Origin of the sequence: Microbacterium sp. NPDC007973, assembly GCF_042958465.1 — a bacterium.
GTDB lineage: Bacteria > Actinomycetota > Actinomycetes > Actinomycetales > Microbacteriaceae > Microbacterium > Microbacterium galbum.
The window spans coordinates 1-56,745 of record NZ_JBIBJJ010000004.1; the positions used below are offsets into that span (position 1 = coordinate 1).

At 70.8% G+C, this 56,745-nt stretch carries 50 protein-coding genes and 1 tRNA gene (1 of these 51 only partly in view); 20 read left to right on the plus strand and 31 right to left on the minus strand.

The window, feature by feature from the left end:
• Positions 1–435 precede the first annotated feature (435 nt).
• The gene (mfd, locus tag ACFZA2_RS12750; protein ID WP_391405358.1) at positions 436–4,023 is read right to left on the minus strand and encodes a transcription-repair coupling factor; all 3,588 of its coding nucleotides are present in this window, start codon (positions 4,021–4,023) and stop codon (positions 436–438) included.
• Positions 4,024–4,208: 185 nt separating this feature from the next.
• Between mfd and ACFZA2_RS12755 the strand changes: the two genes are divergently transcribed.
• Both ACFZA2_RS12755 and ACFZA2_RS12760 read left to right on the plus strand, forming a co-directional pair.
• Positions 4,209–4,697, plus strand: coding sequence for a hypothetical protein (locus ACFZA2_RS12755; protein ID WP_391405361.1), 489 nt, complete (start codon positions 4,209–4,211; stop codon positions 4,695–4,697).
• Between the two features lie 107 nt (positions 4,698–4,804).
• Entirely contained in the window at positions 4,805–5,275 is a 471-nt protein-coding gene (locus ACFZA2_RS12760) for a hypothetical protein (RefSeq protein ID WP_391405364.1), read from the plus strand.
• Between the two features lie 76 nt (positions 5,276–5,351).
• Here ACFZA2_RS12760 and pth read toward each other — a convergent pair whose 3' ends face one another.
• Positions 5,352–5,936, minus strand: coding sequence for an aminoacyl-tRNA hydrolase (pth, locus tag ACFZA2_RS12765; RefSeq protein ID WP_391405367.1), 585 nt, complete (start codon positions 5,934–5,936; stop codon positions 5,352–5,354).
• A gap of 105 nt (positions 5,937–6,041) precedes the next feature.
• Positions 6,042–6,683, minus strand: a complete 642-nt coding sequence (locus ACFZA2_RS12770) for a 50S ribosomal protein L25/general stress protein Ctc (protein WP_391405370.1) — start codon at positions 6,681–6,683, stop codon at positions 6,042–6,044.
• Positions 6,684–6,979: 296 nt separating this feature from the next.
• Between ACFZA2_RS12770 and ACFZA2_RS12775 the strand changes: the two genes are divergently transcribed.
• A complete protein-coding gene (locus ACFZA2_RS12775) occupies positions 6,980–7,105 on the plus strand; it encodes a hypothetical protein (protein WP_315994615.1) in 126 nt (41 codons plus the stop codon).
• Positions 7,106–7,156: 51 nt separating this feature from the next.
• Here the strand turns inward: ACFZA2_RS12775 and ACFZA2_RS12780 are convergent, their stop codons facing one another.
• From ACFZA2_RS12780 to ACFZA2_RS12805, 6 genes are all read right to left on the minus strand, one after another.
• Positions 7,157–8,191 (minus strand): L-idonate 5-dehydrogenase, encoded by a 1,035-nt coding sequence (locus ACFZA2_RS12780; RefSeq protein WP_391405373.1) that lies wholly within the window; start codon positions 8,189–8,191, stop codon positions 7,157–7,159.
• Between the two features lie 8 nt (positions 8,192–8,199).
• The gene (locus tag ACFZA2_RS12785) at positions 8,200–8,937 is read right to left on the minus strand and encodes a fumarylacetoacetate hydrolase family protein (protein WP_391405376.1); all 738 of its coding nucleotides are present in this window, start codon (positions 8,935–8,937) and stop codon (positions 8,200–8,202) included.
• Positions 8,937–9,704, minus strand: coding sequence for an SDR family oxidoreductase (locus tag ACFZA2_RS12790; protein WP_391405379.1), 768 nt, complete (start codon positions 9,702–9,704; stop codon positions 8,937–8,939). Before ACFZA2_RS12790 ends, ACFZA2_RS12785 begins: the two co-directional genes overlap by 1 nt.
• Positions 9,701–11,116 (minus strand): MFS transporter, encoded by a 1,416-nt coding sequence (locus ACFZA2_RS12795; RefSeq protein ID WP_391405382.1) that lies wholly within the window; start codon positions 11,114–11,116, stop codon positions 9,701–9,703. Before ACFZA2_RS12795 ends, ACFZA2_RS12790 begins: the two co-directional genes overlap by 4 nt.
• 143 nt (positions 11,117–11,259) lie before the next feature.
• Positions 11,260–12,051: an IclR family transcriptional regulator gene (locus ACFZA2_RS12800; RefSeq protein ID WP_391405385.1), complete on the minus strand. Its 792-nt coding sequence runs from the start codon at positions 12,049–12,051 to the stop codon at positions 11,260–11,262.
• A gap of 41 nt (positions 12,052–12,092) precedes the next feature.
• Positions 12,093–13,148, minus strand: a complete 1,056-nt coding sequence (locus ACFZA2_RS12805; RefSeq protein ID WP_391405388.1) for a D-2-hydroxyacid dehydrogenase — start codon at positions 13,146–13,148, stop codon at positions 12,093–12,095.
• A 109-nt stretch (positions 13,149–13,257) separates the two neighbouring features.
• On the opposite strand from ACFZA2_RS12805, the gene ACFZA2_RS12810 reads away from it, so the two are divergent.
• Positions 13,258–14,169, plus strand: coding sequence for an NAD(P)-dependent oxidoreductase (locus tag ACFZA2_RS12810; protein ID WP_391405391.1), 912 nt, complete (start codon positions 13,258–13,260; stop codon positions 14,167–14,169).
• Between the two features lie 76 nt (positions 14,170–14,245).
• On the opposite strand, the gene ACFZA2_RS12815 is transcribed toward ACFZA2_RS12810, so the two are convergent.
• Positions 14,246–14,953: a FadR/GntR family transcriptional regulator gene (locus tag ACFZA2_RS12815; RefSeq protein ID WP_391405394.1), complete on the minus strand. Its 708-nt coding sequence runs from the start codon at positions 14,951–14,953 to the stop codon at positions 14,246–14,248.
• 125 nt (positions 14,954–15,078) lie between these two features.
• Between ACFZA2_RS12815 and ACFZA2_RS12820 the strand changes: the two genes are divergently transcribed.
• The 6 genes from ACFZA2_RS12820 (at position 15,079) to ACFZA2_RS12845 (ending at position 21,469) form a co-directional block, all read left to right on the plus strand.
• Positions 15,079–16,488 carry a GntP family permease gene (locus ACFZA2_RS12820; RefSeq protein ID WP_391405397.1) on the plus strand — a complete coding sequence of 470 codons (1,410 nt, stop codon included), beginning with the start codon at positions 15,079–15,081 and terminating at the stop codon, positions 16,486–16,488.
• Between the two features lie 18 nt (positions 16,489–16,506).
• Positions 16,507–17,019, plus strand: a complete 513-nt coding sequence (locus ACFZA2_RS12825) for a gluconokinase (protein WP_391405400.1) — start codon at positions 16,507–16,509, stop codon at positions 17,017–17,019.
• Positions 17,020–17,107: 88 nt separating this feature from the next.
• Entirely contained in the window at positions 17,108–18,703 is a 1,596-nt protein-coding gene (gene gndA, locus ACFZA2_RS12830) for an NADP-dependent phosphogluconate dehydrogenase (protein WP_391405403.1), read from the plus strand.
• Positions 18,704–18,732: 29 nt separating this feature from the next.
• The gene (locus ACFZA2_RS12835) at positions 18,733–19,179 is read left to right on the plus strand and encodes a VanZ family protein (RefSeq protein WP_391406909.1); all 447 of its coding nucleotides are present in this window, start codon (positions 18,733–18,735) and stop codon (positions 19,177–19,179) included.
• Between the two features lie 5 nt (positions 19,180–19,184).
• Positions 19,185–19,919, plus strand: coding sequence for a response regulator transcription factor (locus ACFZA2_RS12840; RefSeq protein WP_264631701.1), 735 nt, complete (start codon positions 19,185–19,187; stop codon positions 19,917–19,919).
• Between the two features lie 104 nt (positions 19,920–20,023).
• Entirely contained in the window at positions 20,024–21,469 is a 1,446-nt protein-coding gene (locus ACFZA2_RS12845) for a sensor histidine kinase (protein ID WP_391405407.1), read from the plus strand.
• Positions 21,470–21,568: 99 nt separating this feature from the next.
• Here the strand turns inward: ACFZA2_RS12845 and ACFZA2_RS12850 are convergent, their stop codons facing one another.
• From ACFZA2_RS12850 to ACFZA2_RS12885, 8 genes are all read right to left on the minus strand, one after another.
• Positions 21,569–22,537, minus strand: a complete 969-nt coding sequence (locus tag ACFZA2_RS12850; protein WP_391405410.1) for a S41 family peptidase — start codon at positions 22,535–22,537, stop codon at positions 21,569–21,571.
• Entirely contained in the window at positions 22,534–23,010 is a 477-nt protein-coding gene (locus ACFZA2_RS12855; RefSeq protein WP_391405413.1) for an NUDIX domain-containing protein, read from the minus strand. Before ACFZA2_RS12855 ends, ACFZA2_RS12850 begins: the two co-directional genes overlap by 4 nt.
• 20 nt (positions 23,011–23,030) lie before the next feature.
• The gene (locus ACFZA2_RS12860) at positions 23,031–24,584 is read right to left on the minus strand and encodes an FAD-dependent oxidoreductase (protein WP_391405416.1); all 1,554 of its coding nucleotides are present in this window, start codon (positions 24,582–24,584) and stop codon (positions 23,031–23,033) included.
• Positions 24,585–24,615: 31 nt separating this feature from the next.
• On the minus strand, positions 24,616–25,494 hold the full coding sequence (locus tag ACFZA2_RS12865; protein ID WP_391405419.1) for an FAD:protein FMN transferase: 879 nt from the start codon (positions 25,492–25,494) through the stop codon (positions 24,616–24,618).
• 5 nt (positions 25,495–25,499) lie between these two features.
• Positions 25,500–25,994: a hypothetical protein gene (locus ACFZA2_RS12870; RefSeq protein ID WP_391405422.1), complete on the minus strand. Its 495-nt coding sequence runs from the start codon at positions 25,992–25,994 to the stop codon at positions 25,500–25,502.
• Between the two features lie 376 nt (positions 25,995–26,370).
• Entirely contained in the window at positions 26,371–27,405 is a 1,035-nt protein-coding gene (locus tag ACFZA2_RS12875; RefSeq protein ID WP_316004943.1) for a ribose-phosphate diphosphokinase, read from the minus strand.
• A complete protein-coding gene (gene glmU, locus ACFZA2_RS12880; protein ID WP_391405426.1) occupies positions 27,395–28,843 on the minus strand; it encodes a bifunctional UDP-N-acetylglucosamine diphosphorylase/glucosamine-1-phosphate N-acetyltransferase GlmU in 1,449 nt (482 codons plus the stop codon). Before glmU ends, ACFZA2_RS12875 begins: the two co-directional genes overlap by 11 nt.
• A gap of 1 nt (position 28,844) precedes the next feature.
• Positions 28,845–28,916, minus strand: a tRNA-Gln gene (locus ACFZA2_RS12885).
• 139 nt (positions 28,917–29,055) lie between these two features.
• On the opposite strand from ACFZA2_RS12885, the gene ACFZA2_RS12890 reads away from it, so the two are divergent.
• Both ACFZA2_RS12890 and ACFZA2_RS12895 read left to right on the plus strand, forming a co-directional pair.
• Positions 29,056–29,508 carry a MarR family transcriptional regulator gene (locus ACFZA2_RS12890; RefSeq protein WP_176776666.1) on the plus strand — a complete coding sequence of 151 codons (453 nt, stop codon included), beginning with the start codon at positions 29,056–29,058 and terminating at the stop codon, positions 29,506–29,508.
• Positions 29,505–30,017 (plus strand): hypothetical protein, encoded by a 513-nt coding sequence (locus tag ACFZA2_RS12895; protein WP_391405429.1) that lies wholly within the window; start codon positions 29,505–29,507, stop codon positions 30,015–30,017. The genes ACFZA2_RS12890 and ACFZA2_RS12895 overlap by 4 nt, the downstream gene beginning before the upstream one ends.
• An 88-nt stretch (positions 30,018–30,105) precedes the next feature.
• Here ACFZA2_RS12895 and ACFZA2_RS12900 read toward each other — a convergent pair whose 3' ends face one another.
• The 7 genes from ACFZA2_RS12900 to ACFZA2_RS12930 all read right to left on the minus strand — a co-directional run bounded on the left by ACFZA2_RS12900 (position 30,106) and on the right by ACFZA2_RS12930 (position 36,844).
• Complete coding sequence (locus ACFZA2_RS12900) at positions 30,106–31,899, minus strand: ABC-F family ATP-binding cassette domain-containing protein (protein WP_391405432.1); 1,794 nt, start codon at positions 31,897–31,899, stop codon at positions 30,106–30,108.
• Between the two features lie 239 nt (positions 31,900–32,138).
• A complete protein-coding gene (locus tag ACFZA2_RS12905) occupies positions 32,139–33,056 on the minus strand; it encodes an ABC transporter substrate-binding protein (protein ID WP_363389505.1) in 918 nt (305 codons plus the stop codon).
• A gap of 38 nt (positions 33,057–33,094) precedes the next feature.
• A complete protein-coding gene (locus ACFZA2_RS12910) occupies positions 33,095–33,856 on the minus strand; it encodes an ABC transporter permease (RefSeq protein WP_363389508.1) in 762 nt (253 codons plus the stop codon).
• Entirely contained in the window at positions 33,853–34,533 is a 681-nt protein-coding gene (locus tag ACFZA2_RS12915) for an ABC transporter permease (protein WP_391405437.1), read from the minus strand. Before ACFZA2_RS12915 ends, ACFZA2_RS12910 begins: the two co-directional genes overlap by 4 nt.
• Positions 34,530–35,354: an ABC transporter ATP-binding protein gene (locus tag ACFZA2_RS12920; protein ID WP_391405440.1), complete on the minus strand. Its 825-nt coding sequence runs from the start codon at positions 35,352–35,354 to the stop codon at positions 34,530–34,532. Before ACFZA2_RS12920 ends, ACFZA2_RS12915 begins: the two co-directional genes overlap by 4 nt.
• 13 nt (positions 35,355–35,367) lie before the next feature.
• Positions 35,368–35,670, minus strand: coding sequence for a DUF427 domain-containing protein (locus ACFZA2_RS12925; protein ID WP_391405443.1), 303 nt, complete (start codon positions 35,668–35,670; stop codon positions 35,368–35,370).
• Positions 35,671–35,911: 241 nt separating this feature from the next.
• Complete coding sequence (locus ACFZA2_RS12930) at positions 35,912–36,844, minus strand: 4-(cytidine 5'-diphospho)-2-C-methyl-D-erythritol kinase (RefSeq protein ID WP_391405446.1); 933 nt, start codon at positions 36,842–36,844, stop codon at positions 35,912–35,914.
• Between the two features lie 240 nt (positions 36,845–37,084).
• Here ACFZA2_RS12930 and ACFZA2_RS12935 point away from each other — a divergent pair, with 240 nt between their 5' ends.
• Positions 37,085–38,665 carry a stealth conserved region 3 domain-containing protein gene (locus ACFZA2_RS12935; RefSeq protein ID WP_391405450.1) on the plus strand — a complete coding sequence of 527 codons (1,581 nt, stop codon included), beginning with the start codon at positions 37,085–37,087 and terminating at the stop codon, positions 38,663–38,665.
• Here ACFZA2_RS12935 and ACFZA2_RS12940 read toward each other — a convergent pair.
• Both ACFZA2_RS12940 and rsmA read right to left on the minus strand, forming a co-directional pair.
• The gene (locus ACFZA2_RS12940; RefSeq protein WP_391405453.1) at positions 38,616–39,551 is read right to left on the minus strand and encodes a phosphodiesterase; all 936 of its coding nucleotides are present in this window, start codon (positions 39,549–39,551) and stop codon (positions 38,616–38,618) included. The two genes, ACFZA2_RS12935 and ACFZA2_RS12940, sit on opposite strands and share 50 nt — an antisense overlap.
• 228 nt (positions 39,552–39,779) lie before the next feature.
• Entirely contained in the window at positions 39,780–40,622 is an 843-nt protein-coding gene (gene rsmA / locus ACFZA2_RS12945; protein WP_391405456.1) for a 16S rRNA (adenine(1518)-N(6)/adenine(1519)-N(6))-dimethyltransferase RsmA, read from the minus strand.
• Positions 40,623–40,688: 66 nt separating this feature from the next.
• Here rsmA and ACFZA2_RS12950 point away from each other — a divergent pair, with 66 nt between their 5' ends.
• Positions 40,689–42,149 (plus strand): sugar porter family MFS transporter, encoded by a 1,461-nt coding sequence (locus tag ACFZA2_RS12950; RefSeq protein ID WP_391405459.1) that lies wholly within the window; start codon positions 40,689–40,691, stop codon positions 42,147–42,149.
• Positions 42,150–42,476: 327 nt separating this feature from the next.
• Here the strand turns inward: ACFZA2_RS12950 and ACFZA2_RS12955 are convergent, their stop codons facing one another.
• Genes ACFZA2_RS12955 through ACFZA2_RS12965 form a run of 3 tightly spaced genes read right to left on the minus strand, consistent with a single transcriptional unit; the run spans position 42,477 to position 46,161 of the window.
• On the minus strand, positions 42,477–43,514 hold the full coding sequence (locus ACFZA2_RS12955; protein ID WP_391405462.1) for a TatD family hydrolase: 1,038 nt from the start codon (positions 43,512–43,514) through the stop codon (positions 42,477–42,479).
• Between the two features lie 5 nt (positions 43,515–43,519).
• Positions 43,520–45,094 (minus strand): methionine--tRNA ligase, encoded by a 1,575-nt coding sequence (gene metG / locus ACFZA2_RS12960; RefSeq protein ID WP_391405465.1) that lies wholly within the window; start codon positions 45,092–45,094, stop codon positions 43,520–43,522.
• Positions 45,095–45,144: 50 nt separating this feature from the next.
• The gene (locus ACFZA2_RS12965) at positions 45,145–46,161 is read right to left on the minus strand and encodes a LacI family DNA-binding transcriptional regulator (RefSeq protein ID WP_315994644.1); all 1,017 of its coding nucleotides are present in this window, start codon (positions 46,159–46,161) and stop codon (positions 45,145–45,147) included.
• Positions 46,162–46,330: 169 nt separating this feature from the next.
• On the opposite strand from ACFZA2_RS12965, the gene ACFZA2_RS12970 reads away from it, so the two are divergent.
• The 5 genes from ACFZA2_RS12970 to ACFZA2_RS12990 all read left to right on the plus strand — a co-directional run bounded on the left by ACFZA2_RS12970 (position 46,331) and on the right by ACFZA2_RS12990 (position 54,608).
• Positions 46,331–48,355 carry a beta-galactosidase gene (locus ACFZA2_RS12970; RefSeq protein WP_391405469.1) on the plus strand — a complete coding sequence of 675 codons (2,025 nt, stop codon included), beginning with the start codon at positions 46,331–46,333 and terminating at the stop codon, positions 48,353–48,355.
• A 153-nt stretch (positions 48,356–48,508) separates the two neighbouring features.
• A complete protein-coding gene (locus ACFZA2_RS12975; protein WP_391405472.1) occupies positions 48,509–49,744 on the plus strand; it encodes an extracellular solute-binding protein in 1,236 nt (411 codons plus the stop codon).
• Positions 49,745–49,817: 73 nt separating this feature from the next.
• Positions 49,818–51,446: an ABC transporter permease subunit gene (locus ACFZA2_RS12980; RefSeq protein WP_391405475.1), complete on the plus strand. Its 1,629-nt coding sequence runs from the start codon at positions 49,818–49,820 to the stop codon at positions 51,444–51,446.
• On the plus strand, positions 51,443–52,342 hold the full coding sequence (locus tag ACFZA2_RS12985) for a sugar ABC transporter permease (RefSeq protein WP_391405478.1): 900 nt from the start codon (positions 51,443–51,445) through the stop codon (positions 52,340–52,342). The genes ACFZA2_RS12980 and ACFZA2_RS12985 overlap by 4 nt, the downstream gene beginning before the upstream one ends.
• Positions 52,343–52,379: 37 nt before the next feature.
• Positions 52,380–54,608 carry a glycosyl hydrolase 53 family protein gene (locus tag ACFZA2_RS12990; protein WP_391405481.1) on the plus strand — a complete coding sequence of 743 codons (2,229 nt, stop codon included), beginning with the start codon at positions 52,380–52,382 and terminating at the stop codon, positions 54,606–54,608.
• A 59-nt stretch (positions 54,609–54,667) separates the two neighbouring features.
• Here ACFZA2_RS12990 and rsmI read toward each other — a convergent pair whose 3' ends face one another.
• Complete coding sequence (rsmI, locus tag ACFZA2_RS12995; protein WP_391405484.1) at positions 54,668–55,483, minus strand: 16S rRNA (cytidine(1402)-2'-O)-methyltransferase; 816 nt, start codon at positions 55,481–55,483, stop codon at positions 54,668–54,670.
• A gap of 23 nt (positions 55,484–55,506) precedes the next feature.
• Here rsmI and ACFZA2_RS13000 point away from each other — a divergent pair, with 23 nt between their 5' ends.
• Positions 55,507–56,745: the 5' portion of a dolichyl-phosphate-mannose--protein mannosyltransferase gene (locus ACFZA2_RS13000; RefSeq protein ID WP_391405487.1), read on the plus strand. It continues 330 nt past the right edge of the window; 1,239 of the gene's 1,569 nt are visible here — the first part of the coding sequence; the start codon lies at positions 55,507–55,509; the stop codon falls past the right edge of the window.

Below are 56,745 nucleotides of genomic sequence, written 5' to 3' on the forward strand. Positions count from 1 at the left end.
CATTTGACAAGTGCACGCTGTTGAGTTCTCAAGGAACGGACGCACCCACAGAAACGATCTCCCGACCTACCCGTGAGGCAGTTCACTACCTTCACACCATCCGCACACAACAAGACCACCTCAAACGAAGCAGATCTCAGGAAGTGTGCCGAACGGCAGAACCCCAACTGTAAACCAGAGAACCGAAACTCTCAAGAACAGATGTTGGGGGTGGTTCGCTACTTGAGGGGCTGCGGGGCCTTCCGGCCGCTCCGCTCTCCCCTGTGGGGCGAACAAGTAATAAGTTACGCCCGAACCACCACCCCGTCGAATCGAGCACACACCCCGGGCGTGTCGCGACCGTGATGCCGCGGAAACACGCCTGAAACGCGGGAGGGCCCGGCCGACGCGTCGTCGACCGGGCCCTCCGGGAATCCCTCGGCGAACCGTGAGCGTTCAGGCGTTCGCGGCCTCGGCGCTCTTCTGCGCCGGAGCGGGCCAGAGCGCATCGAGCAGCTGCCGCACCCAGGCGATGAGGTTCGCGTCGTCGGCATCCTGAGGAAGGGGGACGACCATGGCATCCCCTCCTGCCACCAGCTTCGCCTTCGGGTAGAGGCGCTGGAGACGCACGCGGATGGAGTCGGGGAGGTCGGCGGGGGCGATACGCAGGTTGGACCCCATGGCCACGACGTCGGCGAGTCCGGCCTGGGCGGCACGGCGCCGAAGACGGGCCACGGCGACGAGACCCTCGACCTCCGCCGGGGGCTCACCGTACCGGTCGCGGAGCTCTTCGACGACGAGGTCGATGGCATCGTCCTTCGCCGTGGCGGATGCCGCGGCCGAAAGCTTCTGGTACGCCTCGAGGCGCAGCCGCTCACTGTCGATGTAGAACTCCGGCAGACGCGCATCGACCGGCAGCTCGAGGCGCAGCTCGGTCGGGCCGTCGACGTCTTCACCGCGGAATGTCGACACCGCCTCGCCGATCATGCGCAGGTACAGGTCGAAGCCGACGCCGGCGATGTGACCCGCCTGCTCCGCTCCCAGCAGGTTGCCGGCGCCGCGCAGCTCGAGGTCTTTCAACGCCACCTGCATTCCGGAACCGAGGTCGTTGTTGACCGCGATGGTCTCGAGGCGGTCGGCCGCGGTCTCGGACAGCGGCTTCATGTCGTCGTAGAGGAAGTACGCGTAGGCCCGGTCGCGGCCGCGCCCCACGCGCCCGCGCAGCTGGTGCAGCTGCGACAGGCCGTACTTGTCGGCGCGATCGATGATGATCGTGTTCGCGTTCGAGATGTCGAGACCGGTCTCGATGATCGTGGTCGACACGAGCACATCGGCCCGGCGCTCCCAGAAGTCGTCGACGACCTGCTCGAGGGCGTGCTCACCCATCTGCCCGTGGGCGACGACGATGCGCGCCTCAGGTACGAGCTCGGCGAGATGCGCGGCGACCCGCTGGATCGACGACACGCGGTTGTGCACGTAGAACACCTGGCCTTCGCGCAGCAGTTCACGGCGGATGGCCGCGGCGATCTGCTTGTCGTTGCGCGGGCCCACGTACGACAGGATCGGATGCCGGTCCTCCGGCGGGGTGGCCAGGGTCGACATCTCGCGAATCCCGGTGACCGCCATCTCGAGTGTGCGCGGAATGGGCGTCGCGCTCATCGCCAGGATGTCGACGTTGGTCTTCAGCTTCTTCAGTTGGTCCTTGTGCTCGACGCCGAAGCGCTGCTCCTCATCGATGATCATGAGCCCGAGGTCCTTGAAGACGACCTTCTCGGTGAGGATGCGGTGCGTTCCGATGACCATGTCGACCGTGCCGTCGGTGAGGCCCGCGAGCGTCGCTTTCGCCTCTTTGTCGGTCTGGAAGCGAGAGAGCGGGCGAACGGTGACGGGGAACCCGGCGAAGCGCTCGGCGAACGTCTCGAGATGCTGCTTCACCAGCAGAGTCGTCGGCACGAGCATCGCGACCTGTTTGCCGTCCTGGATCGCCTTGAACGCGGCGCGAACCGCGACCTCGGTCTTGCCGAAGCCCACGTCGCCCGAGAGCAGGCGATCCATCGGGATCGGCTTCTCCATGTCGGCCTTGATCTCGTCGATCGTCTGCAGCTGATCCTGCGTCTCGGCGAAGGGGAACGCTTCCTCCAGCTCGCGCTGCCACGGGGTGTCGGGCCCGAAGGCGTAGCCCTTGGACGCCATGCGCGCCGAGTACAGCTTTACCAGCTCGACCGCGATGTCGCGCACGGCCTTGCGGGCACGGCCCTTGGCGGCAGCCCAGTCGCTGCCGCCCATCTTCGACAGCGTCGGCGCCTCACCGCCGACGTACTTCGACAGCAGATCGAGCTGGTCGGTGGGGACGAACAGCTTGTCGCCGGGGTAGCCGCGCTTGGCCGGCGCGTACTCCAGGACGAGGTACTCCTTCGTCGTCTTCACCGCGTTGCGGCCACCGCTGGAGACCTCGCGCTGCGTCAGCTCGAGGAACTTGCCGATGCCGTGCGTGGCGTGCACGACGACGTCGCCGGGCTTGAGCTGCAGAGGATCGACGACGTTGCGCCGACGGGATGCGAGCTTCTTCGCGCCGCGGTTGTCGGAACCCACCGACCGGCCGTAGAACTCGGTCTCGGTGATCACGGCGAACCGCGCCTCGACGAGCTGGAAGCCCCGTTCCATCGGCGCGCACACGACGTGGGCCACCCCGGGCTCGGGCGGGAGGCGCAGATCGTCGACCCGTCGGGCCGCGATGCCGCGCTCCGCGAGGACGTCTCGGGCGCGATCCACCATCCCCGGTCCGGATGCCGTGACCACGACGGACCAGCCGTCGGCGAGCAGCTGACCGACGTGCGCGGTGGCGCCCTCGACGTTGCCCTGGAACGACGGCACCGCGTCGGCCTTGACGCGCTGAGCGGAGGCGTCGCCGATCACGAGGCCCTCGTCCTCGGCATCAGCCGCTCCGGAATCGAAGGCGCTGAGCTGCCACCACACGCCTCCGCGACCGCTCGCGCGCTCGTGCAGGTCGTCGAGCGTCACGAAGTCGCCGGAGTCGAGATCGACGGGGGTGTCGGCCCCCGCGGTCGCCGCCGACCAGGCGGCCTCGAGGAACTCGCGGTTGGTGTCGCCGAGTGTCGTCGCGCGGGCGAGAGAACGCTCGGGATCGACGAGGGCGACGGCGCTACCTCCCGGCAGGTAGTCGACGAGGGTGACGAGATCGTCGACGAGCACGGGGATGAGGGACTCCATGCCCTCGGCGGGGATTCCCTCGGCCATCTTCTCCAGGAGCTGACGCAGGCCCGGGTACCCGTCGCGCAGCGCGGCCGCTCGGGCGCGCACCTCCGAGGTGAGGAGGAGTTCACGGCTGGGGACGAGGGTGACCCCGGTGACCTCGCCGGGCAGCGATCGCTGGTCGGCGACCGAGAAGGCGCGGATCTGATCGACCTCGTCGCCGAAGAACTCCACGCGATAGGGGTGGTCGGCCACCGGCGGGAAGACGTCGAGGATGCCGCCGCGCACGGCGAACTCGCCGCGCCGGGACACCATGTCGACCCGGTGGTACGCCAATTCGACGAGGCGGGTGGTCACGCTCTCGAGCTCGTGCCCGCGTCCGCCGACGACGAGTTCGACGGGCTCGACGTCGCCGAGCCCGGGCGCGAGGGGCTGGAGGGCGCTGCGGACGGACGCGGTGACGACCAAGGGCGACTCGCCGTTCCACGCGGCGATGCGCCGGAGGACGTCGAGGCGGCGTCCGACCGTCTCGGGGCTGGGGCTCAACCGCTCGTGCGGCAGCGTCTCCCAGGCGGGGAAGTGCAGCACTTGGGCGCCGGGGAGCACGGCATCCAGTGCCGGACCGAGCGACTCGGCCCGACGACCCGTCGGCGCGATCACCAGAACGGCGCCCGGATCGCCCGAGGCGCGACGACGCTCGATCAGGCCCGCGATGACGGGCGCGTCGAGGCCGTCGACGAGGGAGAGAGACAGGTCGGCGGAGGCCGCGGACGCGGCGTCGCGGTACGACTCAGCCTGCTCGAGGGCGCGGACGATCCCGGGAACTGTCACTCGGGAAAGTCTACGCGGGGCCACCGACACCGGGCGGGGCTGGACGAACACGGGCACGGTCATCCGTGCGGTGTCGACCCGTGACGTCGACGGGTTCAGCCACCTCCGCGTGAAGCGAAGCCACCCGGGACGGGGCTCGACGGGCGGAGCCACCCCGGAGGGAGGGTGCTGCGTAGAGTGGCGGCATGTCCTCCCCCAGCGCTCCGGACGGACCGGTCTTCACGGCGCCCCACGTCGCGCCGCCGGTCGGGACCCTGCTCGCTCCTGTGCCGACGAAGCGCCGCGGGCGGCCGCTGGGAACGTGGGCTCTGCTGCTGGCGCTGATCGCGGGGGTGCTGGCATCCGCCGTCGCCGGATTCGTGGCGTTCCGCATCGCGCGGGGTGCCGGGCCCGGTCTCCTCGCCGCCGGCCCCTCGACCATCGATCTCCGGGTGCTCTCACCCGTCCGCGATCTGGTGCTGGTCGGCGAGGTCACCTTCTGGACGGCGACGGTCATCGGCGTCACCGCGGTCGCGATGGGCATCGTGGCGACGGTGCGCGGCTCCGCACGCGGGGCGGGCATCGCGGCGATCGTGATCGGCGTGCTCGGACCTGTGCTCTACGGGATCTTCGTCGCCCTCGCGCTCGTCGGCGGAATCGCGACCCTGCCGGGTGGAACCGGCGTCGCGGTCTGACCCCGCTACCGGTCGGCGCGCCCGCCGTCCACCCGGTGAGCGGCGACGGCGAATTTTCTAGGCTGGGGTCCGGGCAACGGCCCGTCGACCCATCCGAGGAGGATCCCGTGAGCAGCACCACTCCCCCGCCCTACGATCGCGCGAACGCCTACCCCGACGCCGGCCGGGCGCCCTCGGCGCCGGTGTACGACGGCGGTCGGCGATCGACGACCCTCGGGCTGATCGCGTTCCTCGCCGCGGCCGCGGGCGTCGTCGTGGGCATCATCCTCGCCGTCATCGCCGGCGTGCAGGCCGGCGGGTTGCAGCAGTACGCCGGGCTGGACGGGCAGAACGACCCGACGACCTTCCCGCCGGACGCGTCGCAGAAGGCCATCGCCGCCAGTGTGCTCGGCATCGCCGCGTTCGCCGTCTACGGGATCTTCGCGCTCTGGGGTTTCATCCAGGGCATCGTCGCCGCGGTCAAGAACCGCGGGCGCGGATGGGGCTTCGCCGCCGTCGCCATCTCGGTCCTCGGCGGCATCGCCGTCATCGTCGCGTTCGTGACGGGCATCGGGATCGGCGTCGGCTCCGGCATGTGACCCCCTCGACGCCACGACGGCCCCGGTCCTCACGGATCGGGGCCGTCGTGCGTACGAGGCGTCGACTCAGCGCCGCTCAGGCGCGCGGGGCGTGGAATCGCTGCTGCGCGGCGAGCAGTCCCTCGTCGACTAGGAGCTCCACGGCATCCGCGGCATCCGAGACGAGGATCGGCAGCGTCGTGCGCTCGGTGGCGCCGAAGGGGTCGAGCACCCAGTCGGCGGGATCCTGGCGACCCGCCGGTCGGCCGATGCCCACCCGCACACGCGGGAAGTCCGCCGTGCCGAGCGCCTTCGCGACGTCGCGGACGCCGTTGTGCCCGCCGTGACCGCCGCCGGTCTTGAGCTTGAGCGTGTCGAAGGGGATGTCGAGCTCGTCGTGGACGACGACGACGCGATCGGGGTCGATGCCGTAGAAACGCGCGAGACCCGCAGCGGGGCCGCCCGAGACGTTCATGAAGCTGTTCGGCTTGGCGAGGATGAGCTTCGCCGCGCCGGGGCGCACCCAGGTCTCGGCCACGCGCGCGTTCGCCTTGTGCGCACGGAACGCCTCACGCCGGCGGGCGGCGAGCTCGTCGACGACCATCTGGCCGATGTTGTGGCGCGTGGCCTCGTATCGCGGTCCGGGATTGCCGAGACCGATGATGAGCCAGGTGTCCGCCATGGCATCCATCCTTCCGGATCCGCGCGCGGACCCCGTGGGAACGACCGAGGGGACGCGAAACCGCGTCCCCTCGTCGTGTGCGGGTCTCGGAGGACCCGCGCAGGATCAGTTCTCGTCGCCCTCTTCGGCGGCCGTCTCGGCCTCCTCCGACTGCTCCTCGGCGACCTCGGCGTCGGCCTCGGCGATCTCCTCGTCGGCGGCGATGGTGTCGAGCGGGACCGAGACGCCCACGACGAGGGTCTCGGGCTCGGTGACCAGCGAGGCGCCGGCGGGGAGCGTCAGGTCGGCGGCGGTGATCTGCGTGCCGTCCTCGGCGCCCTCGACGTCGACCTCGATGTTCTGCGGGATGTGAGTCGCCTCGACCTCGAGCGACACCGAGGCGGCGTCGAGCATCGCGATGGTGCCGGGGAAGGGCTCACCGGTGACGACGACGGGCACGTCGACCTGGACCTTCTCGCCCTTCTTCACGACGATGAGGTCGATGTGCTCGATGATCTGACGCACGGGGTCCTTCTGCACGTCCTTGACCAGGACGAGCTGGCTCTGGCCCGCGATGTCGAGGTCGAGCAGTGCATTGGCGCGACGGATGAGCAGCGCGGTCTGGTGACCGGGCAGCGCGACGTGCTGGGGCTCGGTGCCGTGACCGTAGATGACGGCCGGGATCTTGCCCGCGGCGCGGAGGCGACGGGCGAAGCCCTTGCCGAAGTTCTCGCGGAGCTCCGCGACGACCTTGTTGTCTTCCGACATGTTGTTCTCCTCGCGGGCTCGTGTCCCGCAGCTTGTGAGCGGACGGTGTCCGCACCTGTGTGGTCTGGATTCGACTCGAACGCGAGCGCGTGAGGAAAGCCGGGAGCCTGCATCACCGCGTCGATCACGGATGCCGGGTGCTCCCTGCGGGCGCACGGCGATGGCATCCCTCGCCGAAGTACCCCGGAAGTCTACCAGCGACGGCCCGCGCTCTCGACCCCCGAGGTGCGGGGGCGGACGGGAGCACGCGACGGCGACGGTAGGATCGAGGGGCCACACCGACCCGGAGGATCATCATGGACAGCGGCTTCTTCTCTCACGTCGTGATCTGGGTCGTCGGCGGCCTGGCCGCGATCGGCGGCGTCGCCGCCATCGGCGCGCTCTTCTCGCTCGGCCGCAACGCCTCGTACAAGAAGCACTGACGCCGGCGAGGCGCGCGCACTTCCCTGCGACCCGCTCACGCGAGGGCGTCCTCAGCCTCCCGCGAACTCCAGCACGACCTTCGACGACACCGAGGGATCCCCCGCCGTCTGAAAGGCCGACAGCGATTCCGCCGCCGGCACGACGTGCGTGACGATGCCGTCGACGTCGAGCGATCCGTCCGCGAGCGCGCGGAGGACGTCGGCGAACTCGTCGCCGAAGCGGAACGACCCTTTGAGCGTCAGCTCCCTCGTGATGGCGGTGGCCACCGGAGCCGGCACCGACCCGCTCGCCTGCAGACCGAGCAGGATCACGGTGCCGCCACGACGGGCGGCGGCGATTGCGGATGCCAGGCCGGGCACTGTTCCGCTGGACTCGACCACCACGTCGGCGTGCAACGCGGCGAGACCCTTTTCGTCGCGGGCGTCGAGCACCCGCGCACCCCGGGACCGCGCGAGCGAAAGGGGGAGAGCGTGGAGGTCGGTGGCGATCACCTCGGCGGCCCCGTGATGGAGCGCGACCGCGACGGCGAGCAGACCGATGGGTCCCGACCCGATGACCGCGACGCGACGGCCGGCGACGCTTCCCGCCTGCGCCACCGCGTGCCAAGCGACCGCGGCGGGCTCCGCGAGGACGGCCGTGCGCAGGTCGAGTCCTGACGGGAGGGTGTGGAGCATGCGCGTGGGCAGAGCGACCCGTTCGGCGAAACCGCCCTGCGTGTGCGGGAGGTGCATCGCGGAGCCCAGGTAGGTCGACGCGGGCGCGAGATTCGGCCTGTCTTCGGGCCACGGGGTCCCCCCGTCGCCGCGCGGGATCAGGGGGTGGACAGCCACGGCGGTACCGATCGCGGGGCCGCTCCCGTCCACCGCCGCGCGCACGACGGTCCCGGAGAGCTCATGCCCGAGCACAAGGGGCTCGCGCAGGATCGAGGCACCGGCTGCGCCGTGGCGCCAGTAGTGCAGGTCGGAGCCGCAGACCCCGCCGTAGGCGACGGCGATCACGGCCTCATCGGCATCCGGGATCGGCTCGTCGAGGTCGTCGATGCGGAGGTCTCCGGCGGCGTGCGCCACCACGGCACGGTTGGTCATCTCACTCCTCAGAGGGTGGGGGTCGACAGACGCAGATCGCCGACGACGACCTCGACCGTCTCGCCCGCGCGGATCGGGGCCTGCGAGAGCGGGGCTCCCATCATGACGACGTCGCCGGGTCCGAGCCGCGTCCAGCTCGCCACGTACGCCAGGCACGCGCGCGGGGTGATGGGCAGGGCGCCGGCCGACGTCTCGGCCCGCGCGACACCGTCGACGTGCAGGGCGAGGGCCGCATCGTCGTCGAGGGACAGCTCCGTGTCGATCCACGGCCCGAGCGGGGTGTACCCCTCCCCCGACTTCGACTCGAAGTTGCGCGGATCGACCGCCGATCGGTCGGGGCTGGACAGGTCGTTGACAGCGGTGATGCCGAGGACGTACTCGTGCGCGTTCTCGGCGGTCAGACCTGTCGTGTCACGACCGATCACGACCGCCACCTCCGCCTCGGCGACCGTCTGTCCGGCATCTCGGCGCAGTCGCACGGCGACGCCGGACGCGATCACCGTCCGCGGGCTCTTGAGCCACGCCTGCACCGGCGACCCGTGAGCGGGGCCGTTCTGCGCGATGCCGACGACGAGCATTGGCTCGCACGGCGCCGCAAGGTCTCCGGCGACCCGGTCGGCGGCATCCCGAGGCTCGTTCCCCTCCGCGAAGGCGGCGTACGGGTCTTCGATCGGGATGAGTCGTCCGTCGTCGTCGATCCGGACGGTGACGATGCCGTCGGGCGTGGTGGCACGGGCGATGCGCATCAGACCACCGCCGTCATTCCGCCGTCGACGAAGATCGTCTGACCGTGGACGAAGTCGCTCGCGGAGCTGGAGAGGAACACCAGCGTCCCCACCAGATCACTGGTGTCCCCCCATCGTCCCGCCGGGGTGCGCGTGCGCACCCACGTCGAGAACGCCTCGTCGTCGACGAGAGCCTGCGTCAGCTCGGTCGCGAAGTACCCCGGCGCGATCGCGTTCGCCTGGATGCCGTGCGGCGCGAGGTCGGCGCATAGGCCCTTCGTCAGCATCGCGATGGCTCCCTTCGTCGCGCCGTAGGCGGCGATCGAGGGACGGGCGAGCTGCGACTGCACGCTGCCGATCTGCACGAGCTTGCCCGAGCCGCGCGCGATCATGCCGCGCGCCACCCGACGCGAGACATAGAACGCGCTCGAGAGGTTGGTGCGCACGAGGTCGTCCCAGTCGGTGTCGGCGAACTCCGCGATGGGTGCGCGGCGCTGGACACCCGCGTTGTTCACGACGATGTCCGGGGTGCCGTGGGCGTCCTCGATGCCCGCGATCCCCGCGTCGACGGCGGCGGAGTCGCCGACGTCGAAGGTCGCGACGTGGGCGGCGGCCCCGGTCGCCGCGGCGATCTCTTTGGCGGTACGGCCGGCCGTGGCGGCATCCCGCCCGTGCACGATCACTGTGGCACCCGCCTCGGCGAGACCGCGCGCGAGGGTACGGCCGATCCCGCGGCTGGAGCCGGTGACGAGGGCGAGTCTGCCGGTGAGGTCGAACGCGCCGGTCATCGGATGGTCCGCACGGTCACGGTCGTGGCATCCACGCCCTCGCCGGCCTCTTCGCGCGACACCTTGATCGCGTCGTCGGTGCGCGTGAGGTCGCGGCGGAGCGTCTCGGGGACGAGGAATGTCGACGCGGTCGTGATGAGCGCGAGGGTTCCCATGTAGATCGCCAGCAGCAGCCAGTTCGCCCCGCTCACCGCGATGATGTACGCCCCCAGGACGCCCGCGAGGCCACCGGCGAGGACCGCCGAGATCTCGCGCGCCATCGCCACTCCCAGGTAGCGGTGACGGTTGCCGAAGAGCTCGGGGAGCATGGCGCACTGGGGTCCGAGCATCGAGTTGACGGCGACGCCGATGCCGATCGCGATCACCGCGATGGTGATCGGGTAGCTGCCGAGCGAGATGAGCCACCAGGCCGGGAACGTGAAGACGAGCATGAAGAGCGCGCCCGCGCGGTAGACGGTGCGACGACCCATGCGGTCGGAGAGGGCACCGGTCAGCGGCACCGAGAAGATGCCGATGAGCGAGCCGAGCGTGACGCCCCACGTGAGCAGGCTGCGGTCGGCCTGACCGCCGACGGAGGCGACGAAGAACGTCAGCGCGAGGGTGTTGAACATGTACGACCCGCCGTTCTCGGCCATGCGCAGTCCGATGCCGACGATGATGCCGGGAAGGCCCCGCGTGAAGATGTCGCGGATCGGGCGGTCGGCGATCTGCTCGCTCTTCTCGAGCTCGATGAAGGTGGGGGTCTCGCGCAGGCGCATGCGGATGAACAGCGCGAGCAGGATCAGCAGGAACGACGCGAGGAACGGCACGCGCCAGCCCCAGCTGAGCAGCTGCTCTTCGGGCAGGAGCGAGATGAGGCTGAAGACCACGGCAGCGAGCAGCGTGCCGGCCTGGATGCCGATGAAGGGCAGGGCCGAGAAGAAGCCGCGGCGCTTCACGGGGGCGTACTCGGCCATGAGCACCGTCGCGCCGGCCTGCTCGGCACCGGCGCCGAAGCCCTGCAGCAGGCGCATGACCACGAGCAGGATCGGGGCGAGGATGCCGACCGCCTCGTACGTGGGGAGCAGGCCGATGGCCGTGGACGCCCCGCCCATCAGCAGGATCGTGATGACGAGGACCCACTTGCGGCCGAGCTTGTCGCCGAGGACGCCGAAGAACAGTCCGCCGAAGGGCCGCGCGAGGAAGCCGACGCCGTAGGTCGCGAAGGCCGCGACCGTGGCGAGGGCCGGGTTGTCCTGCGAGAAGAACAGGACGTTGAAGATCAGCGCGGTCGAGAGGCCGTACAGCGCGAAGTCGAAGTACTCCAGCGCGCTGCCGATGCTCGAGGCGAGGGTGGCGCGGCGAAGATTCGCGGCGTATTCGGGGTCATCCTGCGGCTGCGCTGTCGGTGTGGATGCAGTGGTCACGGCCATCTCCTTCGATCGGCTGGGGTCTTGCGACTCGGCCGACTGTACCAACCCTGTGGACACAGTTCAATATGTTGAACGAATCTCGACACCCAGCCCCGGTGGGCAACACAGAACACCGCCCCTCTCGGGACGGTGGAGCGCAGGTCTCAGCGGGAGCGGGACGCGCTGAACGGGTTCGTGAGGGCCCGGGCGGCCTCGCGCAGCGCGGCGCCGACGCGGGCGACGCGGTCGGGCGTGGCATCCGCCACCGGGATGCCGACGCCCAGGGCGAGCTGCGGATCCCCCGGCGCCCAGCCCTCGAGCGGAACGGCGACGCCCACGATCCCGCGGAACGACTCCTCTTCGTCGACCGACCACCCGCGCTCGCGCGCGGCGGCGAGCTTCGCGATCACGGTGTCGACGTCGATCGTGCTGTGCTCGGTGAGGCGCGGCAGCGGACCGCGCGTGAGCAGAGCCCGGACGTCGTCGTCGCTGCGCGTCATCAGCAGCGCGCGTCCGGTCGCCGACAGGGCGGCGGGCAGGCGCGAGCCCAGCGGCGTGCCCAGGCGCACCGACCGGGACCCCTCGTAGCGCGCGAGGTACAGAGCGTCGGTGTCGTCGAGCACGGCGACCTGCACGAGCTCGGAGGCCAGCGCCGGCGAGGTCTCGCAGACGGCGTAGAACTCGCGCACCTGGTTGAACTGCGCGGCGAAGGCGCCCCCGAGCTCGGCCGTGCGGATGCCGAGACGGTACCCGAGCGGCACGCGCTCGATCATGCGGCCCGCCTCGAGCGACAGGCAGAGGTTCGCGGTCGATGACTTGGCCAGTCCGAGACCGGCAGCCAGCTCGGTGAGCGTCAGGGCGCGTCCCGCCTCGGCCAACAGGCCGAGGAGGCGGATGCTGCGCCCGACAGCGGGCGCCGGGTCGCGCGCGATCGCGCTCGCTTCGTCATCGCTCACGGCGACCTCCCGTCGTGCCGGCGTCGCGAGGGCGCGACGCGTCAGTAGAACTCGACCGTATCGACAACCGCGCGCATCAGCTCGCCGTCGAGCAGACGCCTGGCGTTCTCGGCGAAGCGCCGCGCGATGCGCTCCTCTTCTTTGCCGTTCAGCGCCGCGGTATGCGGGCTCACGAGGACACGCGGATGCCGCCAGAGCGGCGAATCGCTCGGGAGCGGCTCCACCTCGAACACGTCGAGGGCCGCGAACGAGACGCGACCATCGTCCAGGGCACCGAGGAGCGCCTCTTCGTCGATCACGGTTCCGCGCCCGACGCTCGCGAGGATGACCCCCGGCTTGACCGCGGCGAGAACGTCGGCACCGAGCAGGTGGTGGGTCTGATCCGTCCCCGGGAGAGTGACGACGATGGCATCCACCTCCGCCACCGCGGTCGACAGCTCGTCGAGCGGGACGAGGCGGTCGACCCCCTCGACGGGGGTTCCCGAGCGCGTGGTCCCCCAGACCTCCGCGCCGAGCGCGTGGAAACGGCGCGCGCACTCGGCGCCGATTCCGCCGAGCCCGACGACGAGCACCGTCATCTCGTCGACCTGGCGCATCTCCCAGCGGTCGGTCCAGAGATGCTTCGCCTGCTGCTCCGCGAGACGCGGCAGGTCTTTCGCGCCGGCGAGGACGCCGAACACCGCGAACTCAGCGAGCGGTCCCCCATGGACTCCCGCGCTCGTGGTGAAGACGATGCGGTCGAGCGCCGCCCGGTCGAGATCGGCGGCCTTGACCTGGCCCCCTCCCCCCGCGGCGGTCGTCATCACCCACGTCAGATCGGGGTTCGCCGCGACCGTGCGGGCGAGGGCCGCGGGGTCGACATCGGGGATGCCGAAGAGCGCCTCGGCCGAATCGACCATCGCGTCGAACGCACGCTGCTCATCAGCGGAGCGCTCATGGTCGGGATCCCCCGACCAGTCGGCGGGCCCACGCATCGGACGCGTGAGGGAGGCATCGCGCACGAGCTCGATCCGCGGCTCGAGCCGCTCGATCAGCTGACAGAGCTCCTCTTTCAGGGGCACCGCCACCACCGCGCGTAGGCTCTTGCGTGTCGACATCGTCGTCGTCTCCTCCCGCCGCGGGGCTGGGACCCGTCGCGGCTCACCGAATCGTCGTTCACCATACTGAACCCTGTTCAACCCATTGTCCAGTCGATAGGATGCCGACATGACCACCCTCGACGAAGAGACCGGCCCGTTCCCGCCCGCTGCCGAGCTGCGCCTCGGCGTCTGGGGGCTCGGCGCGATGGGCGAGCCGATGGCTCACCATCTGCTGACCGCACGCGGGACCCTCACCGTGCACGCCCGCCGCGAACGCCCCGCCCTGACCGAAGCGGGAGCCCGGTGGGCACCCACGGCGCGAGAGCTCGCCGCCGCGACGGACGCGATCCTGGTGATGCTCCCCGACCTTCCGCAGCTCGAGGAGCACCTCGACGGGCCGGACGGCCTGCTCGCGGGCGTCGACGGACGGCCGTTCCTGCTCCTGATCGGGTCGACGTCCTCCCCCGTCGGCGTTCGAGAGCTGGCGGAACGCCTGCCCGACGGCATCCGGGTCGTGGACTGCCCCGTCTCGGGCGGGGAGGACGGCGCGAAGGCGGGAACACTCTCGATCATGCTCGGCGGCTCCCCGGCCGACACCGACCTCGCCGCGGCCCTCCTCGCTCCCTGCGGCACCCCGGTGCGCCTCGGCCCGCTCGGCGCGGGAGAGGTCGCGAAGGCGTGCAACCAGATGGTCGTCGCAGCGACCATCCTCGCGCTCGGCGAGGCGACCGAGCTCGCCGCCCGGTCCGACGTGGACCCCGCGACGCTGTGGGAGCTGCTCGGCGGCGGGTACGCGGGATCGAACCTGCTGAAGAGCCGCCGCGAGAAGCTCGTGACCGGCGACGACTCCCCGAGCGGCGTCGCCGGCTACATGGTGAAGGACCTGCGCTTCGCGGCCGACATCGCCGCCGCGACCGAGACGCGGCCGGCGCTGCTTCCCGCCCTGCGTTCGGCGTTCGACGAGATCGTCGACCGCGGCCTCGGCGAACGCGACATCGCCGTCACCCGCCGCTTCACGGCCGAGCGCAGCGAGGACTGACGACGCCCGAGGACCAGACGCGTCGACTCCGCCCCATCACACCGTCGACCACAGTGGCACGGAGCCGAGGGCCGGGTCAGGATCCCGTCGCGGAGGCCATCGCCTCGCCCGCCTCGCGCACGATGAGGCTCATGGCGTGCGCGGCGTCGTCCGCCCGACCCGCGGTGACGGCGAAAGCGACGTCCTGGTGCCACCTCACGGCGTGGGGGTTCGCGTCGTGCGGCATGAGATCGTGCAGCGTGCGCCCGACGAGCACCGACTCCACCACGGAGCCGAGGGCGGCGAACATCGCGTTCCCGGATGCCGCGAGAAGGGTCCGGTGGAAACGGACGTCGGCCGCGAGGTAGTCGGCACCGTCGGCATCGCGCTCTGTGCGGGCCATCTCCATGACCGCGGCGACGAGGTCGCGCCGTTGATCGTCGGTGGCGCACGCAGCCGCCGCCCGAGCGGCGAGAGGTTCGATCGCCCCCCGCAGGTCGCCGAGCTCGCGCAGTTGGGCGGCGCGACCGGGGCCGGCAAGACGCCACGCGATGATCTCGGGCGCGTAGACGTTCCACTCGCTCGAGGGGAGCACCTCGACGCCCGTCTTGCGGCGCACGCGGACGAGACCGAGCGACTGCAGGACGCGCACGGCCTCACGACCCGCGCCGCGCGAGGATCCGGTCGACAGCTCGGCGGTGACGAGCCGCGAGCCGGCGGCGAGGTCGCCGCGCACGATGGCCGAGCCGAGCCGCTCGACCAGGGCGTCGTGCAGAGAGGCCGCGTCCGCGCGATCCGTCGTCATGCCTCGATGATGCCAGACACGAGACGCCACGATGCACCAAAAGTCGTGCACTATTGCGCATCCTGTGGTTTTATGTACGACAAATAGAACTGGCACTGTCGCCACCCGCCGGAACAAGGACGCTCATGGCTCTCGCCCTCACCTCCCTCCCCGCACCTCTCGTGCTCGCCGCCGCCGAACCGGCAACCGCCGCACCCGCAGGACAGCTGATCACCGCCGCCCTCGTCGGCGTCGCCCTCATCGTGGTCCTCATCACGTGGGGCAAACTCCACCCGTTCCTCGCGCTCACCATCGGCGCTCTCACCACCGGTGTCGTCGCCGGCATGGCGATCCCGACGACGGTGACGAGTTTCACCGGCGGTTTCGGCTCCACCATGGGCGGCGTCGGCATCCTCGTCGCCCTCGGCGCCATCTACGGAAAACTGCTCGCCGACTCGGGCGGAGCCGACCGCATCGTCGACACGCTCGTCGCGCGCGCCACCCCGCGCACGCTGCCCTGGGTGATGGGACTCATCGGCGCGATCATCGGCCTGCCCATGTTCTTCGAGGTGGGACTCGTCCTCCTCGTGCCCGTCATCATCCTCGTCGCCCGCCGCTCCGGGGTCTCGCTGATGAAGATCGCGATCCCCACCCTCGCAGGCCTCTCCGCGATGCACGGCCTCGTGCCCCCGCACCCCGGACCCCTCGCGGCCATCGACGCCCTCGGCGCGAACCTCGGGCTCACCCTCTTCTTCGGCGTCATCGTGGCCATCCCGGCCGTGATCATCGCCGGACCCCTCTTCGCCCCGATCGCCGCCCGGTGGGCTCCGGTGCCGGTTCCCGAGCTGTTCCTCTCCGCCGAGGAGAAGGGCGACGAGCCCGTGCGACGCCCCTCGTTCGCGGCCACCCTCGCGAGCATCCTGCTGCCGGTGTTCCTCATGCTGCTCAAAGCTGTCGCCGACATCGCCGCCCCGGGGTCCACCGACGCGTGGAAGGTCGTCATCGACTTCCTCGGCCTGCCGATCATCGCCCTCCTGCTCGCGGTGCTCGTGGGCTTCGTCGTCCTCGGCCGCGGGGCGGGCTTCGACCGCGCCAAGCTCACGAGCGTGGTCGGCTCCTCGCTCGGTCCGATCGCCGGCATCCTGCTCATCGTCGGCGCGGGCGGCGGCTTCAAGCAGGTGCTCGTCGACACCGGCATCGGCAAGGTGATCGCCGACCTCGTCGCCGGCTCCAGCGTCTCCGTCCTGTTGCTGGCGTGGCTCGTCGCCGTCGTCATCCGCGTCGCCACCGGCTCCGCGACGGTCGCCACCATCACCGCCGCCGGGATCCTGCAGCCGCTCACCGAGACCCTCGATGCGCCCATGACGGCGTTGCTGGTCCTCGCGATCGGTGCGGGATCGGTCTTCCTCAGCCACGTGAACGACGCGGGCTTCTGGCTCATCAAGGAGTACTTCGGCCTGAACATCCCGCAGACGCTGAAAACATGGACAGTGCTGGAGTGCGTGATCTCCGTCACCGGTCTCGCCGGCGTCCTGGTCATCAGCGCGTTCGTCTGACCCGAGAGGAAACCGATCATGGCATCCGCCGCCCCCGTCCTCGTGTTCATGGGCCCCGCCGGCACCGGCAAGTCCACCGTCGCGGGCATGCTCGCCGGCCGCCTCGGCTGGGACTTCCAGGAGGGAGACGATCTCCACCCCGCCGAGAACGTCGCCAAGATGGCCTCCGGCCACGCCCTGAACGACGACGATCGCTGGCCCTGGCTCGACCGGGTCGCGGGATGGATCGACGGTCAGATCTCCGCCGGGCGGCCCGGCGTCATCACGTGCTCGGCCCTCAAGCGCAGCTACCGCGACGTGCTGCGCCGCGACGACGTGACCTTCGTGCTCCTCATGGGAGACCCCAAGCTCGTGCTCGAGCGTCTGCTGCGCCGCCAGGGGCATTACATGCCGCCGTCGCTGCTGACCTCGCAGTTCGAGACGCTGGAGATGCCGGATGCCGACGAGCGGGCGATCCGCATCGATCTCGACCTGACCCCCGGCGAACAGGTGCAGGAGGTCGTCGACCGCCTCAGCCTCTCCCCCGCCTGAAACACGCGGGAGTCGAGCCGATAAAGTGGCATCGGCAACCCCACGTGCGCCCGAAACCCCTTCTCGCAGCCGATTTACGGAGCAACGAATGACGTCGACCCCCTCCCCGACCGGACCCTCGACCGACCAGGATCAGGCCCCTCACGAGGCCGCGCAGGTGCACGAGGGTGCACCCGGTATCGAAGAGGTGGACCGCCCCACCGCCGAGGCCGACTCGCGCCCCGAGGGCGAAGGCGACGGCCGCGCCAACATCGGCGTCGTGGGTCTGGCCGTGATGGGCTCGAACCTCGCACGCAACCTCGCCAGCCGCGAGGGCAACACGGTCGCGATCTTCAACCGCAGCCAGGACAAGACCGAGCACGTGCTCGAGCAGCACCCCGAAGCGAACTTCGTCGCCTCATTCTCGTACGAGGACTTCGCCGCGTCGCTGTCGAAGCCCCGCACCGCGATCATCATGGTCAAGGCCGGCCGCCCCACCGACTTCGTCATCGACGAGCTGGTGAAGGTGTTCGAGCCCGGCGACATCATCGTCGACGGCGGCAACGCCCTGTTCACCGACACCATCCGCCGCGAGAAGGCCGTGCGCGAGACCGGCATCAACTTCGTCGGCATGGGCGTCTCGGGCGGCGAAGAGGGCGCGCTGCGCGGCCCCTCGATCATGCCGGGCGGCTCCGACGAGGCCTGGGCCACGCTCGGCCCCATCCTGAAGTCCATCGCCGCGGTCGCCGAGGGCGAGCCGTGCGTCACGCACGTCGGCCACGACGGCGCGGGCCACTTCGTCAAGATGGTGCACAACGGCATCGAGTACGCCGACATGCAGCTCATCGCCGAGGCCTACGACCTCATACGCCGCGCCACGGGCAAGTCGCCGGACGAGATCGCCGACGTCTTCGCCGAGTGGAACCGCGGCGAGCTGGAGTCCTACCTCATCGAGATCACCGCCGAGGTGCTGCGCCAGACCGACGCCGACACCGGCAAGCCGCTCGTCGACGTCATCCTCGACCAGGCCGGGGCCAAGGGCACCGGCGCGTGGACCGTTCAGACGGCTCTCGACCTGGGCGTGCCGGTCTCGGGCATCGCCGAGGCGACCTTCGCCCGCTCGCTGTCGAGCCACCCCGAGCAGCGCGAGGTCTCACGCCAGCTCCCCGGCCCCTCCGGCACCGACGTGCTGTCGGGTGAGGATGCCGACGCGTTCATCGAGCAGGTTCGCCTCGCGTTGTACGCCTCGAAGATCGTGGCCTACTCGCAGGGCTTCGACGAGATCCGCGCCGGCGCCGCGCAGTACGACTGGAACATCGACCTGGGCGCGGTGTCGAAGATCTGGCGCGGCGGCTGCATCATCCGCGCGCAGTTCCTCAACCGCATCGCCGAGGCGTACGACGCCGAGGCCACTCTCCCCGTACTGCTGACCGCCCCGTACTTCGTCGAGGCGCTCGGTCGCGCCCAGGACGCCTGGCGCCACATCGTCTCGCTGTCGGCGGCGAGCGGCACCCCGGCCCCCGCCTTCAGCTCGTCGCTGGCGTACTACGACGGCCTGCGCGCCGAGCGTCTGCCCGCCGCGCTCATCCAGGGTCAGCGCGACTTCTTCGGGGCGCACACCTACCGCCGCATCGACAAGGAGGGCACCTTCCACACCCTCTGGTCGGGCGACCGCACCGAGATCGAGGCGGAAGACACCCACTGACCATCGGTCGGGCGAGGCGGCGACGGGCACTGCTCGTCGCCGCCTCGTGCGTCTACGCCGCAGCGGTGTGGTGGATGACGCTGCGCCCCTCGATCTACGACGACCGGGTGGGCGGCATCCTGCACCGGGTGTTCCGCGCGCTGGCGTCGTGGCCCGGCACGGCGTGGATCACCCTCGACCTGGTGGAGTTCAGCGCGAACGTGCTGCTGTTCGTCCCCCTGGGCGTGCTCGTCGTCGCGTGGCGTCGACGGTGGTGGCAGGGGATCCTCCTCGGCCTGGTGCTGAGCGCCGCGATCGAGATCGCTCAGCTGGCGTTCCTGCCGACCCGGGTCGCCGACCCGCGAGACGTCGTCGCGAACACGCTCGGGGCGGCCGTCGGCGTGGGGGTCGCGATCGTCCTCAGCCGCCGGATCGTCCGCTCTCAGGAATCCCATAAGCCGCGCCATAGAAAGCTCATAGATAGGGGCGCACAATGAGTTCCATGACCGCGACCGCCGCCGCCCCCGCCTTCACCCGCCCCGACGGGAGCGCGCTGCGCGTGCTCGTCGTCGACGATGAGCAGATGCTCACCGACCTCCTCTCGATGGCTCTGCGCATGGAGGGCTGGGAGGTCAAGACCGCCGGCTCCGGATTCGATGCGCTCTCCGCCGCCCGTGACTTCGAACCGGACGCTATGGTGCTCGACATCATGATGCCCGACCTCGACGGCATGGCCGTGCTGCAGCGCCTGCGTCACTCGGGCAACGACGTCCCCGTGCTGTTCCTCACCGCGAAGGACGCCGTCGCCGACCGCGTCGCCGGTCTCACCGCCGGCGGAGACGACTACGTCACCAAGCCCTTCAGCCTCGAGGAAGTGGTGGCGCGCCTGCGCGGCCTGATGCGGCGTGCCGGGACCGCGCTGACGCGCGACTCCGAGCCCATCCTGCGGGTCGGTGACCTGTCGCTCAACGAGGACAGCCACGAGGTCGTGCGCGGCGACAAGGAGATCGAGCTCACCGCCACCGAGTTCGAGCTGCTGCGCTTCCTGATGCGCAACCAGCGCCGCGTGGTCTCGAAGGCGCAGATCCTCGACCGCGTCTGGAATTACGACTTCGGTGGTCGCTCGAGCGTCGTCGAGCTGTACATCTCGTACCTGCGCAAGAAGATCGACGCCGGCAACGAGCCGCTCATCCACACCGTCCGCGGCGTCGGCTACATGATCAAAGCCCCCCAGTGACCCCGCCTCCGCGGCCGGCTCCCCCGGTCCCCCCACGCGCACCCGCGACCGAGACCCGGTTCCAGCGGCTGCGGCGGCGACCCTGGACGCTTCAGGCGCGCCTCATGACGGCGGTCATCGGCATGGTCGCGTTCATCCTCGTGATGATCGGCATCTCCACCAGCGCGATCCTCAGCGGCGTCCTCTACGTCAACCTGGGGGCACAGGTCGACGAGGCCGCGGCCTCGATCCAGCCGCGCGCGGCGTTCCAGAGCTCGGCGGAGGAAGTGCTGGCATCCGGGTTCTTCGATCCGGGCACGCTGCTCGTCATGAACTCCCGCGGTACGGGCATCACCGGCGCCGTGGTAGGCGACGAGGGCGCCCGCGCCCTGTCGACGGACGACCTCAGCCGCATCGCCGACAGCCTGCAGGCGGCGGCGGACTCGAATGCGCAGACCGTCGAACTCCCCAACCTGGGCGAATATCTGGTCCGCACCTTCCAGTCCCCCGGCAGCGACAGCCTCTTCCTCGTCGGTCTGCCCCTCTCGAGCGTCACGAGCACGATCGGAGCGATCCTCACCACCGTCGCCCTCGTCACCACCGGCGGTCTGCTGCTGCTGGGCGCGATCATCGCGATCGTGATCCGCCTCGGTCTGCGTCCCCTCCGTTCGGTCGCCGAGACCGCCACCCGGGTGGCCTCGCTGCGCATGGACCAGGGCGATGTGTCGATCACCGAGCGTGTCCCCGCCGACCAGGTCGACGACCACACCGAGATCGGACAGGTCGGCCTGGCGTTGAACACCCTGCTCGACCGCGTCGACGCCTCGCTGTCGGCCCGCCAGCGCAACGAGGAACTCATGCGACGGTTCGTCGCCGACGCCAGTCACGAGTTGCGCACCCCCTTGGCATCCATCCGAGGATTCTCGGAACTGTCGCTGCGCGCCATGCGGCAGGCCCAGGATGACGAGAGCCGCCAGCGCACCGCTCTCGCGGTCGAGACCACCGAACAGTCGCTCGAGCGCATCCAGGCGCAGTCGCTGCGCATGACCACCCTCGTCGAGGACCTGCTGCTGCTCGCGCGGCTCGACGAGGGGCAGGAGCTCGTATACGGATCGGTCGATCTCACGCAGCTCGCGGTCGAGGCGGTCGGAGACGCCCGCCCGGCCGGCCCCGACCACTCGTGGAGCATCGAGGTCCCCGACGAGCCGGTCGAGCTGGCCGGCGACGCGTCACGGCTGCACCAGGTGATCGCGAATCTCCTCGCCAACGCCCGCACCCATACGCCCGCCGGCAGCACCGTGACCGTGTCGGTCACGCACGAGGGCGCCGAGGCCGTGCTGCGCGTGCACGACGACGGCCCCGGCATCGACCCCTCCGTCGCCTCGCAACTGTTCGAGCGCTTCGCCCGCGCCGATCGCTCGCGCGACCGCAAGACCGGCGGCACGGGACTCGGCCTCTCGATCGCGCGCGCGATCGTGGACGCCCACAACGGCACCATCACCGTGCGCAGCGCTCCCGGCGACACGACGTTCGAGGTGCGTCTGCCCGCGAAACCGGCCGACCCGGTGTGAGCCGGACGGTCTGAGCCCACCCGGTGCGAGGCGGGCCGTCCGTGCAGACGGTGCGGGGCGACGCGGTCCGCGCCGCGCTGCGCCGGCCGGCCTGGGCCGTCAGGAGCAGCGCGCGCGCAGCTCGTCGCGCGCGCGTTCGAGGTCGCTCGGGACACTGCCCGGAGGGGCGAGGACGTCGGGCTCAAGGGAACCGTCGTACACGCGGCCCGTGCGGTCGACGTCGTACGAGGTGGTCAGCACAAGCCAGGCCCCGTCGCTGAGCTCGCGTATCTCGTTCCCCGTGGTCAGTCCGGCGGTCGGAGCCCCGACGCGCACGGTGTCGGCCTGACCCGCGAAGGCGATCGCCACGATCTCGGCGGCGCTTGCGGTGGTCGTCGACGTGAGCAGAGCGACGGGGGCGTCGATCGTGAAGCCGGCCGGCGTCGAGGTGCCGACTCCTCCCGGCGTCGACACGACACCCCCGTGCTCGACCCGCGCCCAAGCCGTCTCCCCCTCTCTCGACCGCAGACCGACCACGTCGCCGTCGTCGAGCAGCGGGGCCGCCACGGCGAGCATGGGCCACGCGTTCCCGCCACCGTTCGTGCGCAGGTCCACGATCCACCCGCACGTGGTGGCGTCCGCCGCCCGCTTCATCGCCGTGAGCCCGGCGGATCGGTACCGCTCCTCGGCCTCCGCGGACTGCCCGTTGAACGACGGCAGCGACACGGTCGAGATGCCCTCGAACGTCGACACCGACGGCACCGGGAACGTCGCGCCCGGCTGATCCACCGACCGCGCCGCGATAGCCTCCGCGGGGGTGAGGAAGAACGAATGGATGCCGCCCGCCGCCACCACCAGTTCGCCGAGACCGGCGTGCGCGTCGCTGATCGTCTCCCGCGCTTTCAGCTCGCCCTCCGCCGCGGTCACGGCATCCTGGAATTCGGCGGTGTCGGCATGGATGCCGTCGCGCAACTCTGCGACGGCGCGGTCGACGTAGGCGGCCACGTCGTCGTCGGCCGCCGTGCACCCCGGCAGGGACAGCGCGCCCAGGAGCACGACGCCGATGACGACGCGAAGGCGGGACGTCACCGCCCGCCGCCCTCGAACCGCGTCGCACCCGGCGTGAGAGCAGCGCGCACCCGCGCCGCCATCTCGGCGTCGAGCACCTCGTCGACGCGCGAGACGTCGTACCACTCGAGGTCGGTCATCTCGCCGTCGACCGGCGTCGGCTCCCCCGACAGCCACCGGCACGCGAAGACCAGATCAAGGTAGTCGGCACGATCGCCGTTGGCGTAGGTCACGCGCGGGATCTGATGCACCCAGGCGAGGCGGTCGACGCCGATCCCGACACCCGCCTCTTCCAGTGCCTCGCGCGCCGCGGCGTCGGCGGGCTCCTCCCCCGGGTCGACGATGCCCGTGAGGGGAGTCAGCCGGCCGTTGTCGCTGCGGCGCCCCAGCAACACCTCGTCGCCGCGGCAGATGACGGCGGTCACCCCCACGAGGGGGAGCGGAACCGTACCGACGTGTCGACGCAGCTCGAGAACGAAGTCCGGTGTGGGCACCGGCTCACTGTAACCGGTGCTCAGTACCCCGCGAAGGCGTCGGTCGTGAGCGACTTCGCTTTCGCGAGCGCCGGCGCGAGGGCGGCGATCAGCCGCGGCGGACCGGAGACGTACGCCGCGCGCTGCGCGATGTCGGGCACCGCGCGCAGCAGCGCACCGGCATCCACGCGATCCGGCCCCGCCCACGACCAGCCCGCCGGGAGGTCGCCCGGTTCGTCGCGCGAGAACACCACGACGGGGATGCCGCTGGCCACGATGTCGTCACGGAAGGCCAGCTCCGCCGCCTCCGACACCACGTACACCAGCACCGCGTCGCGCTCCTGGCCGGTGGCGACGAGGTGGCGCAGCTGCGCGACGAAGGGGGTGACCCCGATGCCGGCCGCGACCATGAGCACCGGGGCGGTCGGACGCGCCGGAAGGACGAAATCGCCCCACACGCCCGTGACCGCGAGGGTGGAGCCGTGCGCGACGGCGGCGAGGGCGCGCTTGTACGACGACTGCGACCCGTCCTTGTAGGCGATGCGCACCTCGGGCAGGTCTTCGGGTGCCGAAGCGATCGAGAACTCACGGCGCGTACCGCGGCGGTCGGGCCGACGGTGCGGCACGTCGAGTTCCAGGTACTGGCCCGGGGCGAACGAGAAGGGACGCGCCGCGCGGAAGGTGAGCTCGCGCACGGTGGGGGTCAGATCGCGCCGCTCCTCGACGCGCAACCGCACGGCCGCACGGAGGCAGAACAGGAACGCCACGAGGTTGCCCACGAGCAGGGCCCGCTCCTGGCCGAGGGTGATCCCCCCGACCGCGAGCGGCCACCCGGCCAGCACACCGACGACGACGGCGACGAGGAGCTGCTGTGCGCGGCGCGGCGGCAGCGTGAGCGGCTCCGAGAGCATGAACGCCCCAAGGAAGAGGAACGGCGACGAGAAGGCCACCTGCACCAGCACGCTCGGCACGTCGACCGGGAACCCCGCGGAGGTGAACTGAACGGTCGTGCGGACGAACGCGACCGTCATCGCCACGACCCAGAACGTCGCGACGACGGGCAGCTTGTCGGTGCGCAGCAGCAACAGCACTCCCAGCACCAGAACCGGCGCCGCGAGCCAGGGCGAACCCACCCACCACGCCGACGACCCCAGATCGGGCGCCCAGATGCTCACGATCGTCAGAACCGTCGCACCGGTCGCCGCGGGGTTGAAGATGTGGCGCCCCCGCCACGCCAGCACGTACTTCGACGCGGATGCCACGACCCCGGCCAGTACGAGACCCGCGATGCCCAGCGGTTCGACGCTCGGGCGCAGCACGAACAGCAGGATCGCGGCAGTGATGAGCGAGGACTCCAGGCGGCGCGGCATCCGGAGCACGCTCTGCGCGACGAGATCGGTCACCGCGCACGCCGCGACCAGGACGACGGCGCTGACGACGAGCTCGAGCGGCTCCGGCACGACCAGACCGGCGAACGACAGCACGAGCGAGAAGATCGCGAGCAGTCCGAGCGACGACAGGACCAGGCGGTACATCGAGACACGGCCGATGAGACCGCGCACGCGGGTGGAGCCGGCGGTGAGCGTGGTGCTCATGACAGGGGTCCCTTCCGAGGGGTGAAGAGGGTCAGGCGAAGATCTCGCCGGAGAAACCGGGCGACCACTCGACCCGGCCGTCGGTGCGCATGCGCACCCACTGCGCATCCCAGGATGCCGCGAGCTCGGGCCCGCCGTCGAAGAACAGCCCCGTCGCCAGGGCGTCGGCGCGCATCGCGGTGTCGGCGAGCGCCCACGTCGCCGCATACGCGCGGACGGGAGCGCCGGTGCGCGCGTCGAGAACGTGATGGAGGCCGTCGCCCCACGCGCGGCGATTGATGGCCGACGCACAGAGGGCGGCATCCTCCACCGTGACGACGCCGATCACCCGCGTGGGGTCGTACGGGTGCTCGAGGCCGACGCGCACGGGGGCCCCGCGAGCGGCGAGGTCTCCGGAGGCGTCGACGATCAGGTCACCGCCGATGTGCGGGGCGAGGGCATCGAGGACGAGATCCACGAGACGCCCCTTCCCGAGCGCCCCCACGTCGATCGTGGCGGGACGCGCGAGCCGCAGCCTCCCGTCGGACCACGACAGGTCCCGGCGCCAGTCGGGTGCCGCGACGGGCGCGCCCTGCGGCGCGAGGGAGAGGCGCGCGTCGTAGCCGAGCCGGGCGAGGGCGTCGCCGATCAACGGATTGACGGCGCCCCCGGTCGCCCGATCGAGCTCGTCGTAGAGCGAGAGCATGGCATCCGCGTCACCGGGAAGGTCGACGGATGCCGCACGCCCGTCCGCGAGGGCCGACACCACCGAGTCGTCGCGGAAGCGCGACCACTCGCGGTCGAACCGCTCGACGACGGCGGTCACCGCATCCTGGGCGACCGGCGGCACGGGTGCGGCCGAGTCGATCGCCCACGACGTGCCGATCGCGTCGAAGGCCCACGTCGAGCCCGTCGCGGTCGGAGTGCTCATCTCGGTCAGGCCTTCGCCTCGGTCTTGATGGTCTCGACGGCCGCGTTGAAGCCGCCGCTGGTGAGGGAGGATCCGGCGACCTTGCTCACTGAGATCTCGTCGAGCTTCTTGCCGACGACCTCGTCCTGGATGCCGCCGATGAACTCGCTCTGGTACCGCTTGGACTCCGCGGCCTGCGGGTCGCCGGTCACCTCGACGGCCGTGACGGTGTCGCCCGCGATCGTGAGGGTGACGTCGATCGTCTCGACGCTCTCGGGGGTCGCGTACTGCCCCGTGGCCTCGTAGGTGCCGTCGGCGTAGGTGCCCGAGGTCGCGGAGCCGGTGGCGGAGCTCGCGCTCGCGCTGGGGGTGGACGAGGCGGCGGGGGCCGCAGTGGTCTCGGCGGGAGCGGCGGCGTCGGTCGTGCCGCCCGCGCACCCGGCCAGGGTGACGATGCCGGCGACGCCCAGGAGGGCGGTCCCGACGCGGACGGGACGGGGTACGGCTGTGGTGCGGATCATGAGGGTCCTCCTTCGGTCGTGCCTCGCGGCGCGTGCATGCTCACGGTAGGGACACGACCTTCACGGCTCCCCGGTTCATACCTTTGTGCCGGCTATGAGCGGAGGCGACGCGGGAGGTCTCAGCGCCTGTCGTAGGCACCGGCGCCCCGCAGCGCCTCCTCGAGCTGACAACGGACGGAGGCGCCTGAGCCTGCCGAAGGGACCGGTGGCTTCGACAGGCTCAGCCACCTCGCGAGCGTCGGGAAAACGGACGCAGCCACCTCGCGCAGCCGGGACCGGTGGCTTCGACAAGCTCAGCCACCTGGCGACCGTGGGAGAACGGGCGCAGCCGCCTCCCGGCGGGGAGGCGGCTGCGTCGCGACAGGGGGGAGGGCGTTTACGCGTCGCCGCCGAACATGCTCGTGACCGAGCCGTCCTCGAACACCTCGTGGATGGCGCGGGCCAGCAGTGGTGCGATCGGCAGCACCGTCAGGCGATCGAAACGACGCTCGGCAGGCAGCGGAACGGTGTCGGTGACGACGACCTCGTCGATCGCGGCATCCTGGAGTCGTTCCGTGGCGGGATCGCTGAAGATCGCGTGGGTCGCGGCGACGATGACCTTGCGGGCCCCGGAGGCCTTGAGCGCCTGCGCAGCCTTCTGAATCGTGCCGCCGGTGTCGATCATGTCGTCGACGAGCAGGCAGGTGCGGCCCTTCACGTCACCGACGATCTCGTGCACAGAGACCTGATTGGCGACCTTCGGGTCGCGACGCTTGTGGATGATCGCCAGCGGGGCGCCGAGGCTGTCGGACCACGTGTCGGCCACGCGCACACGGCCCATGTCGGGAGAGACGACGGTGAGGGTCTCGCGGTCCTCCCCCGTGAGTCCCTGCTCGAAGTGCTCGAGCAGCACGGGCTTGGCGAAGAGGTGGTCGACAGGGCCGTCGAAGAAGCCCTGGATCTGCGCGGCGTGCAGGTCGACGCTCATGATCCGGTCGGCGCCCGCGGTCTTCAGCAGGTCGGCGACGAGACGAGCGCTGATCGGCTCGCGCCCGCGGCCCTTCTTGTCTTGACGCGAGTACGGGAAGTACGGCGCGACGACGGTGATGCGCTTGGCGGAGGCGCGCTTGAGGGCGTCGAGCATGATGAGCAGCTCCATGAGCCATTCGTTGACCGGCGGTCCGAACGACTGCACGACGAACACGTCGCATCCGCGGATCGACACCTCGAAGCGGGTGTAGATCTCACCCGAGGCGAAGGTGCGGTGCTCGGTGGGGGCCAACTCGGTGCCGAGGTGCTCGGCGACCTGCTTCGCCAGTTCGGGATGCGACCGGCCCGAGGCGACGACGAGCCGCTTCTTGGTCTTGGCGACGAGCCCGGGGGCGATGCCGTTGTCGCGGTCGAGGTCTACACGATTCTTCTTACGAGCCATCGGCCGCTTCCTGTTCAGCCCGAGCCCGCGCAGCCACGTCGGCCGCCGCGGTGCCCGGTCGGTTCTTCTCGACCCACCCCTCGATGTTGCGCTGGGGGGATACGCTGAGCGCCAGAGCACCGGCCGGAACGTCCTTGCGGATCACCGCCCCGGCACCCGTCTTGGCACCGGCTCCAATCGTAACCGGCGCCACGAAGACGTTGTGCGATCCGCTGTGCACGTCGTCGCCGATGACGGTGCGGTGCTTGGCGATGTCGTCGTAGTTGGCGGTGATCGCGCCGGCGCCGAGGTTGACCCCGCGGCCGATCTCGGTGTCGCCGATGTACGACAGGTGCGGGACCTTGCTGCCCTCTCCGATCGAGGAGTTCTTCACCTCGACGAAGGTGCCGACCTTGCCCTTGACGCCGACGCGGGCGTTCGCGCGGAGATAGGCGAAGGGACCGACGGTTGCGCCCGCCTCGACGACCGCGAGAGTCCCGTCGGTGCGCGTGACCGTGGCATCCTCACCGATCTCGCAGTCCACGAGGCTCGTGTCGGGGCCGATCGTGGCGCCCGAGGCGATGACGGTCGCTCCGCGCACGTGGGTGTTGGGCAGGATCGTCACGTCGGGAGCCAGCGTCGCCGTCACGTCGATCCACGTCGTCGCCGGGTCGACCACCGTGACGCCCTCGAGCTGCCAGCGGCGTACCGTCCGGGCGTTGAGGGTGCGTCCGGCTTCCGACAGCTGCACGCGGTCGTTCACGCCGAGGGCGGCCGCCGCATCGGAGGTGACGGATGCCGCGACGCCCAGCTGCGCGTCGCGGAGCAGGCCGATCACGTCGGTGAGGTACTTCTCGCCCTGCGCGTTGGCGGTGCCCACGAGCGCCAGCTGGGCGCGCAGCGGCGCCGCCTGGAAGACGTAGACCCCCACGTTGATCTCGGTGACCGCGGCCTCGTCGGTCGTGGCATCCTTCTGCTCGACGATGCGGCGCACACCGTCGGTCTCGTCGCGCAGGATGCGGCCGTAACCGAAGGGCTCGTCGACGCGCGCGCTCAGGAGCGTCACGGCCGTTCCGCCGGTGCGGTGGGTCGCGAGGAGCTCGGTGAGGGTGCCGGTCTCGAGCAGCGGCACGTCGGCGCTGAGCACGAGCACGTCGCCCTCGAACCCGTCGAGCGCGTCGAGTGCGGCCTCGACGGCGCGCCCGGTGCCCGGGACCTCGTCCTGATCGACCACGACGACGCCGGGGGCGAGCTCCGACACCGCCTCGGCGACGAGCTCGCGCTCGTGCCGCACGACCACGACGATGCGGGCCGGATCGAGGGATGCCGCGGTGTCGAGCACGTGCCCGACGAGCGGTCGACCGCCCACCGGATGCAGCACCTTGGGGAGACGCGACCGCATGCGGGCGCCCTGACCCGCAGCGAGGACGACGACGGCCAACTCGGTCGGTGATGTCATGCTCCGCCGCCAGGATTCGAACCTGGACCTAACAGCTCCAAAGGCTGTCGTGCTGCCGTTACACCACGGCGGACCGTGCCCGCGGGCACCGGTCAAGTCTGCCAGACGTCGGCCGTCCGCACCCTCCCGACGCCACGACCACGGCGTCCTCTCGCCATAATGAGGGAGTGAGCCGGGACAGCGACGAAGTCGACCGCATCGTCGATGCGTGGATGCGGCAACGCCCCGATCTCGACTTCTCCCCCCTCGAGGTGCTCTCGCGCGTGGCGCGGCTCTCGCGCCACCTCGACATCGCGCGCAAGGAGGCGTTCCGCCGCAGCGACATCGAGTCGTGGGAGTGGGACGTGCTCTCGGCCCTGCGGCGTGCGGGAGAGCCGTATCAGCTGAGCCCCAAGCAGCTGCTGCAGCAGACGCTGGTGTCGAGCGGCACGATGACCAACCGCATCGACCGCCTCGTGGCCCGCCGTTTCGTGCGGCGCGAGGCCGACCCCGGCGACGGTCGCAGCATCCTGGTGACCCTCACCGATGACGGACGCGTGCGAGTGGATGCCGCGATCACGCGCCTCGTCGACGCCGAGGCCCTGCTGCTGGAGGGTCTGGCGAAGAACGACCGCGAGCGCCTCGCGACACTGCTGCGCAAGCTGAGCCTGGGATTCGACGCATGAGCGCCCCCGTCTCGTCCCCCTCTCGATGGGCGCGCGTGCGCGCGTGGTTCGACGTGCGCTTCCGCTCCCCCGCGGCCATCTACGGCCTGATCGTCTTCGCGGCCTTCGTCACGATCGCCGACGACCACGCCGAAACGGTGTGGGAGGTGCTGCTGAGCGCGTCGACCTCGCTCGTGGTCTTCTTCATCGCCCACGTCTTCGCCCACACCCTCACCGAGCACGCCGACCACGGCCTGCGCCACGCCACGCGCGAGGGGATGCGCCACGGCGCCGGCATGCTGTACGCCTCTGTTCCCTCGGTGCTGGTGCTGGTGTACGCCGGTCTCACCGGGATGCCGATCGACGACGCGGCCGACCTTTCTATGTGGTCGACGTTCGTCGTGCTCTTCCTGCTCGGCTACAGCGCCTATCGTCGTCGCGGCGCCCGCCTCTTCGGGCGGCTCGTCGGCGGGTTCGCGACCGCGTGTCTCGGGGTCTTCATCGCGATCCTCGAATACGCGATCCACTGAGGCCCGCGGGTCGCATCCGATCGCGGGGGCGACGACCCCGATTCCCCAGCTGCGGCACGCGGAACGGCGCGAGCAGCGGCGCTCGGTCTCAGCCGATCGCCTCGGTGAGCTCGAACCAGCGCCCCTCGAGCTCGTCGCGCTCGTTCTCCAGGGCGCTGATGCGCTCCATCTCCTTGCCCAGACCGACGTAATCCGACTGATCGTGGTCGGCGAGGGCGGCTTTCGCCCTGTCGATCTGCTGCTGCAGCTTCTCGATCTTCCGCTCGGCGGCCGAGGCCTCCTTCTGCGCGGCGCGCAGGTCGGCGCCCTGCAGGCCCGGAGCCGCAGGGGCGGATCCGGATGCCGTCGACCTCGAGGGTTCGGCATCCTGGAGCGCCCGCAGGCGCAGGTATTCGTCCACTCCCCCGGGGAGGTGGCGGAGCTTGGCATCCAGGATCGCGTACTGCTGGTCGGTGACGCGCTCGAGGAAGTACCGGTCGTGCGAGACGACGATCAGGGTGCCCGACCACGAGTCGAGCAGGTCCTCCATGGCCGCGAGCATGTCGGTGTCGAGGTCGTTGGTGGGCTCGTCGAGGATCAGCACGTTGGGCTGGTCGAGGATGACCAGCAGCAGCTGCAGGCGCCGCTTCTGCCCGCCCGAGAGGTCTTTCACCGGGGTGGACAGCTGGGCGCTCGAGAACCCGAGGCGCTCCAGCAGCTGCCCGGGGGTCAGCTCCTGCGCCTTCGACCCGGTTCCGAAGGCGTAGGTGGTGCGGAGGTTCGAGATGACCACGCGCACCGGGTCGTCCAGGTGCTGGTCGAGTTCGTCCAGGCGCTGGGTCAACGTGGCGACTTTGACGGTCTTCCCGCGCTTCACGCGTCCGCTGGTGGGTTCGAGGGATCCGGTCACCAGGTTCAGCAGCGTCGACTTGCCCGCGCCGTTGACGCCAAGGATGCCGGTGCGCTCCCCCGGCGCGATCCGCCACTCGACGTCCTTCAGCACCGTCTTGTCGCCGAACGCGACGCCCGCGTCGAGCAGGTCGACGACGTCCTTGCCGAGCCGCGCGACCGCGAGCGACTGGAGCGCCACCTTGTCGCGGATTTCGGGGACGTCGGCGATGAGCTCGTTCGCGGCGTCGATGCGGAACTTCGGCTTCGACGTGCGCGCCGGCGCCCCGCGGCGCAGCCACGCGAGCTCTTTGCGCGCGAGGTTCTGACGGCGCTGCTCGATGGATGCCGCCTGGCGGTCGCGCTCGACGCGCTGCAGGATGTACGCCGCGTACCCGCCCTCGAAGGGCTCGACGAGGCGGTCGTGCACCTCCCACGTGGTGTTGCAGATCTCATCGAGGAACCACCGGTCGTGCGTGACGACGAGCAAGCCGCCGGCGCTCGGCGCCCAGCGCTTCTTGAGGTGCCCGGCGAGCCAGGTGATGGCCTCGACATCGAGGTGGTTGGTGGGCTCGTCGAGGAACAGCACGTCCCAGTCGCCCGAGAGCAGCTTCGCCAGAGCGACGCGGCGGCGCTGGCCGCCGGACAGGTCGCCGAGGCGGGCGTCCCAGGGCAGGTCGCCGAGGAGCCCCGCGATGACATCGCGCGTGCGCGCGTCTCCGGCCCACTCGTGCTCGGCGCGACCGCCGACCACCGCGTGGCCGATCGTGTCGTCGTCGTCCAGGGTGTCCTGCTGGTCGAGCACCCCGACCGTCACTCCCCCGCGCACCGTCACGCGCCCGCCGTCGGGTTCGCGGATGCCGGCGAGCATGCCCAGCAGGCTGGACTTGCCGTCGCCGTTGCGGCCGACGATACCGATGCGGTCGCCCTCGTTCACGCCCAGCGAAACGGAGTCGAACACGACCTTGGTCGGGTATTCCAGGTGCAGGGCTTCGCCCCCGAGCAGATGTGCCATATCCGTTCCAGGCTACGCGGTGCGGTGACCCGCCCGTGCGCCGCGGTCGCGGCATCCCTCCTCCCGCTCGCGCGGCAGCGCCGACGCAAGGGCGATTTCGACCCCGTGAGACGGCGACTCGGGCGCAGGATGGCGCCGAGTCGTCAGCGGACTGCTGTCTCGCGGATGCCGCCGACCCGGCCGCGGAAACACGGCGGGGCCGCCCGGCGAACCGGACGGCCCCGCACTGCGGAACGGGCTCAGAAGCCGTTGGCGGCGAGCCACTCCTTCGCGATGTCGGGCGTCGACTCCTGGTCGACGGTCGACTTCACGTTGAGCTCGACGAGGCCCTCGGGGGTGAGCGCCGCGCTGACCTTGTTCAGCACGTCGGACACCTCGGAGGCGACGTTCGAGTTGACGACCGGCACGACGTTCGACGCGAGGAACAGGCCCTTCGGGTCGGTCAGCGTGACGAGGTCGTCGGTCTGGATGCGGGGGTCGGCCGTGTAGACGTTCGCGACCTGGATGGTGCCGGCGACGAGGTCGTCGACCGTGGTCTCACCGGTCGGCGAGAACTGCACGTTCACGCCGTAGGTCGACTGCAGGCCGGTCGGGCCGTAGGGACGCTCGGCGAGCTCGGCGTTTCCACCGAGCGTGACGCCCGAGGTGACCTTGGCCAGATCGGCGATGCTCGTGAGGCCGTTCGCCTGCGCGAAGGCCGCGGTCACGGTGTACGAGTCCTGGTCGGTCGCGTCGGACTGGTCGAGCACCTCGAGGCCCTCGGGAAGCGCCGCCGGCAGCGCCGCGTACACGTCGTCCGCGGTGCGGGCCGTGGTCTCGGCGTCGAAGAACTGCAGGAGGTTGCCGGTGTACTCGGGGAACACCGAGACGGTGCCGTCCTCGAGCAGCGGGATGTAGGCGTCGCGCTGGCCGATCTGGAACTGGCGCGTGACCGTCTTGCCGGCGCCCTCGAGGGCCTGGGCGTAGATCTCGGCGATGATCTCATTCGAGTAGTAGGCCTGCGAGCCGACGACGATGGTGTCGGACGACGCCGACGCGTCGCCGCCGCCGTTGCTCAGCGGGTCGCTCGAGCCGCCACTGCAGCCGGCGAGGGCGATCGAGGCGACAGCGAGGCCGGCGAAGACGCCGAGGCCCTTCCGGGTTCGTGCTGTGAACATGGGTGCTCTCTTTTCTGGTGATGCGGGATTCGGGTGGATCAGGGGGTCGCGGGCGGCGCGGCGGGGGCGCCGACGGCGATGGCCTCGGCACGGCGCTGACGCGCGGAGCGTCGCTGCGGTTGCGCGGAGCCGGCGGCGCGGATGCCGCGCGGCACGACGAGATGCTGGAGCAGGGCGAACAGGCCGTCGATGACGAGGGCGAGAACGGCCACGAGGATCGCGCCGCCGATGAGGATGTCGAAGCGACGCAGCGGGATGGCGGCGATGATGTACTGCCCGAGACCGCCGAGACCGATGTAGGCGGCGATCGTCACGGTCGCGAGCACCTGCAGTGTCGCGGCGCGGATGCCGCCGACCAGCAGCGGGAGTCCGAGCGGCACCTCGATGCGCCAGAGGATCTGCGATTCGGTCATGCCCATCGATCGGCCGGCGTCGATGACGCGCCGGTCGATCGCCTCGAAGCCGGTGTACGCCCCGGCCAGGAGGGAGGGGATCGCGAGGACGACGAACGAGATGACCGCCGCCTCGGGCTTGTGCAGCACGCCGAGCAGGAGGGTCAGGAGGATGAGCAGTCCGAACGACGGGATCGCACGCGCGGCCCCGGAGATCGCGACGGCGATCTCTCGTCCCTTGCCCGTGTGGCCGATGTACCACCCGAGCGGGATCGCGATGACGCCCGCGATGACCACCGCGATGAGGGTGTAGAGCAGCTGCACGCCGATCGCGAGCGGGATCGCATCGAACCCGCGGCCGGGATCGCCGGAGAAGATCCACCCGATGGCATCCCCGAGAAGGTTCACGCGGCCACCGCCGTCCGTGCGCGTCGCGCCGAGGGCACCGCGGCACGGCGGGTCCAGGGCATCAGGAGGCGCCCCGCGATCACCAGCACGAGGTCGATGACCAGCGCGAGCACGACGACGGCGACGACGCCTGCGAAGACCTCCGGGATGATGCGGCGCTGCAGTCCGTTGGTGAAGAGGTAGCCGATGTTCTGGATGCCGACCAGGATGCCGACCGTGGCCAGCGCGATCGTGCTCGCCGAGGCGACGCGAAGACCCGCGAGCACCACGGGTCCGGCGAGAGGAAACTCCACCGCGATGAAGCGGCGGAACGAGCCGTAGCCGATGGCGGTGGACGCCTGGCGGACGCCCGCATCCACCGAATCGAGACCGTCGGCGACGGCGCGGACGAGGATGGCGACGGCGTAGATCGCGAGGGCGACGATGAGGTTCGTCTCACTGACGATGCTGTACCAGCCGGTGACCACCGGCACGAGGATGAGCAGCGCGAGCGAGGGGATCGTGTACAGCAGCCCTGTGATCGTGATGACGCCGCTGCGCACAAGACGGTAGCGCCAGGCGACCCAGCCGAGCGGGATGCTGATGACGAAGCCGACGACCAGGGCGATCAGACTCTGACGCAGGTGCACCAGCGTCAGCTGCCCGATGAGGTCGAGATTGTTGCCGACCCAGTTCACGGGCGCGCATCCTCCACGAGGGCGCCCTGCGTGCGGCCCTCGGCATCCACCACGACCGTTCCGGTCGCCGTCTGCTTGAGGTGGAGTGCGCGCTTGCCCTTGACGGCGCCGATGAAGCTCGCCACGAAGTCGCTCGCGGGGTTCTCCACGATCTCGCTCGGCGTGCCCACCTGGGCGATCTTGGCGCCCTTCTCGAGGATCACGACCTGGTCGCCGAGGAGGAAGGCCTCGTCGATGTCGTGAGTGACGAAGACGATCGTCTTGCCGATCTCGCTCTGCAGCCGCAGGAGCTCCTGCTGCAGCTCGTCGCGCACGATCGGGTCTACGGCGCCGAACGGCTCGTCCATCAGCAGGATGTTGGGGTCGGCGGCGAGGCCCCGGGCGACGCCCACGCGCTGCTGCTGGCCACCCGAGAGCTGGCTCGGGTAACGGTCGGCCATCGCCGTGTCGAGGCCGACGGTCTTCATCAGCTCGAGCGCGCGCGTGCGTGCGGTCTTGCGGTTCTGGCCCTGCAGCACGGGAACCGTGGCGATGTTGTCGGCGACGGTGAAGTGCGGAAGCAGACCGGAGTTCTGCATCACGTAGCCGATGCTGCGTCGCAGCTGCACGGCGGCCTTTCCGCCGATGTCGTCGCCGTCGATGGAGATCGTGCCCGACGAGGGCTCGACCATGCGGTTGATCATGCGCAGGAGGGTGGTCTTCCCGCAGCCCGAGGAGCCGACGAAGACGGTGGTCTTGCGCGAGGGGATGACGAGGTGGAAGTCGTCGACGGCGCGGGTGCCGTCAGGGAAGACCTTGGAGACGGCCGAGAACTCGATCATGCGAATCGCCGCCTCAGTCGGAGACCACGACCCTGCGGTCGAAGGCCACGTAGCTTGCGAAGTCCTTCCCGACGCGCTCGACGGCACCGTCGCGCAGGTCGGGGTACGACCATGCGCCGTCCTTCAGCTCGGCACCGTCGAGGGAGACGTTCCAGTACTGCGCGGCACCCTTCCAGGGGCAGGTGTAGGCCGTGGGGCTCTTCTGCAGAGCACCCTCGCGGATCGCCCGCGGCGGGAAGTACCAGTTGCCCTCGATCGAGGCCAGGTCGTCGCGGTCGGCTTCGGCGATCACGACGCCGTCGAGAACTGCCTTCATGGGTACCCCCTCCGTGGCGCCCCGCGGGCACAGCGCCGACGGGTGACGATCCACCTCGGTCGAGGCTAGCGAGGTACGGAACGCGTCAGCGGAAGATTGCTCCGTGTGTCGACCTGGGCTATGGTGCCCGGCTCCTGCGAGGCGACCCGGATCGGCCGGACCGGTGGCTTCGACAGGCTCAGCCACCTCTGCCACGACGCCGGGCACCCGACACGGTCGAGGGACCGGGGGCGCGGCGGGGTCAGACGACGCGGGCTCCGGGCACCGGTCCGTGCACGTGGAGAGCCACGTGACCGGCGGCGCTCAGCGTCACCTGGAGATCGATCGCCGACGACTCGTCGGCGGCGAGGAAGGCGAGGGTCGGTCCCGACCCCGATACGAGTCCCGCCAGAGCGCCCGAGCTCTCTCCGCGTTCGAGGACCCGGGCCAGGTCGGGCCGCAGGTGAAGCGCCGGAGCCTGCAGGTCGTTGCGCAGGGTCGCGGCGAGCATTCCGGCATCCCCCTGGCGCAGGGCGTGCAAGACGTCGGGGTCGACCGCCGGGACCCGCCGGGCGGGTCCGATGTCGACCGCGTGGCGTTCGCGGTGGGCGTCGAGTTCGCCGTAGACCACCGGCGTCGACATGCCGACCTCGTTCGTGACCAGCACCCAGTCGAAGCGTCCGCGCGCCAGGGCCGGGCTCAACTCATCACCACGGCCCGTGCCCACGGCGGTACCGCCGAGGAGGGCGAACGGCACGTCGGCTCCCAGCTGCGCCGCGAGGTGGGCGAGCTCGCTCGTCGGCATCCCGAGACCCCAGAGGGCATCGCAGGCGACCAGGGCCGCCGCCGCATCTGCGGACCCGCCGCCCATTCCACCGGCCACGGGCACGGCCTTGCGGATCGCGAGGTGCGCGCCGCGGTCGACACCGGCCGTTCGCGCGAGCAGCCGGGCGGCGCGGATGGCGAGGTTGCGGCCGTCGGTGGGAACGCCCTCGATGTCGACCGGACCCTTCGCACTCACCGACATCGCGAAGTCGTCGGCCGGGGTGGCGATCATCTCCTCGAACAGCGACACGGCCTGGAACGCCGTCGCGAGTTCGTGGTAGCCGTCGTCCTGCACGTCACCGACCTCGAGGAAGACGTTGATCTTCCCGGGCGCGCGCACGCGGACGGACGCGGGGGTGGTGAGGCTCACGACAGCCCCCGCTCACCCGTGCGCCGCGAGGCCCCGGCGTGTGCGAAACTGGAACGTCGGCCCGCTTCCCGCCGTCGCTCGCAGGGCGGTTCGGGACAGACCGGGCCGGAGCGAGCGATGAGAGTCACTCTTCGACAGTAGCGCTCCGCTCCCCGCCGTTCGGCGTCGCCGCCGAAACGTCTTCGTAACCCCGGAACCTTACGGTGTCCGGAACCCGTCACCTACCCCCGAGGAGGCAGTATGCGCCCGATGGTCCCCCTGTCGATCGACACCGACCCCTGGCGCGCGCTGCTCTCCCGCTCCGATATCCGGATGCACGACGGCATCCTGCACGTCGTCGACGACACCTCGACCCCCTCGATCGCCGAGCGCGACGATCTGCTCACCGCGGCATCCGCGATCGAAGCGGCCGGCGTGCGCGTGCTGCTCGTGCGCGACGCGAACCGTCGCCCGAAGCTCGTGGTCGACACCGCCGACGCCGAGGCGGCGCTGACGGCGCTGCGCGACCCCGAGCTCGGGCCGATCTACCTCAAGGCCCGCGGCGAAGACCCGGTGCCCGCGCACAGCGTGCATCCCTCCGCCGGTTCGGTGCAGGCGTACGCCGTCTTCCGTCCGCGCACCTCGACCGAGGGCTCCTACCGCTACGGCGCCTCGCTCGCGCCGCGGCTCGAGCTCTGGCGGTTCGGGGAGAAGACGATCGAGGCGCCCCGCCCCAGTGCCCTCACCCGCCGTCGATTCGCGGCGGCCGACCTCGACCTGGTCGAGATCGAGCGCTACGGGCGCCGGTGGATGACCGTGTCGGGCATGTTCGACCCGCACCCGAACGAGTTCACCGCCGAGGTCGACATGGTCTTCTCGTGGGTCGACGGCTCGTCGAGCGAGTTCCAGCGCCAGCGCGCGGCGCGGATGAAGGGCTACGTCGTGGGCGACGGCGACGACAACGCCGCCCGTTACCGCCAGGTCGACGAGCTTCGCTACGCGCTGCGCAGCGTGCACATGTACGCGCCGTGGGTGCGACGCATCTTCATCGCGACGGACTCCCCCACCCCCGAGTGGCTCGCCGATCACCCGAAGGTGACGATCGTGCGCAGCGAGGACTTCTTCGCCGACCCCTCCGTGCTGCCCACGCACAACTCGCACGCGGTCGAGGCGCAGTTGCATCGCATCCCGGGGCTGGCCGAGCACTTCCTCTACAGCAACGACGACATGTTCTTCGGTCGCCCGGTGACGCCGGAGCTGTTCTTCAGCGGCGGCGGCGTGAGCCGTTTCGTCGAGAGCGGTGTCCGCATCGGCAGCGGACCGGCGCACATCGAGCGCTCCGGTCACGACAACGGCCTGCGCGTGAACCGCGGGCTGCTGAAGGAGCGCTTCGGGCGCGTCATCACGCTCGATCTCGAGCACTGCGCCACCCCGCTGCGCCGCTCCGTCGCGTTCGAACTCGAGCGCGAGTTCGCCGACGACTACGCCCGCACCGCGGCCAGTCGCTTCCGCTCCGCCACCGACATCTCGGTGACGAACAGCCTCTACCACTACTACGCCCTGGCGACCGGTCGCGCGATCGTCACGACCGAGCCGCGCACCCGCTACGTGCAGACGACGCAGCTGGACTCGCTGCGCACGATGGAGCGCCTCGTGTCGCGTCGCGACACCGACATGTTCTGCCTCAACGACGGCAGCGTGCCCGAGATCCCCGAGGAGGTGCGCGTGCCCGCGCTGCGCGCCTGCCTCGAGCGGTACTTCCCCGTGGCGGCGCCGTGGGAGAAGGAAGCGCTTAGCGAAGGATCGGCAACGGCGTCGTCGGCGGCGACACCGGTCCGCTGAACGCCCGCGACGCCGGCACTACCACGCCGGCGTCGCGCAGCCGTCGCTGCGATTCCTCGGCATCCACGTACTGCAGGGCCGCGCTGGCTTCGAGCGGCACGACCGAGTGGACCACCGTCTCGTCGTAGACGTGCACGAGGTTGAATCCCTGGGCGGAGTCCTGCGGACGGGTTCCGCCGACGGGCACCATGAGGTCCTGCGTGTAGCAGGTGGCCGAGGCCACCGACACGGGGATGCCGGCGAACGTCGCGAACGTCGAGTAGTGCAGGTGCCCCGCGAGGATCGCGCGCACGTCGGATCCGCGGAGCACCTCGGCGAGGCTGCGCTGATCGCGCAGCTCGACGGATGCCGCGAGCTCGAGGACGCTCGGCACGGGCGGGTGGTGCATGGCGAGGATCGTGCCCAGGGGCGCGGGGGTGGCGAGCACGTCGGCGAGCCAGCGCAGCTGGGCGGGGGCGACCTCGCCGTGGTGGGCGCCCGGGACCGACGTGTCGAGGGTCACGATGCGCAGGCCGTCGAACTCGTCGACGCGGTCGACCGGCGCGGTCGGCGCGGCGCCGTCGCCCGGAAGGAGACGCGAGCGGAAGGCCGAACGGTCATCGTGGTTGCCCATGACCCAGACCACGCGCGTGGAGAGGCGCTCGGCGAGCGGTTCGACGAGGGCCGCAACACGGTCGTAAGCGTCGCTCTCGCCGAAGTCGGCCAGATCGCCGGTGAACACGAGCGCGTCAGGACGGATGCCGGAGGCCTCGATCGATGCGACCGCCCGGGCGAGATAGGCCTCGGAGTCGACGTCGTCGTACAGCGGCGCACCGCCGGCACGGAGGTGGGTGTCGCTCAGGTGCAGCAGCACCCGTTCGGCGCGGGGGTACTCGGCGTAGCGCATCTCGTTCCTCTCGGGCCGTCGGGTACGACCTCGTCACCGGCGTGATGCTCCCGGTTGGCTCGAAATGTTACCGGCATGTTTCAGGAACGCGTGGTGAACACGTCAAGAATTGCCTGACGGGCGTCTCCCCTCCCGGCGAGCCGCGCGAGTCGCCGAGACCGTCGCGGGAGCGCAGCCCGAAGCGACGATTCTTGGCGAGTCGGGCGAGGGGCGCGGGCGGCCGGGGCGTCAGGACGAGGCGGCGATGCGGGCGTAGTCGTCGACCGTGAGCTGCTCGCCGCGCAGGGTCGGGTCGACCCGCGCCGCCTCGAGGCGCGCGGACGCGTCGGCCGCCGTGCCGCCGAGCACCCCGGCCAGCGCCTGACGCAGCATCTTGCGACGCTGCTGGAAAGCGGCGTCCACGATCCGGAAGGTGCGGAGCCGGTGCTCCTCGGTGCCGCGGGGCTCGGCATCCCGCTCGAAGGCGACCAGCACGCTGTCGACGTTCGGCACGGGCCAGAACACCTGGCGCGACACGGTTCCGGCCAGGCGCCACGAACCGTACCAGGCCGCCTTCACGCTCGGTGCGCCGTACACCTTCGACCCCGGAGGGGCGGCGAGACGCTCGCCCACCTCGGCCTGCACCATGACGACGCCGCGCTGCAGGTAGGGGAAGGTCTCGAGGAAGTGCAGCAGCACCGGCACCGACACGTTGTACGGGAGGTTCGCGACGAGCACGCTCGGCTCGCCCGGCAACTCGTCGACGCGCAGCGCGTCGGCGTCGATGACCTGGAGGCGCCCCTCGGGCACGTCGTGCGCCGCCGCGGTCACGGGGAGGCGCTCGGCGAGCCGGTGATCGATCTCGACGGCGACGACCGAGGCTCCGGTCTCGAGGATCGCCAGCGTGAGGGATCCGAGGCCCGGACCGATCTCGACGACCCGGTCGGATGCCGTGACCCGGGCCGCCTGCACGATCTTGCGCACCGTATTGGCGTCGACGACGAAGTTCTGCCCGAGCTTCTTGGTGGGGGTCACGTCGAGGTCGGCGGCGAGCCGACGGATCTCGGCGGCACCGAGCAGCGAAACAGGCATTGTTCCACTGTAGTCAGGGCTCCGCCAGAACCCTTGCTGAGCGCGAGCCGGGAGTAGCGTGATCAGGTGAGTCAAACGCAGTCGATCCCCGCAAACGCTTTCACCCTGCGAAGCCCCTACGGGCGACGAGCCATCGGGCTGTCGGTTGCGGCGGCGGTCGGCGGCTTCCTCTTCGGATTCGACTCCTCCGTCATCAACGGTGCCGTCGACGCGGTCGAGGGCAACTTCGAACTCACCCAGGTGCTGACCGGATTCGTCGTCGCGGTCGCGCTGCTGGGCTGCGCGGTCGGCGCGGTGGTCGCCGGAGCCCTGTCGGACCGCTGGGGCCGACTGAAGGTCATGCTCCTCGGCGCCGTGCTGTTCTTCGTCTCGTCGATCGGTGCCGCCCTCACCTTCAGCGTCCCCGACCTGATCCTCTGGCGCGTCATGAGCGGCCTCGGCATCGGCATCGCGTCGGTGGTGGCCCCGGCCTACATCGCCGAGGTGGCTCCGCGTCAGATCCGCGGCTCGCTGGCGTCACTGCAGCAGCTCGCGATCACGCTCGGCATCTTCGGCGCCCTGCTCTCCGACGCGCTCCTGGCGAACTCCGCCGGCGGCGCGGCCAATCAGCTGTGGCTGGGTCTGGAGGCCTGGCGCTGGATGTTCCTCGTCGGCGTCATCCCTGCGGCGGTGTACGGCATCCTGTCGTTCACCGTTCCCGAATCCCCGCGCTACCTGCTCGCGAAGGGCAAGCGCGACGAGGCGAAGGCGATCTTCGCGCGCCTCGTGCCGCCCGCCGATCTCGACAAGACGATGAACGAGCTGTCGAACACGATCGAGGCCGACCGCAAGAACAAGAACGTCTCGCTGCGCGGCCCCGTGCTGGGCCTGCAGGGCATCGTCTGGACCGGCATCCTGCTGTCGGTGTTCCAGCAGTTCGTGGGCATCAACGTGATCTTCTACTACTCCACCACGCTGTGGAAGGCCGTCGGCTTCGACGAGAGCAACTCGCTGTTGATCTCCGTCATCACCTCGGTCACGAACGTGGTCGTGACCTTCGTCGCGATCTTCCTGGTCGATCGGGTGGGCCGGAAGCCGATCCTCATCACCGGCTCGCTGCTGATGACGCTGTCGCTGGGCGCGATGGCCCTCTCGTTCGCCTTCGCCACCGGCTCGGGCCAGGACGTGTCGCTCCCCGCACCCTGGGGCAGCGTCGCGCTCGTCGCCGCGAACGTCTTCGTCGTCGGATTCGGCGCCTCGTGGGGACCGCTGGTGTGGGTGCTCCTCGGCGAGATCTTCCCGAGCCGCATCCGCGGCAAGGCGCTCGGCGTCGCCGCGGGCGCGCAGTGGATCGCCAACTTCGCCATCACGGTGTCGTTCCCGGCCATGTCGAGCTGGTCGCTGCCGCTCACCTACGGCATGTACGCCCTGTTCGCGGCCTTGTCGTTCGTCTACGTGCTGCTGCGCATCCCGGAGACCAAGGGCATGGAGCTGGAGCAGACCGAGACGCTGTTCGTCCGCAAGCCGAAAGACGCCGCCACGGCCTGACCCCGGATGCCGAGAGGCCGGCGCCCTGCGGGGCGCCGGCCTCCGTCGTTCGGGCGTTGTCTGCGCCCACGTGATCTCTGCGATCTGCACAAGCTCAGCGGCATCCGCGGCTTCCCGGCTGAGGATGCGCGAATCACTGAGCCTGAGCAGTGCCAGCGGCACGCGCCGCCACAACCTCCGCGATCCGCACAAGCTCAGCGGCATCCGCGACGATCCGGCTGAGGATACGCGAATCGCTGAGTCTGCGCAGCGCACGCAGCCACGACCTCAGCGGCATCCGTCGCCATTCGGCTGAGGATGCGCGAATCGCCGAGATCCGCGCTCGCGTCAGTCTTCGAACGCGCCGTAGACCTCCAGGGTGTTCGCGGCGACCCGGGCGGCGAGCTCGTCGGCATCCATCGACAGTTCTGCGGCGAGGAAGCGCAGCGTCACGGGGATCAGGTACGGCGCGTTGGGGCGGCCGCGGTACGGAGCCGGCGTGAGGAACGGGGCGTCGGTCTCGACGAGGATGCGATCCACCGGGGTGACTGCGAGGGCGTCGCGCAGGTTCTGCGCGTTCTTGAAGGTGACGTTGCCCGCGAACGAGAGGTAGTAGCCGCGGTCGGCGGCGATCCGGGCCATGTCGGCGTCGCCGGAGAAGCAGTGGAACACCGTCTTCTCGGGAGCGCCGACGCGCTCGAGCGTCTCGAGCACGGCCTCGTGGGCGTCGCGGTCATGGATCTGCATCGCGATGCCGTGCTTCTTCGCCAAGGCGATGTGCGCTTCGAAGGAGCGGATCTGGGCGGGGATGCCGTCGGCCTCGGTGCGGAAGAAGTCGAGTCCCGTCTCGCCGATCGCGCGCACCCGCGGTTCGGCGGCGAGCTCGTCGATGACGGCGATCGCGGCATCCAGCTCCCCCGCCTGATCGTAGACGGGGGCCTCGTTGGGGTGGATCGCGACCGCCGCGAGAACGCGCGGGTGGGACCGCGCCGCCCACGCCGACCAGCGCGAAGAGTCGACGTCGCCGCCCGCCTGCACGACCCCGTGCACGCCGACCGCGAGCGCGCGTTCGAGCTGCTCGTCGAGCGACAGGCCGGTCTCGCCATCCTCGATCTCGAGGTGCGTGTGGTTGTCGTAGACCGGGACGCCGACGGGCTCGGGCGCCGGCGGATAGCTGACGTCGCGCCGACCGTCGGTGGAGCGCTCGCGGACGTACTGGCTGGGGTCGGTGCCGTCGATCGTTCCGCGCGGGCGCTCGACCGGGGTGGAACCGGCGGCGGGCCGGGGGGCGGAGGCGTCGACGGGCTCATTGGCCGCCGCTGCACCCCGGGCCGACGCCGACTCCGCGACCGACGCCCCCGGGGCCGCCGCCGACTCGGAGGGCATCGCCGTCACGCCTGCTCGACGCGCGGGAAGAGCGGCGTGAGCGGGGTCACCGTGGCACCCGCCGGCAGCAGGCCCCACGCGCCCGCCTCGCGGATCGGCTGGTCGACGAGTGCGCCGAGGCCCTGCTCGGCGCCGAGGGCGACCCACAGCTTCGCGGTCGCGGCGGGCATGACGGGCGACAGCAGCACGGCCAGGGAGCGCAGTCCCTCGGCCGCGGTGTAGAGGACCGTTCCGAGACGCTCGCGCTGAGTCTCGTCCTTCGCGAGCGCCCACGGCTCGTTCTCGGTGATGTAGCCGTTGAGCGCGTCGACGATGGTCCAGATCGCCGAGATCGCCTCGTCGATGCGGAAGCGTTCGATGGCGGCGTCGGCGGCGGTCGCGGCATCCGCCACCACCTTCTGGATCGCGAGGTCGAGCGCGGTCGAGGGTCCCGCCTGCGGGACGACACCGTCGAAGTACTTCGAGATCATCGCGACCGTGCGCGACGCGAGGTTGCCGAAACCGTTGGCGAGCTCCGCCTGGTAGCGGGCCGACAGGTCTTCCCACGAGAACGAGCCGTCCTGGCCGAACGCGATGGCCGAGAGGAAGTAGAAGCGGTACGCGTCGGAACCGAAGACGTCGGTGATCTCGGTCGGCGCGATGCCGGTGAGCTTCGACTTCGACATCTTCTCGCCGCCCACGAGCAGCCAGCCGTGCGCGAAGACCCCGCGAGGCACGTCGAGACCGGCGGCCATCAGCATGGCCGGCCAGATGACCGCGTGGAAGCGGAGGATGTCTTTCCCGACCACGTGGAACGCCGGCCAGCGACGCGCGAACTGTTCGGGATCGGTGCCGTAGCCGACGGCGGTGGCGTAGTTCAGCAGCGCGTCGACCCACACGTAGATCACGTGCGACGGGTCCCAGGGGACGGTGATGCCCCAGTCGAACGCCGAGCGCGAGATCGAAAGGTCTTTCAGACCGCTGCGCACGAACGAGACGACCTCGTTGCGGGCCGATTCGGGCCGCACGAAGTCGGGCTCGGTCTTGTAGAGCTCGAGCAGGCGGTCCTGGAACTCGCTGAGCTTGAAGAAGTAGTTCTTCTCCTGCAGCAGCTCGAGGGGCTTCGAGTGGATGGCGCACACCTTGAGGCCCTCGAAGGGCCCGGTGCCGTCGACGATCTCGGCCTCGGGCTTGAACTCCTCGCAGCCCACGCAGTACAGCGCCTCGTACTCGCCGGCGTAGATGTAGCCGCGGTCGAAGAGCGCCTTCACGAATCGCTGCACGCGCTCTTCGTGGCGCGGCTGCGTCGTGCGGATGAAGTCGTCGTTGGCGACGTCGAGCGTCTCGAGCAGCGGGAACCACGACTCGGACACGAGCTTGTCGACCCACTCCTGCGGGGTGACGCCATTGGCGGCGGCCGCGCGCAGCATCTTCTGCCCGTGCTCGTCGGTGCCGGTCAGCATCCAGGTGTCGTCGCCCGCCTGGCGGTGCCAGCGCGCGAGCGTGTCGACGGCCACCGTCGTGTACCCGTGCCCGATGTGGGGCAGATCGCTGGGGTAGTAGATCGGCGTCGTGATGTAGAAGGATCGGCCGGAAGTCACTCGGAGATTCTACGGGGAGGCTCCGACACGGCCGCGCGTGTGACGGGCGGTCAGGCCGAGGCGCGCACGACCAACGTCGTCGGCAGCACCACCGGCTCGACCGCTCGACCGTCGATCGCGTCGAGCAGAAGGGTGACCATGCGCTCGCTCAGCTGCTCCCACGGCTGACGCATGGTCGTCAGGGGCGGCTCGTGCGTCGCGGCGAGTCCCGAGTCGTCGAAGCCGGCGACGGCGATGTCGTCGGGCACCCGTCGTCCCGCGCGGCGCAGCGTCTGCACGGCCCCCGCCGCCATGAGGTCGGATGCCGCGAACACGGCGTCGATGTCGGGAGCGCGCTCCAGCAGCCGCTCCATGGCCGCGGCACCGGAGTCCTGCGAGTAGTCCCCCACCTCGACCAGCTCCGGGTCGAAGTCGTCGCCCATCTCGTCACGGAACCCCACGAGGCGGAAGCGTCCGCCCGGCGTGTCGTCGGGCCCGGCGATCATGGCGATCCGCCGATGCCCGTGCGCCCGCAGGTGCGCCGTCATCGTGCGCGCCGACCCGGCTTCGTCGACGGAGACGCTCAGCACCTCGCTGCGATGCCCCAGGGGCACCCCGCACGCCACGGTGGGGATCCCGGCGTCCATCAGGGATTCCAGCAGGGGATCGGCCTCGTGCGAAGAGATGAGGAGAACGCCGTCCACGTGCCCGGCGCTGACGTAGTGCGCGACGTTCGCGCGCTCGGCCGGGGTGCCGGCGATGAGGAGGACGAGCGTCATCTGACGCTTGGAGAGGGCCTCGGCGGCACCGCGCAGCAGCAGGGCGAAGGTCGGGTCGTCGAAGAGCAGGTGCTGCGGCTCGGTCATGAGGAAGGCGAGGGACCCCGCGCGTCCGGTGGCGAGACTTCGCGCGGCGTGGTTGGCGGTGTAGCCGGTGCGCTCGATGGCATCCTCGACCGCCGCGCGCGCATCCGGAGACACCCAGTGGCCGCCGTTGATGACGCGCGAGACGGTGCCGCGTGACACGCCCGCGGCTGCCGCGACGTCGCGGATCGTCGGCTTGCGCCGAACGGTCGGGGTCTGCTCCATGCGGGAATGCTATCGGCCGCGAGACGGTCCGGGACGCCGACACCGAGCCGAGACTGGGACCGGTCACAGTTTGGTAACGAACATCGACCCGTTGTTGCGCGATGCGGCCGGACCGCCGGAGGCTGTGACCGGTCCCAGTCCGGGACGCACGAAGATCCGATGGAGTGTCATGACCCGCGTTACCCCCTGGCCCGCTCTCGACGGCATCGCGTACGGCGGTGACTACAACCCCGAGCAGTGGCCCCGCGAGGTCTGGGACGAGGACGTGCGCCTCATGCGCGAGGCCGGCGTCAATCTGGTGAGCGTGGGCATCTTCTCGTGGGCCCTCCTCGAAAAGTCCGAGGGCGTCTTCGACTTCGCCTGGCTCGACGAGCTCCTCGATCTACTGCACGCCAACGGCATCCATGTCGACCTCGGCACCCCCACCGCCTCCCCTCCCGCGTGGTTCTTCCACGCCCACCCCGAGGCGCGGGTCGTGACCCGCGACGGCCGCACGATGGGCTTCGGCTCGCGGGGCATGGCATCCCCTTCCTCCCCCGCGTACCGCACCGCCGTCGCGCGCATCGCCGACGCGCTCGCGACGCGCTACGCCGCGCACCCCGCGGTCGTGATGTGGCACGTGCACAACGAGTACGGCGTGCCCGTCGGCGAGGACTACTCCCCCGCCTCGGTGGCCGCCTTCCGCGACTGGCTGCGCGAGCGGTACGGCTCGCTCGACGGCCTCAACGCGGCCTGGGGCACCGCGTTCTGGGGCCAGCACTACGGCGAGTGGGAGCACGTGGGCGCCCCCGCCGACGCCCCGAGCGTCGTCAATCCCGCGCAGCGCCTCGACTTCGCGCGCTTCACCGACCACCAGTTGCGCGCGTGCTTCCGGATCGAGCGGGATGCCATCCGCGCCCACGCCACGCAGCCGGTCACGACGAACTTCATGGCGAACCAGAGCTGGACCACCGACCTGTGGGCCTGGGGCCACGAGGTCGACATCGTCTCGGACGACCACTACCTCTGGGCCGCCGACCCCGACGGACACGTGGGCCTCGCCATCGCGGCCGACCTGTCGCGCTCGGTGGGTCGGGGTGCGCCGTGGATCCTCATGGAGCACTCCACCTCGGCCGTGAACTGGCAGCCGCGAAACGTCGCCAAGCGCCCGGGCGAAATGGCCCGCAACTCGCTCACGCACCTGGCCCGCGGCGCCGACGCGATCCTCTTCTTCCAGTGGCGCGCCTCGCGCTCGGGGGCGGAGAAGTTCCACTCGGCGATGCTCCCCCACGCGGGCACCGACTCCCGGGTCTGGCGCGAGGTCGTCGATCTCGGCACGGCCCTGGGTCGCCTGGGCGAGGTGCGCGGAGCGCGCGTGCAGGCCGAGGCCGCCGTGCTGTGGGACTTCGAGTCGTTCTGGGCGCAGGACCTCGAGTGGCGTCCCTCGGTCGACGTCACCCACCAGGCGCAGGTGCGCGCGTACTACGAGCAGCTGTGGCGCGACGGCATCACCGCCGACTTCGCTCTGCCCGGTCACGACCTCTCGGGCTACCGCCTGGTCGTCGTCCCGGCCCAGTACCTGCTGTCGAAAGCGGATGCCGACAACCTCGCGACGTACGTCCGCGGCGGCGGCACGCTGGTCGTGTCCTTCTTCTCGGGCATCGTCGACGAGAACGACGCCGTGCACCCGGGCGGCTACCTCGCTCCCCTGGCCGAGGTGCTCGGCGTGCGCGTGGAGGAGTTCCTTCCGCTCCGCGAGGGCGAGACGACGACCCTCGAGCGGGCCGACGGCGCGGCCCTCACCGCTCGCGCCTGGGCGGAGGACCTCATCGTCGACGGGGCCGACGTCGTGGCCCGCTACGTCGACGGCCCGGCCACCGGGCGCGCCGCCCTCACCCGCCACGCGTACGGCGCCGGGACCGGCTGGTACGTCTCGACGAGCCTGGATGCCGACAGCCTCGCGCACGTGATGGCCGCCGCCTACGCCGACGCCGGGGTCTCGGCATCCGTCGTCCCGGCCGGGTGCGAGGTCGTCGTGCGGCGCTCCGCCGAGCACGACTTCACGTTCGTCGTCAATCACCGCGACGACGCCGTCGAGCTCTCGCTCGATGGCACCGAACTCCTCACCGGCGCATCCACGGGCGGTGCGCTGACGGTTCCCGCGGGCGGCATCGCCGTCGTCCGCTCCGCACGGGAGGAGGCCGGCCGGGCCTGACGGGCCGGCATCCCACTCCGAACGACACCCGGCCGCACCGATGCGACCGGGTGGACGGGCCGCGAGGACCGCGACCCCGCACGACCCGACCGCGACCACCGCGGTCACCCGAACCGACCGCAATGGCTGCGGTCGCACAGAAAGGGACTCCTCATGCGCATGACAGCACCCCGGCGCACGCTCCTCGGCTCGGCGGCGATCCTCGCCGTCTCGGCCCTCGCCCTCACCGGCTGCTCCGGCGGCGGATCCGGCGACGACTCCGCCCCGGGCGGCGACGGCCCCGAGATCGTCGTCTGGACCGATGCCGAGCGCGAGCAGGCCATCGGCGACGCCGCGAAGGCGTTCGAGGAGGAGACGGGCGCGACCGTGCGGCTCGTGCAGAAGAACTTCGAGGACCTCCGCAACGACTTCATCGCCCAGGTCCCCACCGGCGAAGGCCCCGACATCACCGTCGGCGCGCACGACTGGCTCGGCGCCCTCGTCGCCGCGGGCGTCGTCGACACGATCGACCTCGGCGACACCGCCTCGAACTTCGAGCCCGTCGCGCTGGAGGCCATGACCTACGACGGGCAGCTCTACGCCCTGCCGTATTCGCTCGAGACCGTCGCCCTGGTCCAAAACACCGCCCTCGTCGGCACCGAGGCGCCGGCGACGTGGGACGACATGATCCAGCGCGGTCTGGCATCCGGGGCCGAGCGCCCGTTCGTCATCAACACGGCCGGCGAGACCGGCGACGGCTACACGATGTACGGGCTGCAGACCTCGTTCGGCGCCCCCGTGTTCGTCCAGGATGCCAGCGGCTCGTACACGTCCGAGGTGGGCATGGGCGGGGCCCCGGGCGAGAGCTTCGCGCAGTGGCTGTCGACCAACGGGAAGGCCGGCTACCTCTCGACCACCATCGACTACGACATCAACAACGAGCTCTTCGCGAGCGGCAAGGCGCCGTACACCATCCAGGGCCCGTGGGCGATCAGCTCGTTCGAGGGCATCGATGTCGCGGTGAACCCGATCCCCAGCGCCGGCGGCGAGACCGCCGCGCCCTTCGTCGGCGTGCAGGGCTTCTACCTCAGCGCGCAGAGCAAGAACGCGCTGCTCGCGACGGAGTTCCTCGTCAACTACCTCGGCACCGAGGACGCCCAGCGCGCCCTCTACGAGGCCGACCCGCGCATCCCCGCCTACACCTCGCTCGGTCAGGAGGTGGCATCCGACCCGATCATCGCCGGCTTCCTCGCCTCGGCCCAGAACGGCGTGCCGATGCCCTCGATCCCCGAGATGGGGTCGGTGTGGGACCTCTGGAACGCCGCCGAGGCGCAGATCATCTCCGGCGCCGAGCCCGTCTCGACCTGGAACCAGATGATCACCGACCTGCAGAGCACGCTGGCCGGCTGACGACACGCTCCGTGGGCGGGCGCGGTTCCCCCGCGCCCGCCCGCGGTACCACCCCGACGAATCCGGAGCACCCATGTCGGTCACCCCTCCCGTCGCGCCCCCGGGCGCGGCCCCCACCGCCCCCGCGCCCCTCCCGGCACGCGAATCGCACGCCCGCAGCTTCCGCGGCATCGGCGTGGGCTTCGTCGTGAAGCTCATGATCATGGCGGTCGTCAACGCCTTCGGCATCCTGACGATCCTCACCGCCGTCGGCGCCGAGTCCTGGCTGCTGGCCTCGATCACCGCCGTGCTGCTGATCGTCGCCGACATCGTCTACTTCACCCGGCGCGCCCTGCCGCTGAAGTACCTGCTGCCGGGGCTGATCTTCCTTCTCGCGTTCCAGGTCTTCATCTTCGGGTACACCGCCTACATCGCCTTCACGAACTACGGCACCGGTCACGCGGGCTCCCAGTCGCAGGCGGTGGATGCCACTTTGATCCAGGGCGAGCGCCGGGTCGACGACTCCGCCACCTACCCGATGGCCGTCGTCGAACGCCTCGGCACCTACGGCCTCGCGATCGCCGACGACGACGTCGTGCGCGTGGGGACACCCGACGAACCCCTGGCGACGGTCGAGGGCGAGATCGGGGCGAGCGGCGCCCCCACCGAGGTGTCGGGCTGGACCGTGGTGCCGCGTGCCGAGGTGCTCACCGACCCCGCGGTGCAGCAGGCCGCCGCGAGTCTCCGGGTGCCCCTGTCCGACGACCCCAACGACGGCGCGTTGCGCACACGCGACGGCTCGACCGCGACGGTCTACACCTCGACCCTCGTGTGGGACGAGGAGGCGCAGACCATCACCGACACCACGACGGGCACGGTCTACGCCGCGACCGACCGCGGCAGCTTCACCTCCGCCGACGGGCAGAGCCTGCCCACCGGCTGGTACGTCAACGTGGGGTTCGAGAACTTCCTGCGCGTCTTCACCGACGGCGCGCTCCTGCAGCCGCTGCTGTCGGTCACGGGCTGGACGTTCGCGTTCGCGATCCTGTCGGTCGTGGTCAGCTTCGGCCTCGGGCTGCTCTTCGCGATGATCTTCAACGACCCGCGCGTGCGAGCGCGGAAGTTCCTGCGGACTCTGTTCATCCTCCCGTACGCGTTCCCCGCGTTCATGTCGGCGCTGCTGTTCCGCGGCATGTTCAACTCCGAGTTCGGCGTGATCAACGACGTCTTCTTCTTCGGTCTGCCGATCAACTGGCTCGGCGACCCCGTGCTCGCGAAGCTCGCCGTGCTGTGGGTGAACGTGTGGCTGAGCTACCCGTACTGGTTCCTCGTCTGCACCGGCGCCCTGCAGGCACTGCCCTCCGACACCCTCGAGGCCGCGCAGCTCGACGGCGCCGGCCGCTGGCGCTCGTTCCGCTCGATCGTGCTGCCGCTGCTGCTGGTGTCGACCGCTCCGCTGGCGATCTCGTCGTTCGCGTTCAGCTTCAACAACTTCACCGTCATCTACATGTTCAACAACGGCGGACCCGCGATACCCGGGGCGCCCTACGCGCTGGGCTCGACCGACATCCTCATCTCCGCCATCTACGACATCTCCGGGGTCTCGGGCGGTGCCGCCGACTACGGCCTCGCGAGCGCCCTGTCGATCGTCGTCTTCGTCGTGGTCGGCGCGATCTCCGCCCTCGCCTTCCGCCAGACCCGCAAGCTCGAGGAGTTCGCATGACCGTCACCGCACGCGGCACCGGGCCCGACGCCGCCCGCAGCACCCCCGCGAGAAAGCGCCGCTGGCTCGCCGAGGTCGGGTGGAAGTACCCCGTCGCCGCGCTCATCGCCTTCTACGCGCTGTTCCCGCTCGTCTACGTGCTGTCCGCTTCGCTCAACCCGCGCGGGAGCCTCGCCTCGTCGAACGCGCTGTTCTCGGCGGTCGATTTCTCGAACTACGCCGCCCTGTCGGACACGAGTTACTGGACCTGGGTCGGTAACACCCTCCTCGTGGGCGGTGTCGCCTCGGTCGGCGCGGTGCTGATGGGCGCCGCCGGCGCCTACGCGTTCTCGCGCTTCCGCTTCTCGGGGCGGCGGGCGAGCCTCACCGGCCTGCTCATCGTGCAGATGTTCCCCCAGGCGCTCGCGTTCGTGGCGATCTTCCTCATGCTCCTGACCATCGGCGAGGTCGTCCCCGCGCTCGGCATCAACTCGAAGCTCGCCCTCATCTGCGTCTACCTCGGCGGCGCGCTCGGCGCGAACACCTTCCTCATGTACGGCTTCTTCAACACGATCCCGATCGAGATCGACGAATCGGCCAAGATCGACGGCGCGACCCACGCGCAGATCTTCTGGAAGCTCATCATGCCGCTGGTCACGCCGATCCTCGCGGTCGTCGCGCTGCTCGCCTTCATCGCCGCGTTCGGCGACTACATCCTGGCGCGCATCATCCTCGTGTCCGAGGACAACTGGACCCTCGCCGTCGGCATGTACCAGTGGGTCTCGAATCAGCTCACCTCCCGGTGGGGCCTGTTCGCCGCGGGATCGGTGCTCGCGTCGATCCCGGTCCTCGCCCTGTTCCTGTCGCTGCAGCGTTACATCGTCGGCGGCCTCACCCAGGGGTCGGTCAAGGGCTGAGCCCCGACCGCCCCGTCCTCGATCGATGGAGATCCGGATGCCGAATCACCCCCGTCCCACGGCCCTCGCGGCCCTGACCCTCGGCGTCGCCCTCGCGGTGGCGCCCCTCACGGCGGCCCAGGCCGCACCCGCCGACGAGCCGGTCGAGGCCGGGATCACCGTCCCGCGCGTCGAGGGCCTGGCATCCGACTTCGCCCTCGGCGTCGACGTGTCGTCGGTGCTGTCGCTCGAGGCGTCGGGAGTCGTGTTCCGCGACGACGACGGCGCCCCCGCCGACCTGTTCGAGGTGCTCGCCGATCACGGCGTGACCGACGTGCGCGTGCGCGTGTGGAACGACCCGTTCGACGCCGAGGGCCGCGGGTACGGCGGAGGCAACGTCGACGTCGACCGCGCCGTCGAGATCGGCGAGCGCGCGACCGCCGCCGGCCTGGGCGTCGCCGTCGATTTCCACTACTCCGACTTCTGGGCCGACCCCGCCAAGCAGAAAGCGCCGAAGGCCTGGGCGGGGATGGATACCGCCGAGACCGCCGACGCGGTCGGCGACTTCACCCGCGAGGCACTCACCGAGTTCGTCGCCGCCGGGGTCGACGTGGAGCTCGTCCAGGTGGGCAACGAGACCAACGGCGGGGTGGCCGGCGTGACCGGCTGGCCCGACATGGCGCGGGTGTTCTCGGCGGGAGCCGCCGCCGTGCGCGAGGTCACGCCCGACGCCCTCGTCGCCGTGCACGTGACGAACCCCGAACGCCCCGGCCATTACGCCGCGTACGCCGCGGAGCTGGCCGCGAACGAGGTCGACTACGACGTGTTCGCCTCGTCGTACTACCCGTTCTGGCACGGCACGACCGAGAACCTCACCGCGGTGCTGCGCCAAGTCGCCGAGACGTACGACAAGAAGGTCATGGTCGCCGAGACGTCGTGGGTGCGTACGCTCGACGACGCCGACGGTCACCCCGACGTGATCGACGCGGCCTCCGAGGCCGAGGCCTACCCCATCAGCGTCCAGGGTCAGGCGACCGCGCTGAGCGACGTCGTCCAGGCCGTCGCCGATGTGGGCGACGCCGGCATCGGCGCGTACTACTGGGAGCCCGCGTGGCTGCCCGTCGGCTCACCCGACGAGCTCGCGCAAAACCGGGTGCTCTGGGAGCGCGACGGCTCGGGCTGGGCCACGAGCTTCGCGGGCGAGTACGACCCGGAGGATGCCGGTGAGTACTTCGGCGGATCGGCGTGGGACAACCAGTCGCTCTTCGACGTCGACGGCACCCCGCTCGAGTCGCTGCGCACCTTCGCCTACGTCCGCACCGGCGCGGTCGCACCCCGGGAGGTCACGGGCGTCGACACCGTGCGGCTCTCCGTGACCGTCGGCGACGCGGCGGCGCTCCCCGAGCGGGTGACCGTGCGCTACAGCGACGGAACGAGCGAGGAGAGCCCGGTGACCTGGGAGGCCGCGCCCGACCTGTCGCGCCCCGGCGTCTTCGAGATCGCCGGCGCGACCGCCGAAGGTCACGCCGCTCTCGCGGTCGTCACCGTCTCGGCCGAGAACCTCCTGCGCAACCCCGGGTTCGAGGAGCCCGACGTCTCGATGTGGACCGTCGAGGGCCCGCTCTCCCTCCGCGCGACCGACGACCCGCGCACGGGCGAGCACTCGGCCCACTTCTTCGCCGCCTCGGCGATGTCGTTCACGCTCGAGCAGCGCGTCGACGACCTCCCGGCCGGTCGGTACGTCGCCGCCGGAGCGCTGCAGGGCGGCGCGTTCGGCGACGGGACGGCGAGCATCGAGCTGATCTCGGATGCCGACACCTCGACCGCCCCGTTCACGGCGGGCGGATGGCGGGTGTGGTCCGAACCGCGCACCGACGAGATCGAGATCGCCGAGGGCGAGAGCCTCACCGTCCGGGTGAGCGCCGAGCTGCCCGCCGGCGCGTGGGGGACGATCGACGACCTCGGGCTCGAGCGCGTCGGCGATGCCGCGCCCGCCCCCGGCGGACCGACGCCCGGTGAGCCCGGCCCGACGCCCACGCCGGATGCTCCGTCACCCGCACCGACGGAGCCCGCTCCGGCCGAGCCCGTGCCGGCCCCCGCGGCGCCCGTACCCAGCAGTCCCGCACCCGCCTCGGTGACGCCCGTGCCGCCCTCCGCACCGGTGCCGGGTCTGGCCGAGACCGGCACGAGCGTTCCCCTCGGCATCCTCGCCGCCGGACTCCTCGCCCTCGCGACCGGAACGGTCCTGATCGCCCACCGCCGCCGCTCGCGCTCTCCACGCGCATAAGGGGTCGGAAAATGTCGCCTGGCAGCTCGCCAGGCGACATTTTCTGACGCCTCGCGCGGCTAGCGCGCGGCCAGAGCGGCCTGGTATAGCTCGCGCGAGGAGTGACCGGTCTGCGACGACACCTCGGCCGCGGCCTCCTTGAGCCGCGTGCCGCTGCGCACGAGCTCGAGGGTCTGGGTCACGGCATCCGGGAACGCCACCTCGCGCGCCGAGGCGCCGCCCACGACGATCGCGATCTCACCGCGCACGCCCTCGGCCGCCCACGCGGCGAGTTCGCCGAGGGGCCCCCGCTTGACCTCTTCGTAGAGCTTCGTCAGCTCGCGGCAGACGGCGGCGGGGCGATCGGCGCCGAACGCCCCGGCGAGGTCGTCGAGAGTGGATGCCAACCGCGACGGCGACTCGAAGAAGACGAGGGTCCGCTCCTCCGACGCGAGCTGCGCGAAGGCCCGGCGACGTTCGCCGGGCTTGCGGCGCGGGAAGCCCTCGAACGCGAACCGGTCGGTCGGCAGGCCCGCCACGGCGAGCGCGGTGACGACCGCGCTGGGGCCGGGAAGGGCTGTGACGGTGACGCCCGCGGCCGCGGCGGCGGCCACCAGGCCGAACCCGGGGTCGCTGACCGTCGGCATGCCGGCGTCGCTCAGCACCAGCAGATCGTCGACGCGGGCGAGCTCGACGAGCTCCGCCGCGCGCTCCTTCTCGTTGTGGTCGTGCAGGGCGATCAGACGCGGGCGGTTCTCGACGCCGAGGCCCGCGAGCAGGCGCTGCGTCGTGCGGGTGTCTTCGGCGGCGACGACCGTGGCGTTCTCGAGGGCTTCGACGAGACGCCGCGAGGCGTCACCCAGGTTGCCGATGGGGGTCGCCGCGAGGATGATCACCGTTCCACCTTAGGCTGGGGGCCGTGAGCACAGCCGTCTCCCCCCTGCTCCCCGACGAGCAGACGCGCCTCGATCGCTGGCGCGACGCCCTGCTCTCCACCCCCCGCGGGATGCGGCTCTGGCGATGGCTCGCGCCGACCCTCGTGACGCTCGTTGCCGCCGTGCTGCGCCTCGTCGACATCGGCAACCCGCACCAATTGGTGTTCGACGAGACGTACTACGTCAAAGACGCCTGGAGCCAGTGGGTGCTGGGCTTCCCCTCGACGTGGCCCGACGACGCCGACGCGAGCTTCGCGGCCGGCGACACCGACGTGTTCACCGGGATCGGCAGCTACGTCGTGCACCCCCCGCTGGGTCGGATCCTCATCGGCGCGGGGATGGCCCTGCTCGGACCGGACTCGGCCACCGGGTGGCGCATCTCGGCCGCCGTCATCGGCACGGCGACGGTGCTCGCGATCTACCTCTTCGCGCGGACGCTCACCCGGTCGATCCCCCTCGCCACCGTGGCATCCGGACTCTTCGCCATCGACGGTCTCGGCATCGTGCTCAGCCGCATCGCGCTGCTCGACATCTTCCTGACGTTCTTCATCGTGCTGACGTTCTGGTTCGTCGCCCTCGACCACCGTCGCTCCGGCGACCGGATGGCCGGCCTCGTCGCGGCGCGCGGACTCGAGCATCCGATGTGGGGGCCGATCCTGTGGAACCGTCCGTGGCTGCTCGCCGCCGGCGTCGCCGCGGGAGCCGCCACGGCCGTGAAGTGGTCGGGCCTGTACGTGATCGCCGCCGTCGGCGTCTACGCCGTCGTCACCGACGCGCTCGCGCGCCGCCGCGCCGGGATCGTGCAATGGCCGATGGATGCCGTGCGCCAGGGCCTGGCATCCTTCGTGCTGCTCGTGCCGGTGGCCGCCGTCGTCTACGTCGCCAGCTGGTCGGGGTGGCTCTTCACCACCGGCGGGTACAAGCGCGGGACGCCGGTGGATGCGACCGGCTTCTGGGCGTGGGTCCCCGAGCCGCTGCAGCGCCTGTGGGCGTACCACCAGGAGATGTACGCCTTCCATGTGGGCCTCGTCACCCCGCACAGCTACGCGAGCCCCGCGTGGCAGTGGCCGCTGCTGATCCGTCCCACCTCGATGTACTGGCACCAGGATGACGCGGGCGTCAACGGCTGCGCCCTGCCCACGGGCTGCACCGAGGCGATCTCGAGCATCGCGAACCCGATCATCTGGTGGGCGGGCGTCGCGGCATCGCTCTTCCTGCTCGTG

What these genes read in the sequence shown, in the direction of transcription:
- ACFZA2_RS12755 (WP_391405361.1), top strand. Translation starts at nt 4,209, where the DNA reads ATGTCCTCCCCCAGCGCTCCGGACGGACCGGTCTTCACGGCGCCCCAC.
- pth (WP_391405367.1), bottom strand. Translation starts at nt 5,936, where the DNA reads ATGGCGGACACCTGGCTCATCATCGGTCTCGGCAATCCCGGACCGCGA.
- ACFZA2_RS12770 (WP_391405370.1), bottom strand. Translation starts at nt 6,683, where the DNA reads ATGTCGGAAGACAACAAGGTCGTCGCGGAGCTCCGCGAGAACTTCGGC.
- ACFZA2_RS12775 (WP_315994615.1), top strand. Translation starts at nt 6,980, where the DNA reads ATGGACAGCGGCTTCTTCTCTCACGTCGTGATCTGGGTCGTCGGCGGC.
- ACFZA2_RS12780 (WP_391405373.1), bottom strand. Translation starts at nt 8,191, where the DNA reads ATGACCAACCGTGCCGTGGTGGCGCACGCCGCCGGAGACCTCCGCATC.
- ACFZA2_RS12785 (WP_391405376.1), bottom strand. Translation starts at nt 8,937, where the DNA reads ATGCGCATCGCCCGTGCCACCACGCCCGACGGCATCGTCACCGTCCGG.
- ACFZA2_RS12790 (WP_391405379.1), bottom strand. Translation starts at nt 9,704, where the DNA reads ATGACCGGCGCGTTCGACCTCACCGGCAGACTCGCCCTCGTCACCGGC.
- ACFZA2_RS12795 (WP_391405382.1), bottom strand. Translation starts at nt 11,116, where the DNA reads ATGGCCGTGACCACTGCATCCACACCGACAGCGCAGCCGCAGGATGAC.
- ACFZA2_RS12805 (WP_391405388.1), bottom strand. Translation starts at nt 13,148, where the DNA reads ATGTCGACACGCAAGAGCCTACGCGCGGTGGTGGCGGTGCCCCTGAAA.
- ACFZA2_RS12810 (WP_391405391.1), top strand. Translation starts at nt 13,258, where the DNA reads ATGACCACCCTCGACGAAGAGACCGGCCCGTTCCCGCCCGCTGCCGAG.
- ACFZA2_RS12815 (WP_391405394.1), bottom strand. Translation starts at nt 14,953, where the DNA reads ATGACGACGGATCGCGCGGACGCGGCCTCTCTGCACGACGCCCTGGTC.
- ACFZA2_RS12820 (WP_391405397.1), top strand. Translation starts at nt 15,079, where the DNA reads ATGGCTCTCGCCCTCACCTCCCTCCCCGCACCTCTCGTGCTCGCCGCC.
- ACFZA2_RS12825 (WP_391405400.1), top strand. Translation starts at nt 16,507, where the DNA reads ATGGCATCCGCCGCCCCCGTCCTCGTGTTCATGGGCCCCGCCGGCACC.
- gndA (WP_391405403.1), top strand. Translation starts at nt 17,108, where the DNA reads ATGACGTCGACCCCCTCCCCGACCGGACCCTCGACCGACCAGGATCAG.
- ACFZA2_RS12840 (WP_264631701.1), top strand. Translation starts at nt 19,185, where the DNA reads ATGACCGCGACCGCCGCCGCCCCCGCCTTCACCCGCCCCGACGGGAGC.
- ACFZA2_RS12845 (WP_391405407.1), top strand. Translation starts at nt 20,024, where the DNA reads ATGACGGCGGTCATCGGCATGGTCGCGTTCATCCTCGTGATGATCGGC.
- ACFZA2_RS12860 (WP_391405416.1), bottom strand. Translation starts at nt 24,584, where the DNA reads ATGAGCACCACGCTCACCGCCGGCTCCACCCGCGTGCGCGGTCTCATC.
- ACFZA2_RS12865 (WP_391405419.1), bottom strand. Translation starts at nt 25,494, where the DNA reads ATGAGCACTCCGACCGCGACGGGCTCGACGTGGGCCTTCGACGCGATC.
- ACFZA2_RS12870 (WP_391405422.1), bottom strand. Translation starts at nt 25,994, where the DNA reads ATGATCCGCACCACAGCCGTACCCCGTCCCGTCCGCGTCGGGACCGCC.
- ACFZA2_RS12875 (WP_316004943.1), bottom strand. Translation starts at nt 27,405, where the DNA reads ATGGCTCGTAAGAAGAATCGTGTAGACCTCGACCGCGACAACGGCATC.
- glmU (WP_391405426.1), bottom strand. Translation starts at nt 28,843, where the DNA reads ATGACATCACCGACCGAGTTGGCCGTCGTCGTCCTCGCTGCGGGTCAG.
- ACFZA2_RS12890 (WP_176776666.1), top strand. Translation starts at nt 29,056, where the DNA reads ATGCGGCAACGCCCCGATCTCGACTTCTCCCCCCTCGAGGTGCTCTCG.
- ACFZA2_RS12895 (WP_391405429.1), top strand. Translation starts at nt 29,505, where the DNA reads ATGAGCGCCCCCGTCTCGTCCCCCTCTCGATGGGCGCGCGTGCGCGCG.
- ACFZA2_RS12900 (WP_391405432.1), bottom strand. Translation starts at nt 31,899, where the DNA reads ATGGCACATCTGCTCGGGGGCGAAGCCCTGCACCTGGAATACCCGACC.
- ACFZA2_RS12905 (WP_363389505.1), bottom strand. Translation starts at nt 33,056, where the DNA reads ATGTTCACAGCACGAACCCGGAAGGGCCTCGGCGTCTTCGCCGGCCTC.
- ACFZA2_RS12920 (WP_391405440.1), bottom strand. Translation starts at nt 35,354, where the DNA reads ATGATCGAGTTCTCGGCCGTCTCCAAGGTCTTCCCTGACGGCACCCGC.
- ACFZA2_RS12925 (WP_391405443.1), bottom strand. Translation starts at nt 35,670, where the DNA reads ATGAAGGCAGTTCTCGACGGCGTCGTGATCGCCGAAGCCGACCGCGAC.
- ACFZA2_RS12935 (WP_391405450.1), top strand. Translation starts at nt 37,085, where the DNA reads ATGCGCCCGATGGTCCCCCTGTCGATCGACACCGACCCCTGGCGCGCG.
- ACFZA2_RS12940 (WP_391405453.1), bottom strand. Translation starts at nt 39,551, where the DNA reads ATGCGCTACGCCGAGTACCCCCGCGCCGAACGGGTGCTGCTGCACCTG.
- rsmA (WP_391405456.1), bottom strand. Translation starts at nt 40,622, where the DNA reads ATGCCTGTTTCGCTGCTCGGTGCCGCCGAGATCCGTCGGCTCGCCGCC.
- ACFZA2_RS12955 (WP_391405462.1), bottom strand. Translation starts at nt 43,514, where the DNA reads ATGCCCTCCGAGTCGGCGGCGGCCCCGGGGGCGTCGGTCGCGGAGTCG.
- ACFZA2_RS12965 (WP_315994644.1), bottom strand. Translation starts at nt 46,161, where the DNA reads ATGGAGCAGACCCCGACCGTTCGGCGCAAGCCGACGATCCGCGACGTC.
- ACFZA2_RS12970 (WP_391405469.1), top strand. Translation starts at nt 46,331, where the DNA reads ATGACCCGCGTTACCCCCTGGCCCGCTCTCGACGGCATCGCGTACGGC.
- ACFZA2_RS12975 (WP_391405472.1), top strand. Translation starts at nt 48,509, where the DNA reads ATGCGCATGACAGCACCCCGGCGCACGCTCCTCGGCTCGGCGGCGATC.
- ACFZA2_RS12980 (WP_391405475.1), top strand. Translation starts at nt 49,818, where the DNA reads ATGTCGGTCACCCCTCCCGTCGCGCCCCCGGGCGCGGCCCCCACCGCC.
- ACFZA2_RS12985 (WP_391405478.1), top strand. Translation starts at nt 51,443, where the DNA reads ATGACCGTCACCGCACGCGGCACCGGGCCCGACGCCGCCCGCAGCACC.
- ACFZA2_RS12990 (WP_391405481.1), top strand. Translation starts at nt 52,380, where the DNA reads ATGCCGAATCACCCCCGTCCCACGGCCCTCGCGGCCCTGACCCTCGGC.